The following is a 45,211-nucleotide window of genomic DNA, read 5'->3' on the forward strand; positions in this document are numbered from 1 at the left end:
CCGCCGCCAACGAGCAGGACCGCGCCCAGGTGGAGAAGCTCGCCGAAGCGGTGCAGCAGATCACCGGAGACCATGTGGAACTTGCCTACGTTGACCAGGGCTACACCGGAGAAGCCGCTGACAGCGCGGCCGCCCGGCACGGCATTCAACTGGAGGTCGTCAAGCACACGGAGGCCAAACGCGGCTTCGTCCTGCTGCCGCGCCGATGGGTCGTCGAGAGAAGCTTCGCTTGGGCCGCACGATTCCGCCGCCTGGCGAGAGACTACGAGCGCCTCTCCCAAACACTCGCCGCCTTTCACTACTTCGCCTTCGCGTGCCTCATGCTCAGCAGAATCTTCAAATTGCTCAACTGAAGTCACTAACAGCCTCTAGTGCGACTCGTCCTCCCGGCCCTTCACCCGGTCGTAATGATACACATCGCTCGTCGTCCCCAGAGCCTGGTTATAAAGGCTCGTCGCCCCCAGCGCTTCCTTCAGCTCTTCCGTAAACTCATGCAGCGACCGCAGATGGTCCGCCGTCGCCGGAATCTCCATCTTCGACGTCTTGAAGAACTTCTGGTAACCGCGATCCACCAGCCGCGCAATCTCGCCGCCCACCAGCACGCCCGGCCGCGACAGGATCATCGGAGTCCCATCCTGGGCCGGAGCAATCTCCGCCGCGCACCCGAACTTCCTCACCTGAAATGCGTTCGGGACGCGCTTTGCACCATCCTGCGCCGGTGCGACATCAAATCGTTGACCGCCAAGGACGGACAAAACATCGTTGAAGCTGCGCTGCGGGGTCTTTTTTGCCATAAGTGCCATCGTTTAGACTCAGAACTTAACTGTCGCACATCCGCCGACGTGCTTCAAACGGTCACGCGCGCGACACACACATACGGGACCCAATGATCACCACCGTCCAACCCCTCGGCTCAACCATCCTCGAGCGCATTGGCAACACGCCGCTCCTGCGCCTCGAAGGCCTGCTCGACCACCTCGGCGAATCCGCCTCCGGAATCCAGCTCCTCGGCAAGGCCGAATGGGCCAACCCCGGCGGCTCCATCAAAGACCGCGCCGCCGCCGCCATCGTCACCGATGCCCTCAAGCGCGGCCTCATCTCGCCCACCCAGAGCCTCCTCGACGCCACCAGCGGCAACACCGGCATCGCCTACGCCATGCTCGGAGCAGCCCTCCACTTCCCCGTCACCCTCTGCATGCCCTCCAACGTCTCGCGCGAGCGCAAGAAGTACCTCGCCGCCTACGGTGCCAACGTCGTCTGGACCGACCCCGCCGACGGCTCCGACGGCGCCATCCGCAAGGCCCGCGAGCTAGCCGCCGCCGAGCCAACACGCTACTTCTACGCCGACCAGTACTCCAACGACGAGAACTGGCGCGCCCACTACCGCACCACCGGCAACGAGATCTGGCAGCAGACCGACGGTCAGATTACCCACTTCGTCGCCGGCCTCGGAACCTCCGGCACCTTCATGGGCACCACCCGCCGCCTGCGCGAACTCAATCCCGTCATCCGCTGCGTCTCCATGCAGCCCGACTCCGCCTTCAACGGCCTCGAGGGCCTCAAGCACATGGCCACGGCCATCGTGCCCCGTATCTACGACCCCGCCCTCGCCGACGCCAACATCGACATGGACACCGAGGTCGCCTACCGCACCTGCCGCACCCTGGCACGCCGGCATGGCCTGCTCGTCGGTATCTCCTCCGGAGCCGCCGTCGCCGCCGCCGTCCAGGTCGCCGAGCAGGAGGCCCGCGCCAACCACGAGGCCGTCATCGTCACCATCCTCCCCGACTCAGCGGAAAAGTACATGAGCGACCGCTTCTGGCAGGAGCAGGACTGACCATGCTGCACATCACCTACACCGACTACGAAGCCCTGCGCGCCCACGGCGAAGAGACCTACCCCAACGAGTGCTGCGGCGTCCTCCTCGGCAAATCTGACGCCGACGGCAACCACGTCCGCCAGATCGTCCGCGCCGGCAACACCCGCACCGACTCCGCGCACAACCGCTACAACATCGCGCCACAGGAGCTCGTCAAGATCCAGCGCCAGGCCCGCTCACTCTCGCTCGACATCGTAGGCTTCTACCACTCGCACCCCGACCACCCCGCCCAGTGGTCCCCCACCGACTTTGCCGAGGCCCACTGGATCGGCTGCTCCTACGTCATCACCGCCGTCGAAAAGGGCAAGGCCGCCATCACCAACTCCTTCCTCCTCACCGGCACCACCGAGGAAGACAAGAAGTTCGTTGATCAACCCGTTGAAATCGACGTCGCAACCTCAACCCAACCGAAAGGTCAGGCATGAACATCCACATCCCAACCCCGCTCCGCGCCTACACCGGCGGAGCCGAGACGGTCACAGTCCCCGGCGCCACCGTAGCCGAGGTCTTCGACCAGCTCACCTCCCAGTACCCCGAGCTCAAACAGCAGCTCTTCAACAACGAGGGCAAGCTCCGCTCCTTCGTCAACGTTTACCTCAACGACGAAGACCTCCGCTACCTCCCCGCGAAAGAATCCACTACCGTCGCCTCCACCGATGAACTGACGATCATTCCCTCGATCGCCGGTGGGACTGGCCGTTGTAAGAGCTAACACGATTCGTTAGATTTTGCCCATATGATCGGAAACGAAGAGGGCTGCAAAAGTAAGCAAATCACTTCAAGATGCTTTCGAAATCCTTGGGCAATCAATAGTTACAGTAAATGAATCCTGTAGCGAATCTGAGGCAGAGGGATATCGCCAGAAGGTAGGAGATATCCTTCTACATCATTGTCTTTGGACTTTTAGAGCCTCTTTATAAAACTCACCCTCAACTCAAACCGTCAGATTGGGAAGATTGAGCTAAAGAGGGCGCAGTTTTGTATTTCACCACTGCTTGCTTCTGAGCCCTTCGGGCCCCAAAAGCATCTAGAATTAAGCCATGCCAACAGCCATCGAAGAAGCCGTCCAGCTCCCCAAGCTCTCCAACGAAGAGATCGCCCGCTACTCCCGCCACCTCATCCTTCCCGAGGTCGGCATGGAGGGCCAGCAGAAGCTCAAGGCAGCCCGCGTCCTCTGCGTCGGAACCGGCGGCCTCGGAGCTCCACTCGCTCTCTACCTCACCGCCGCGGGCGTAGGCACCATCGGTCTCATCGACTTCGACGTCGTCGACGAGTCCAACCTCCAGCGCCAGATCATCCACTCGCAGTCCACCGTCGGCAAGCTCAAGGTCGACTCCGCCGAGCTGATGCTCAAGGGCCTCAACAAGAACGTCAACATCGTCAAGCACAACACCATGCTGACGTCCGCCAACGCTCTCGAGATCTTCAAGGAATACGACGTCATCGCCGACGGCACCGACAACTTCCAGACCCGCTACCTCGTCAACGACGCCTGCGTCCTCACCGGCAAGCCCAACGCCTACGGCTCCATCTTCCGCTTCGAGGGCCAGGCCTCCGTCTTCGCCACCGAGGAAGGCCCGTGCTACCGCTGCCTCTACCCCGAGCCGCCACCGCCCGGCCTCGTCCCCTCCTGCGCCGAAGGCGGAGTCCTCGGAATCCTCCCCGGCCTCATAGGAGTCATCCAGGCCACCGAGGTCATCAAACTGATCCTCGGCATCGGCGACCCCCTCATCGGCCGCCTGCTTCTCGTCGACGCCCTCGGCATGGGCTTCCGCACCCTCAAGCTGCGCAAGAACCCCAACTGCCCCGCCTGCGGCACCCACGAGATCCAGCAGCTCATCGACTACGACCAGTTCTGCGGAATCGAGAAGCCCACCACCGTCGGCCCCCTCGAGGTCGCCCGCGACAAGGCTGTCGCCAACGCGGCCATCGTCGATGGCATCCCGCAGGTCACGGTCGAGACCCTCAAGAAGAAGCTCGACGCGAAAGAAAACATCTTCGTCCTCGACGTCCGCGAGCCCCACGAGTACCAGATCGCGAATCTCGGCGCTCCTCTGATCCCCGTAGGCTCCATCGAGTCGCGCGTCAACGAGCTCGCCGACCACAAGAACGACGAGATCATCATCCACTGCCGCTCCGGAGCCCGCAGCCAGAAGGCCGCACTCGCCCTCAAGGCCGCCGGCTTCACCAACGTCTCCAACCTCACCGGAGGCATCCTTGCCTGGGCCGAAAAAATCGACCCCTCGATGCCCAAGTACTAACCCGCTCCGCGCAAAAAGAAATGCGCAAAAAGAAAAAGGCGTGCCACGTGGCACGCCTTTTCGTCCCTCCACAAAATTGTCATTTCGACCACAGGTGCTCACAGCTTCACCGCGAGCACCGCAGCGGAGGAACCTGCTTCTTTACCACCACCCCAGCCTCAGTGCACGTTCGCCAGATACCGCTCCCGCGCCTCGCGCAGCTGATCCACCGCTCGCCCCTCCAGCGGTCTTCTCGACCCCAGCTGATGCGCCACCAAACAGATGTGCGCGAAGTGCTCCACCGTCTCCATCTTCAGATAAGCATCCAGCAGGTCGCCGCCAAACGTCACCGCGCCATGGTTCGCCAGCAGAATCGCCGAGTGCTCCGGAATCAGTGGCTCCAGACTCGCCGCCAGGTCGTCCGTTCCCGTCGTCGCATACGGCGCCAGCGGAACCACTCCCAGCGTCATCACCGCCTCCGAGCACAGCGGTTCATCCAGCGGCCTTCCCGAGCACGCGAACCCCGTCGCGATCGGCGGATGCGAATGAATCACCGCGATCGCATCCGGGCGCATCCGGTAGATCGCCAGATGCATCCCGATCTCGCTCGTCACCCGTAGCGATCCCGCAAGCTGCCTGCCCTCTGGATCGACCACCACCATCTCGTCCGATCGCAGGAGTGCCTTGCTTCGCCCCGTAGGAGTCGCCAGGATGCGTTCCTCATCCAGCCGCACCGAAAGATTTCCCGACGTCCCCGGCATAAAACCCAGCCGCGAAAGCCCGCGCCCGAATCGAACCAGACCGCGCCGAAGCTCAACCTCACTACCGTATCCGCTCGTCAAGGTGGCCCTCCCTCGTAACCCGCATCATACAGAACCGCATGACCGGGAACTCCGCACCTGTTTGGATTTCCTTCAAACCAGAAACCGGGACTCCCGTACCCGCCCCAATCCCACGCACGTCCTGGAAAACTGATAATAGCTCGGTTTGATGTTCCTAAACGTCTAACCGCAGCCCCACTACTCCGGTTTATCTTCCGCGACCAGCATCTGCAGCGTCAACGGACGCTCCAGCATACAGTCCAGCCTTGCAATCGAGTGTATCGCTCTTTCGATCGTTCCCGTAAGGCACGGCTCCGTCGTCACCACAAAAGGCAGCTTGTGCTTCGGATATCCCGGCTTCTGCAGCAGCGAGTCGATATTCGCCCCCACCTTCGCCAGCGCCCCCGCAATCGCCGACACGATCCCCGGCTTGTCATCCACCACAAACCTCAGGTAATGCGGAGCCAGAAACTCTCCCGTCACCTGCCGCTTCCGCACCGGCAGTTCCACCGCCTTCGCGCCCTGCACCACCGCCAGCAGGTCCGACACCACCGCCACCGCCGTAGGCTCGCCTCCCGCGCCGTGGCCCGAGAACACCACGTCCCCGCCGTACTCTCCGCTCGTCACCACCATGTTCTGCGTCCCATGCGACCACGCCAGCGGCGACGCCAGCGGAACCAGCATCGGAGCCACCCGCGCATGCACCAGCGTACCCTCCACCTGCGCCCGCGAAACCTGCCGGATCGTGCAGCTCAGCTCCTTCGCATACACAAAGTCGATCGCCTCCACCGTCGAGATCGTCTGTGTCGCCACCTCATCCGGATTCAACTCCGCATGCAGCGCAATCCGCGACAGAATGCACAGCTTAGCCCGCGCATCGAACCCATCCACATCGGCCGAAGGATTCGCCTCCGCATACCCCAGCTGCTGCGCGTCCTGCAGCACCGTCGCATACTCCGCGCCCGCCTCCATCCGGCTCAGGATGTAGTTACACGTCCCATTCACAATCCCGCTCAGCCGCGTCACCCTGTCGCCGCCCAGCCCCTCCAGAATCCCCGGGATCACCGGCACCCCGCCCGCCACCGCGGCCCCATACACCAGCTGAACCCCATGCTCCTTCGCCAGCCGCTGCAGCGCCACGCCGCGATACGCGATCAGCTGCTTGTTCGCCGTCACCACATGCTTCCCAGCGGCCAGAGCCTTCTTCAGCCACCCCTCCACGGGATTCAGCCCACCTATCAGCTCAACGACGACATTCACATCCGACTTCAGCACATCGTCGATGTTCTCCGTCCACACCGCGCCCGCCGGCACCCACTTTGCCGCCTCCGACTCCCGCTTCCTTGCCACGTTGCGGTTGTACACATGCGTCAGCGCAACCCCGGCGTACCTCTGCTCCGCAAGCACCTTCGCCACCGAGCTTCCAACCGTCCCGAACCCCAGCAGCGCCACCTTCACCACACCGTCCTTCTTCCGGGCCGCCGCCTTCACCTGCTTCGCCTTCGTCGCCTTCGCCGCCATCGTCCTCGCTCGTCTGTTCCTTCGTCAGTAGTGCACTCGCGAAGCAAAGTTCCGCCACGCTTCAAAATTCTCCCAGGCCTCTTCTCCCAGAAGTCTCTCAGCCGGAATCGTCCTTCCCCCCACCGGCTTCTTCAGCTCGTCGTACAAAAACGCATCGTCAAAACCAACCGCCGCCGCATCCGCAGCCGTGTTGCCATAAAAAATCTCATCCATCCGCGACCAGTAGATCGCCGCCAGGCACATCGGACACGGCTCGCAGCTCGTATACATCTGGCATCCCGCCAGGATGAAATCCTTCAACTGCGCGCTGGCCCTGCGAATCGCCACCACCTCCGCATGCGCCGTCGGATCGTTCGTCGCCGTCACCTGGTTCACGCCCGTCGCAATCACCTCGCCGTCGCGCACGATCACCGCGCCAAACGGCCCTCCGCGCCCCGACACAACATTCTCGGTCGCAAGCCGAATCGCCTGCTTCATAAACTCTGAATCGCCCCGCATCCGGCTCCGCATCCTCACCGCACACGCACAAAAAACCGCGCACACAAAAAGCTCAAACGAATATACAAATTATTTCACACGGCTATTTCAACCTCACTGGCCATGCCCTTGCGATATCTGGCTGTTGCTGGTCTTGTCGTCATTGTTGCCGTCATTCTGAGCCGAAGGCGAAGAACCCCCGCATTTTCGCCAGTGCCGCCGCGAATCTTCGCCCGCGTGCCCCATGCATGCGGCCTCATCGCATAGACATCGCGCGAAAGCGCGACCGCTTTTCGTCAGGCGCCCCATGCATCTTTGCTAATCTGCTTCATAGCAAGCAACACGGTCCCGCATGGCAATCCAATCCATCAATCCCGCCACCAACAAACTCATCCGCTCCTTCGAGCCGCTCACCGAAGACGCCATCGCCGAAAAGCTCACCCTCGCCTTCGAAGCCTCGCGCACCTACCCCGCCGTCCCGCTCGAACACCGTGCCCTCTGCATGCGCAAGCTCGCCTCTCTCCTCGAGCACGAGACCACCGACCTCGCCCGCACCATCACCCTCGAGATGGGCAAGCCCCTCCACGCCGCCGAGCAGGAGGTCCTCAAGTGCGCCACCGCCTGCCGCTACTACGCCGACAACGCCGCCCGCATCCTCACCCCCGAGCCCATCGCCACCGAAAACCACTCCTACGTCCGCTGGGATCCCCTCGGCGTCATCCTCGCCGTCATGCCCTGGAACTTCCCCTTCTGGCAGGTCTTCCGCTTCCTCGCGCCCGCACTCATGGCCGGCAACGTCGGCCTCCTCAAACACGCCTCCAACGTCCCTCAGTGCGCGCTCGACATCGAATCCCTCGTCCGCCGCGCCGGCTTCCCCCGCGGAACCTTCCAGGCCCTCCTCATCGAAGCCCGCCAGGTCGAGCGCGTCCTCGCCGACCCACGCATCGCCGCCGTCACCCTCACCGGCTCCGAGCCCGCCGGCCGCGCCATCGCCGCACAGGCCGGATGGCTCATCAAAAAATCCGTTCTCGAACTCGGCGGCTCCGACCCCTTCCTTGTCCTCCCCTCCGCCGACCTCAACGCCGCCGTCGAGACCGCCGTCCGCGCCCGCCTCGTCAACGCCGGCCAGTCCTGCATCGCCGCCAAGCGCTTCATCATCCACGAATCCATCTACGACGCCTTCGAAAAACGCTTCGTCGCCCTCATGGACTCCATGAAGATCGGCGACCCCATGAAAGAGGACACCGACATCGGCCCTCTCGCCACCGCCAAAATCGCCGAAGAGCTCGAGACCCAGGTCAAGGCCGCCATCAACGAAGGCGCCCGCGTTCTCACCGGCGGCGAGCGCATGCTCGGCAACGGAAACTACTTCGAGCCCACCGTCCTCACCAACGTCCCCCGCTCCAGCCCCGTCTACCGCGAAGAGCTCTTCGGCCCCGTCGCCATGCTCTTCCCTGCCCGCGACCTCGCCGAGGCCATCGAGATAGCCAACGACACCCCCTTCGGACTCGCCGCCTCCGCCTGGACCCGCGACCCCGCCGAGCAGCAGCGTCTCGTCTCCGAGCTCCAGTCCGGAGCCGTCTTCATCAACGCCATGGTCGCCTCCGACCCCCGCCTCCCCTTCGGAGGCATCAAGCACTCCGGCTACGGCCGCGAGCTCTCCGCCGCCGGCATGCGCGAGTTTCTCAACGCCAAAACCGTCGTGCTCGCCTCCCCCGTCAGCGCCCCGCCTCTCGCTCATGAACGATAAGCTACGTATTTTGTTATAGTTATACATCTCCCCATCTCCGCCAAACTCTTAACTCAAGACAGGTATCGAGATAGCCCAAAGCATGGGCAACTCGCCGACGCTATAGCCTTTCTAATCATTATTAGCCAGCTGTAGAAACGCCCGGGGTAGAAAACACTTTTCCTTGAAAGTGATCTCAACTTTGGAGATTCCACATGCTCAAACGCCTCTTTCTCGTTGCGACTATGATCATCGGCAGTGCGCTCGTTGCTCATGCCGATTCAATCACCGGCTTCTTCTCGGTCGTTGGAACTAATACCTTCACCTCCAACACCATCACCTTCGGCAGCGCAAATGTCGCTGGAGCGATAGGCGGCACCTTCGCCACCTACCTCACAGACGACAATCCAGTCTTCTTTCTCCCCGGGCCGCTTCCCTACAACCAGGGGCCTAATGTGCCTCCGCCGGCACAGTTTCCCCTGGGTTTCGTCCCCATCCTCACCACCACCGAAAACGGCGTCACCTTCACCTTCAACATGACCAACTACGACGCCGGATTCATCGACAACGGAACCAATGGATGCACCAGTGGCAGCACATGCCTCACCGTAACCGGGAATGGCTTCTTTAGTGCAACGGGCGCTATCACCGGAACGTCAGCACCAGCTAACTTCTCCTTTACCTCCCAGTATGTCGCCGGTCAGCCTCAAACCCTCCCAACGACGTTCTCCGCGTCGGCCTCTGTTATTCCAGAGCCAGCATCCCTCCTCCTCATGGGATCCGGCCTTATTGGAATGGTGGGTGTCGCGCGGCGTAGATTCAGCCTCTAAAGGTCTGTCTTAAGAACCACTTGTCGATCAAGTACAGGGGAGCCATCAGGCTCCCCCTTTATTTTTGGTAGAACGAGTGCCACTCTTGTGGTACTCGTTCTGCCATTTTTTGTGTTGCCAGGCAACCCCTTAGCGGATAAACTAATAACACTTGTACTAATAGCCCTTGCGTCTGTGAGCGCCTGAGGCACCTCCCCCTTCCCCTCGCGGTTTTCTCTCCTGCCAAAGCACGCTGGCCTGGAGCTATTCGCCAGCACGGCCGCATCCCCATCTCCTAAAAGAGGTTGATCGATCCATGCGCATTGCATCGGTAGGCACTGCATTTCCGGAACACCGCTACCCTCAGGCGGTGATCACACAAGCTCTCAAAAACCGCGTGCAGAACAAGCTGCAATCCCCCGGAGTCATGGAACGCCTTCACTCGAACTGCGGTGTCGACTACCGCCACATCATGTTCCCGCTCGAAACCCTCGGAACCCTCTCTGGCTTCGGCTCCACCAACGATCTCTGGATCAAAGGCGCTCTCGAGCTCGGCCAGAGTGCCATCACCGACGCTCTCGATCAGGCAGGGCTCACCCCCGCCGACATCTCGGCCATCTTCTTCACCTCCGTCACAGGAATCGCCTGTCCCAGCATCGACGCCCGCCTCGTCAACATCATGGGCTTCCCCAAGAGCGTCAAGCGAACCCCCATCTTCGGCCTGGGCTGTGTCGCGGGAGCCGCCGGTATCGCCCGCGCCACCGACTACCTCCGCGCCTTCCCCGACCAGTACGCCATCCTCCTCTCCGTCGAGCTCTGCTCCCTCACCTGGCAGGAGGACGACTGCTCCATGGCCAACATCGTCGCCTCCGGCCTCTTCGGTGACGGCTCCGCCGCCGTCGTCCTCGCCGGAGACGAGACAACCCACGGCCGTAGGCCCACCAGCGTCGACGAGCCCTGCCCGCGCGTCGTCGCCACCCGCTCCACCTTCTACCCCGACACCGAACACCTCATGGGCTGGAACATCGATCACAGCGGATTCAACATCGTCCTCTCCGCCGACGTCCCCGAACTCGTCCGCTCCGAGCTCCGCAACACCGTCGAGGACTTCCTCGAAGAGCAGAACCTCTCCATCTCAAACATCTGCAGCTTCATCTTCCACAGCGGAGGTCCCAAGGTCCTCCAGGCCATGGAAGCCGCTCTCAACCTCCCGAAGCATGCGCTGGCTGCCTCCTACAACAGCCTCCGCCAGCGCGGAAACCTCTCCTCCGCCTCCGTCCTCACCGTCATGCAGGACTTCCTCCGCAACCGCCCCGGAAGTCCCGGCTGCTACAGCATGATGGGAGCCATGGGCCCAGCCTTCTGCTCCGAACTACTCCTGCTCCAGTGGTAGAGCTACTCCTGCTCCAGCGGGAGAGATCTCGCTTATCGCGGCATGAGTGGTAGAGATCTCGGACGAAGCACTTTTTTTGAAACGTAATTCCGAGCGAAGCGAGGAACCCCCGCATTTCGCTCGAAGCGCCACGACCGCTCGGAGACGAGCAAAAGTCCTGTCCAGCCGGGGGCGCCGCCGGGTACCCCATTCATGACGCAGCCTTATCGCGGCATGAGAGGGACATTGGCGCGGAGCGCCAACCCTCACAACTTGTCAAGACCCCGACAAGCCCCAAATTCCCGCAACTCAAACAAACCAAACCACTAATCCCCCAACCCAAAGTTGCCGATTAATTTCCCCCACCTGCTACACTTAAATCAACATCAAAAATAGCCCCGAATCCCACCGGGGCTATCCCTTTTAGAATCAATATTATAATACTTAAACCACCTTAAATCAATACCTTACCCCGTTAAAATCTAGTAACTCGCTCAAAAATAACCACTAGGCGGAACACCCGGGGGGGGTGGGTACCTCACCTCGAAGTCTGCGAAAATAGAATCTGGAGTACCATGGCCGACGAGCCCAACAACACGATCGCAGTCGCCATGTCCGGTGGAGTCGACTCCTCGACAGTCGCGGCCATCCTGCGCTCCGAAGGGCACAACCTCGTCGGCCTCACCCTCCAGCTCTGGAACCAGCGCCGCCTCGCCGGAAAGGACGGCATGCCCGAAGCCGTGCAGGGCCGCTGCTGCTCCGTCGACGACGTATACGACGCCCGCGCCGTAGCCGAGCAGCTAGGAATCCCCTACTACGTCGTCAATCAGCAGGACCGCTTCGAGGCCGACGTCGTAAAGCCCTTCGTCAACGAGTACCTCCACGGACGAACGCCGATTCCCTGCACCCTTTGCAACAACCACCTCAAGTTCGACCAGCTTCTCCTCACCGCGCGCCAGATCGGCGCCGACCGCATCGCCACAGGCCACTACGCCCGCAACCACTTCGACGAAAGGCGCCAGCGCTGGATCCTCTCGCGCCCCGCCGACTACTCGAAGGACCAGACCTACTTCCTCTTCGGCCTAACACAGGAGCAACTCAGCCGCACGCTCTTCCCCCTCGGCGAGATGCAGAAGCCAGCCGTTCGCCAGATCGCCGAAGACAAGGGCCTCTACGTCGCCCAGAAGCCCGACTCGCAGGAGATCTGCTTCATCCCCAACGGCGACTACAGCGCCTTCCTGAAGGCCTACCTCGACGAGCAGAACGAAGAGATGCCCGACCTCTCCGGCGAACTCGTCACCACCTCAGGCGAGGTCATCGGCCAACATCAAGGCATCCACAGCTTCACCGTCGGGCAGCGCAAGGGTCTCGGCCTCAGCTCGCCCAACCCGCTCTACGTCCTCGCCATTCACCCCGACTCCCACAAGGTCACCGTCGGCCCCGACGAGGACCTGCTGTCACGCGAGCTCACCGCCAACCGCCTCAACTGGATCTCGATCTCAGGCCTGGCCGAAGGCGCAGAGCTCCGCGTCACGGCAAAGATCCGCCACCGTCACACGCCCGCGCCCGCAACCCTCATCGGAGAAGGCGACGACCTCGTCCGCGCCGTCTTCGACGAGCCGCAGCGAGCCATCACGCCCGGACAAGCCGCCGTCTTCTACCAACAGGACGAGGTCGTCGGCGGCGGCTGGATCATCTAGCTTTTTAGAAAGTATGGCGTCACAGGCCTTCATCGCCGCGATATGGCGGCGGAGGATGGTGATTCTTGCGGCCGACCAGCACGTCGATTCCGGCCTTCAGCCCGTTCATGATGCCGTGGAACTCGCGCACCGGAACCTGAACGCCCTTCTGGATCGTGGAAGCGATTCCGGAGGTCGTATCCAGAACCGAGCTCACCATCTCATCCACGCGCGCCGTCTGCGCCCGCGCCCGCTGATTCACATCGGTGAACGTCGAGTCGAACTCCTGCGCCTTCGCACGAACAACATGGCTCGTCTCGACCACGTTATCGGTGATCACCTTTATCTTCGGTTGCAGCTCATGCAGCAGGTTCTCCGTCCTGTCGACCACGGGCAACGCCTTCGCCTTCACCTCTTCGGCGATCGCAAACAGTCGCTTGCTCGCCTTCCACGCGCCAATCGCCGCGACAAAAACCACGATTGCCTGGATCATCATCGCAACCGCGACCATGCCCACGAAGATCATCAACAGCCGCGAGTTTCCGGACGAAAGCGAGTCCGCCTCCTGCAGCCACATCCCTGAGATCACCATGCAGTCTCTCCCTTGCGGCGACAGGATCTGGCTCCGAAAGCCAGATCCCGAAGTTCAAAGCCTTACGAGGACGTGTCCTGGGTCGAGCTCGTATACGCCTGCTTGCCCGCGTCGATCGCCGCGGCAACCTTGCCCTGCTGCTCCTGCACCAGCCCTTTGCCCTTCTCAACATACTGCGACCACTGCGTCCGGCCGCGGTCATAGAACTCCTTGCCGCGATCGACGTACTCGCCGAACTGCTGTTTGCCCTGTTCAGCCATCTCGGCAGCCCGCTCGCGACCTTGCTGCGCCAGCACCGCAGCCCTGTCTTTAGCTTCCAGCGCGCTCGTCCTCAGATCTTCGCGCGTCTCCTTGCCGGACTTCGGCGCATACAGCACGCCGACCAGCGCGCCGATGCCCAGCCCCGCAAGAAACCATCCCAAACCAGTTGCGCCGTTGTCGTTTTCTGACATTGCTCTCTCCTATTCCAAACGTCGAATGCGGAACCCATGGTGCTCTCCGCAGTTATAACTCAAACACCGTCTCAATTTTCGAGATATCGGCGATGCCCTGAAGCTTGAGGCCGACGGCCATGCTCCGCACTCAAGGAGGCAAGCCCGTTCCTGCCCAAGCCAACTTAGGTGGATGCCCCGCTCCTGGATTAGGTTGCGCGTCCTCGAGACCCTCGGAAACTGTCCCTCCTGAGCGCTCTCCGTTGCCGGCTTCGAGCGTCTTAATGCAAGGTCCTCGCGCTCACTCGCGAGCGGCGGCGCGACCTCGATACCACGTCCCGCCTCTACCAGTTGAGGTAGAGTGATGGCAGTAGCAAAGTGTCCACGTGTCCACTGCATGAACATGAAAGAAAAGAGATAGGGCCCTGACTATGAAGAACACCCACGGTATTGGTTCAACAACAAGCAGTCTGATAGCCGTAACTGCTCTCGCGCTCACCCTCAGCGTGGCCGGCTGCAAGAGCTCAACCCCTGCGGCTCCTCCGGCCGACGATGCCAGCCTGACGCAGGCAGTGCAAAACCGTCTGTCCGGTGACAGCGCACTGTCCACCGAGTCCATTCAGACGTCCGTGCAAAACGGTGTGGTCACCCTGAACGGCAATGTCAGTAATGAGGCCGCTCGCTCGCTGGCCGCCGCCGATGCCTCACAGATCGCCGGAATCAAGACCGTCGTGAACAATCTCTTGGTCCAGCCGCCAGCTCCCGTGGCCGATGCTGCGCCGCCTCCGATGCCTGCTCCCGAGCCCGCTCCGGCTCCGAAGAAAGCCGCCCCCAAGCCGGCCGCAAAGCCCGCTCCGATCGAGCGTCAAGAAGCGGCCCCGCAGGCTCCGCCTCCAGCTCCGGCACCCGCACCTGCACCAGTCGCAGCCGCGCCAGCGCCTCCTCCGCCGCCGGCCTTCAAGACAGTCACCATTCCTTCGGGAACCACCATCCCGGTCCGCATCACGCAGACGCTTGACAGCGCCAGCACCCAGCAGGGTCAGTCCTTCTCCGGCACCGTTGCTACCGACGTCATGGCCGACGGCCTGGTCGCTATCCGCCAGGGCACCGCGGTCACCGGACGGGTCACTGCCGTCCAAGAGGCCGCGCACTACAAGGGCAGCTCGCTGCTCACCGTGGAACTGGTCAGCATCGACCGCCACGGCGACTCTCTGGCCGTCACCACGCAGCCCTACAGCGTGCAGGGTAAAGGACGCGGCAAGAACACCGCAGCCAAGGTCGGCGGCGGCGCGGCCATTGGAGCCATCATCGGCGCCATCGCCGGCGGCGGCAAGGGCGCGGCCATCGGCTCGGCCGCAGGCGCAGGCTTAGGCGCCGGTGCCAACACCGTCACCCGCGGCGAGCAGGTCCAGATCCCCTCCGAAAGCCTCGTCAACTTCCAGATCACGAACACGCTTGCCGTCCGCGTCTCCACCAGCAACACGCTCAGCACCGGCTCGAACAGCAGCGGCCAGCGGCGCCCCATGAACCCGTCGCCGGACCAGCCACAGTAGCATTTTTTTGCATCATAACCAGTCAGCTGTCGGCAGGCCTCGCAAGGCCTGCCGTTTTAACTGCCCTCGCGATTCGCTCTGGTGTAGACTCTAGCTTCAAGCCAGCGACGCAGTGCGACCAACGAGGCACCACCAGCGCAAATACATAAGCGAGGTATCGTCTTGACGCAGGCATCATTCAACGCGGCGAAGCGGCCAGCAGGCTATCTAACCTTCACTCTCCACGCGCATCTGCCCTATGTCGTCAATCACGGCACATGGCCGCACGGCATGGAGTGGCTGCACGAAGCCGCGGCTGAGACCTACCTTCCGATGCTGCGCATGCTGCATCGCCTTGAGCGCGACGGAATCCGCTTCCAGTGCAACCTGAACCTTTCCCCGATCCTGCTCGAGCAGCTGTCGCACCCGGGCTTCGTCACCGAGTTCCCCAACTACCTCGGACGCAAGATCCTCGCCGCACGAGAGGACGAGGCCTACTTCATCCAGTCCGGTGAGACCCACCTGGCCGAGACCGCCCGCTTCTGGCACCGCTTCTTCTCCCAGGCTCTCGATGACTTCCATGCCCTCAACGGAGACATCGTCGCCGGCTTCCGCCACTTCAATGACATCGGTCTGATCGAGGTCATCACCTGCGGCGCCACCCACGGCTACATGCCGCTGCTGGGGACCGATGAGAGCGTGCGTGCCCAGGTCCGCGTCGCCGTCGAGACGCACAAGCGCCACATGGGCCGCCATCCCCGCGGCATCTGGGCGCCGGAGTGCGGCTACCGCCCGGCGGGCTTCTGGAACTATCCCGTCGCCATGGCGGACGGCTCGCCCACGCCCCCAGGCTTCGATCGCATCGGCTTCGAGGAGGCCCTCTCCGAGAGCGATATCGAGTTCTTCTTCGTCGATACTCACCTGGTCGAGCAAGGCCAGCGCGTGCCTTCGCCCTACGAGCTGCGCAACGGCGCTGTGCCCACCGACGAGCAGCTGATCGCCATGACGCACAGCGGCCACCGATCGCTCTACCAGCCCTACTTCGTCGACGGCCCCTACGACAAGCGCTACGCGACCACGATCTTCCCGCGCGATCCGCGCACCGGCATCCAGGTCTGGTCCGGCGACTCCGGCTACCCCGGCGACGGCGTCTATCTCGACTTCCACAAGAAGCGCTGGCCCGGCGGTCATCGCTACTGGCGCGTCACCGGCTCCAAGGTGGACATGGGCGACAAGCAACCCTACTACCCGCAGGAGGCCGCCGACCGCGTCCAGTCCCACGCCTCGCACTTCGTGCACCTCGTCTACGAGGCCCTCAAGTCCGGCTTCAACGACTCCATTCCACCCATCCTTTGCTCGCCATTCGACGCCGAGCTCTTCGGCCACTGGTGGTTCGAAGGAGCGCTGTGGCTCGAAGCCATTGCCCGCATCCTGCACGACTACGACACCGGCATCCAGATGATCTCCTGCGCTGAGTACCTCGATCTCTATCCGCGCGCAGGCTTCATCGCCCTGCCCGAGGGCTCCTGGGGAGCGGGCGGCGGCCACGAGGTCTGGATGAATCCCGACACCAGCTGGACCTACACCCACATCTACCCGGCCGAGCTATTCACGCGCGAGATGGTGACCGCAGGCAAATGGCGCGAATCCGAACTCGGCCGTCGCATCGCGAAGCAGCTCTGCCGCGAGCTTCTGCTGCTTGAGTCCTCGGACTGGCAGTTCCTCGTCACCACAGGCGCCGCGCGCGACTACGCCGAGACTCGCTTCACTACGCACAACGATCAGTTCAACGAGGTCAAGAGCATCTGGCAGACCTTCGAGTCCACCGGGCAGCTTATCGCCGTCCAGGAGGCCCGGCTGGCCGAGATCGAACGCCGCGACAGTGTCTTCCCCGACATCGACCCCGGAATGTGGGCAGCCGGAGCCCGTGAAGAGCGCTACCAGGCTCCGCTAAGCGAAACTCTCGCTGTCAGGCCACAGGCTCGGACCCTTGCCAAGCCACCCGCCTCCGTTCCAGCGACACCACCTCCGGCAGTCACAAAGTTTGAATAGGCAGCTCTAAAATGGAGCGGTGGCCAGCGACGCAAAATCTCCTCTTGCTCTCTGGCACCTTCTCTCGCTCGACGCCCCCACGGTCGCAGCCCTGTGGACGTGGTTCATAGCAGCGGCCTGCCGCGTTCATCTTCCCCTCCTCTCAATACTCGCCATGACAGCCGCAGTCTGGACGCTCTACGCCTCCGACCGGCTGCTTGACGCGCGGTTTTCTAATCCGGACGCGCTCGAGGCCCGCCATCACTTTCACCATCGCCACCGCACAGCCTTTCTTGCGGGAATCGGCTGCTCCTCCGTGCTCCTCGCGGCGCTGCTCCCACACATCCCGCAGAAGGCGATCCATCTCTACCTCGCCCTCGGAGGCCTCGTCTTCGGCTACTTCGTCCTCATTCATGCCTCCGACAGCGCCCATCGCCTGCCGAAGGAGATCGCCGTCGGCGTCTGCTTCGCCGCAGCCGTCTTCATCCCCACCGTCTCACGCGAACCCGCGCTGCGGCCGGTGCTGCTCGCGCCAGCGCTTCTCTTCGCTGCACTCTGCAGCCTCAACTGTCTGTTCATCTACACCTGGGAACATCCCGCGCCGGCCCGCCAGTCAACGCATCCCATCACCGCGTTCGCTCTAAAGCGTCTGCCTGCATTCACCATCGCCGTTGCGACGACAAGCGCTTCGCTAGCCATCTTCGACCACGCACACTCGCCCATCTACTCTGCGATCGCCATCTCGGCGATAACACTGCTCCTGCTTCACCGGTGGCGCAACCGCCACGCCGAGCTCACCCTGCGAACCGCCGCCGACCTCGCGCTTCTCACCCCTGCGCTCTTTCTCGCGTTCCTATGACAGCAGGCGCTCCCAACTTCGACCGCATCGCCCGTCCGTATCGCGCGCTCGAATACTTCACGCTGGGCTATTCGCTCGAACGAGCCCGGCTGCACTTTCTCCCGCGGCTGCTCACAGCGCGCAACGCTCTCGTCCTCGGGGACGGCGACGGGCGCTTCCTCGCCCAACTGCTCTCGGCAAACCCGGGCCTCCATGCCACCGCAGTCGACACCAGCGCCGCGATGCTGCATCTCCTCCGCAAGCGCTGCGCTCCCTACGCCGATCGCCTCCAGACCCAGCATACCGACGCCCTCACGTGGATGCCCACAGCCCCTCAGCCCTACGATCTCGTCGTCACTCACTTCTTCCTCGACTGCCTCACGCAGCCGCAGCTGAACTCCCTCGTCGAAAGAATCACACCGGAACTAGCACCCGGCGCCATCTGGGTCATCTCCGACTTTCAAGTCCCGGCCAACGCGCTCCGCATTCCAGCACGCCTCTTCATCGACTGCCTCTATCTGGCCTTCCGCATCCTCACCGGCCTTCGTACCAGCCGGCTCCCCGTCCACGAGGCGCCTCTCACTCAGTCCGGCTTCACCTGTATCGCGCGCCAAACGTATCTGGGCGGACTCCTGATTGCCGAGCTCTGGCAGACTGATCCCCTGCAGAACCCATCCTGACGCAATTCGCCCAACCGGCACCCACGCGGCCGGATTTTGGCATCACACAGAAAGCACAGCGATTGCCCTATACCTATGATCCGTCCCGCTCTCGCCGCCGCGCTTCTGCTCTCTGCTCCTCTCGCGCTCGCCCAGCTCAGCGTCGCCACCAACTCCTCAAACGGAGAGCCGCTCTCCGAGCGCGTCGTCGCCTACACCATCGACGCTCGCCTCGACACGGACAAGAAGACGCTCGACGCCACCGAGTCCCTCACCTATCGCAACCTCACCGGCCAGCCGCTCACCACCTTTCCGTTTCACCTCTACCTCAACGCCTTCCGGCCCCAGTCCACCTTCACCGCCGAGACCCGCGCGACCGGCGGCGTTCGCGACTCCATCAGCGACGACTACCCCGCCGAGAAGACCGGCGGCATCACGCTCGCGCACATCGAAGCCGACGGCTACGGCGACCTCACAACCTCCCTGCGCTTCACGGCGCCCGACGACGGCAACCTCGAGGACCACACCGTTGCCGAGATCACCCTGCCGCGTCCGCTCGCCCCCAACGACTCCATCACCTTCCACTTCGTCTTCCACGACAAGTTCCCCCTCTCCGTCGCGCGCAACGGCTATAAGCGGGACTTCATCATGGGCGGGCAGTGGTTCCCCAAGCTCGGCGTCTTCTGGCACGGCGCCTGGAACTGTCACCAGTACCACGCCACCACCGAGTTCTTCTCCGACTTCGGAACTTACAACGTCCGCCTCACCGTGCCGCGCAACTACATCGTCGGAGCCAGCGGCGTTCCCACCGGCAACCAGCCCAACTCCGATGGCACCAAAACCCTCAGCTTCTACGGCGAAGACATCCACGACTTCGCCTTCGCGGCCAGCCCGCACTTCGTCACCACCGACGCGATCTATCTCTCCTCGCTCGGACCCGTGCAGATTCACATCCTCGCCCTCACCGCGCATCCTCACATCGCCCAGCGATATCTCGCGATCACCCGTGCTTCCCTTCAGCAGTACGAGCGGCGCTACGGCCCCTATCCCTACAAGGTCATTACCATCATCGACCCCGAGCCCGGCGCCCAGATGGAGGGCATGGAATACCCAACCCTCGTCACCGCCGACGGCAGCTGGTGGGGAGCCTTCGACGCCGCCGAAGTAACCATCGTGCATGAGTTCGGCCACCAGTACTGGTACGGTATGGTCGCCACCAATGAGGCCGAAGAGGCGTGGCTCGACGAAGGCATCAACTCCTACACCGAAGTCAAGATTCTCGCGGCCATCCTCGGCGACAAAACCTCCAACCTCAACCGGCGCTACGCGAACCTCGGCGATGACTCCTACCAGCGCATCTCCTACCTCCTGGCCCCCAACCTCGACCCCGTCACGCGCCCGCCCTGGAAGTTCCGCAACAGCACCTCCTACGGCGCCGTCACCTACGGCAAATCGGCCACCCTGCTCTCCACGCTGGAGGGCATCATCGGCCGCGACACCATGGACGAGGCCATGCGCACCTACTTCGAGCGCTACCGCTTCACGCACCCCACCACAGAGGACTTTCTCCGCACCATCGAGCAGGTCGCCGTTGCCCGCGGCAAGGCGGTGGCAGGCAGACCTCACGAGACCTCCGTTGCGAATCAAGCTGCCATCCTGAGCGAGGTGACCGGGAGCTCAGTCGAAGGATCCGCGGCTCCCTCAGTTCAACCTCAGCCCTTCCCTACGAGCCCACCGCTCAATGCCTCCGGCCTGCCAGACTTCGCAACGGCGCCCGTCGTCAACTCCAGCCTGCGCCCCTTCCTCAACCAGGCCGTGTACGGCACGCAGGTGCTCGACTACACCATAGACAGCTTCTCCTCCGACCCGCTGCCGGGCCCGCATGGCTCAACACCGTCCCAATTCCGTTCCACCATCTATCTCCGCCGTCGCGGCGACTTCATCCTCCCCGTCACCGCACAGGTCATCTTCGACGACGGCACCCGACTCCGCGAGCGTTGGGACGGCGTCGACCGCTGGACGCGCTTTACCTACACTCGCAACGCGAAGGTCCTCTCGGTCGAACTCGACCCCGACCACGTCGCCCCACTCGATCGCGACCTGTTTAACAACAGCGTTACGACACGCCCGGACCCAATCCCAGCCCGCAAGCTCACCTCGCTCTGGGTGCTGTTTCAGCAGCTCGCAGCACAGCTCACTGCCTGGATCGTCTGAACCAACCTTCGAAAGGAAAGAGCCCGCAACCTCATGCCCCGAACCCGCAGCATCTTGATCCACGGTCTTGGCATCGCTCTTCGCCGCTTCCCGGCATTTCTGTGGACCTACGCCTTCAACCTCGTGCTCGCCCTTGCCTTCTGCCTGCCGCTCAAGGTGCAGCTCTCGAACCTGCTCGATCACTCGCTCGCCGCGCAGCGCCTCTCCTCCGGCTTCGATCTCGGCACGATGGCAACCGCGGCCATGCGCCTCCATGAAGGCAGCCCAGGCCAGGCCAGTTCCATCACCAGCCACGCCTCCGTCCCGCTCTACCTCCTGCTCTACTTCCTGCTCGTCCCTGGAACCCTCCACTGCTACCTCACCCGCAGCCACACTCGTCTCAGCACACTCATCCGTCAGGGGCTGCTGCACTTCTGGCGATTCGTCCGCATCACGCTGCTCACCCTGCTCGCAGCGTTCTTCCTGCTCGGCCCGCTCGCCGTGCTTCAGCAGCGCTGGGCCCGCTTCGTCGACGACCGCTTCGTCGGTAGCACTGCTCTTATCCTCACGTTCGCCGGGCTCCTCGTCGTTCTGCTCGCCGCCACCCTGCTGCGGCTCTACTTCGATCTCGTCGAAGCCTATACCGTCCAGCTTGGAACCCACCTGAGGCCCAGCGGCAAGCCCGACCGCCGCGTTCGCCGCACGCTTGCACCCGCCTTCCGCCTTCTTCGCAATCACCTCGCCCGCGCATGGCTTGTCTTTCTCCTGCTCGCGGCCCTGGGAGCGATCGCCGCTTTCCTCTCCGGACGCACGGCCATGCACATGCTCGCCCAGCCCCGCGTCTGGCCCCTCTTCCTCGTTGCCCAGCTCGGTCTCTTCCTCATGCTCTTCACCCGCTTCTGGCAGCGTGGAGCCGAGACCGCCCTCATCCTCCAGCACCCGATCCTCTCCGAGGAGGCCTCTCCCATGAAACAGGAGATCCCGCGACAAGAGATCCCGCCCTCCGCCCCGCCCGTCACACAACAGACTGTCGCACCGCCGGCTCCCTCCGGCCCTCAGACTCCGGTTCGCGACCCACTCGACCGCCCTCGGCACATCGAGATGATCTATAACCCCGACCCCCTCACACCGCTCTACCCCGCGCCGCTCTCACCCGACGATACCTTCGCCTCTCTCTCCTCCCCGGAGCCGAAACTCCCCCCTGCGCCTCCTCCGCCCTCCCCCGATCCCATTCCAAATCCCGAGCCCGCCGCGCCCTCGCTCGATGAGCCCGACCCCGGAGTCTTTCACCACGACCCTCAAAAACCAGCTCCGCAAAAGCCAGACCCGCCGAAGCCCTGACCTCCGTGGCAGTTCGGCCTCCCTGGTCTAAAATGATTACAGGACTATGAATCTCTTCTTCCTTCGGCACGCCTCCGCCGGCTTGAGACGCGCCAACCCTCTGCTCGACGTCAAACGGCCGCTCGACAAGGACGGTAAGCGCCAGTGCCTGCACCTCGCCCACGTCCTCAACGAGCTGAAGATTCAGTTCGATCTCGTCGTCTCCAGCCCGCTCAAGCGCAGCCTGCAGACCGCCTCGCTCGTCGGAACCGAGACCGGCTACGAGTCCCAGATCCTTCTCTCGGACGCCCTCGCCCCCGAGGCCGGCCTCCGCGACTTCCAGAAGCTGCTCTCCGAGTGCCGCGACTACGAGAACCTGCTCGTCGTCGGCCACAACCCGAACCTCAGCCAGTTCCTCGCTTCGATCCTCGTCTCTCCCACGGCAACGTCGCTTCCGCACGTTCGCCTGCGCAAGGGCTCGCTCGCCCGCGTCTCCATTGCCCGCGGCCCGTCTACGCTCCAGTGGCTGCTCGATCCGCGCACCGTCCGCGCGCTTTACACGACCTCGACGAACAGCTCGCGCCGGAAGACCTCTCGAAAGTAAGCGGCCTCTTTTTTCAGCGACCAGGCCTCAAGCTCCGCCCCGCCGCGCCCCGGAACCAGCTCCAGCAGTACGCGCTTCGGGTACACGTGCACACGCATCTGCACCACGGCGCTCGCACGGTCCTGGTTCACCGCCGCCGCCAGCCGGAGCAGCACAATCGCCCGCACCACATTCGTGTGCTCCTCCAGCGGAATCGTCCGCATCACCCGGTCCATCGCGTCCGGACGCGTCTTGCCCAGGTAACGCGCCAGCGCGCTCACAATCGCTCTCTGCTCCGGCGAAAAGCCGAAGATCTCCGAGTTCGCAATGATGTACTGCGCGTGCCGATGATATCCCTGGTGGTTCATGAACTTGCCCACGTCCTGCATCATCGCCGCCGACTCAAGCCACAGCCTGTACTCCTCCGGCAACTCGTGCACGCGCGTCATCGCGTTGAACAGCTCCACTACATGCTGCCGCACCGGCTCCACGCGACGCAGCTCGATGGCGTAGCGCTGGCACACCTCCAGCACGCCTGCCCAGCGTTCGCTCTCGATCTTCTGGTGCACCGAGGCCCGCAGGTCCACGTCGCCCAACATCTGCGCCAGAATGCCGTCGCGCAGCCCAAGCGACGAGTAGCGGAACGACCTCAGCCCGAAGCGCTCCATCGCGCTCGCATATACCAGCGCGCCACCCACGATGATCTCCGACCGCCGCGGCCCGATGCCGGGAATCGCCGCCCTCTGCTCGTCGCGCAGCTTCACCAGCCTGTCGGACAGCGCGCGCACCTCATCGGCAGTCGCCGTCAGCTCGCCCACGTGCTCCAGGCGCCGCTTGGCCAGTGTCCGTTTCTTCCCCTTCGCGGCGGTCTTCTTGCGCGCAAACCCGCTCGCCTCGGCCAGCGCAGCCGCCGTCCCCGAAGTCGCAATCACCAGCGCGGCGCGCGGCGCGCCAATCCTCCGCTCCGCCTTCTTCAGCTCGCGATCGATGAACTGCTTCAGCCGAGCCACATCATCCTTGGTCGGCGGATCGATCGTCAAAAACTCCTGCTGCAGCCGCACCGCTCCCAGGGGCATGCTGGCCATCGTTTTGATGCGCCCGCCCTCCGACAGCGTCACCTCGCAGCTTCCTCCGCCCAGGTCGATCAGCACGCAGCGGCCGCGCGCGCCAACCTCGTGTGTCACCACGCCCAGGTGAATCAGCCTTCCCTCTTCCAGCCCCGAGATCACCTCGACGTTCCATCCCGTCGCCGACCGCACCCACTCCGTAAAGGCCTCGGCATTGCGCGCATCGCGCATAGCGCTCGTCGCCACCACGCGCACCTTGTCGGCAACGTGCATCTGCACGGCCTTGTGAAAGCGCTTCAACGCGCGAATCGTGGCCGCCATGGCCTCCGGCGAGATCACGCCCGTCTGAAAGACGCTCTCGCCCAGCCGCGTCACTTCACGGTCCTCGTGCAGCGTCTTCAGCCGGTGCATCTGCACCGCGGCAATCTTCAGACGGCACGAATTGGACCCAATATCAATCGCGGCAAACGTCGGCATCTCTCTTTTCGGCACCTCAAAATCTCAAAATCCCACCACTAGCAAGATACATCCCCACAAACAACTTTCCGTAAGCGGAGCGCCTTCAAACCCCGCCCGCCAACCGCCGAGCCGTCGATTTATCTGTCTTACCCATTTATCCTGTAAAGAGCGTTCTCATGCCGACCAATTCAACCCTCTCCGCACCGCAGGCCGCGCCCACGCCTGCCGCAGTGCCCCTCGGCAGACCCCGCCGCTCGACCGCCCTCCTCACCCTTGCCGGCCTGTGGATCGCGATCTACTTCGCCGCGCTCTTCGCCCCGCCGCTGCTGGACGACGCTGATGCCACCCACGCCAACGCCGCACGCCACATGGCCCTCTCCGGCGACTGGGTCACGCTCAAGGTCAACGGCATCCGCTACCTCGAGAAGGCCGCACTCCCCTACTGGCTCGACGCCATCAGCTTCCGCATCTTCGGCTTCAACACCTTTGCCGCCCATCTCCCCGAAGCCATCGGCGTCCTCCTGCTCGCCCTGCTTGGCTATCACTGGAGCCGCCGCGCCTACGGCGACCGCGCCGCCTTCTACACCGGCCTCGCCGTCCTCACCTCCGCCGGAGTCTTTCTCTTCACCCGCATCTACATCCCCGAGGTCCTGCTCTCCCTCTTCCTCTCGACTGCCCTCTACTGCCTGCTGCGATCTTTCGATCAAGAGAGTGGCATCAACGAAAGTGGCATCAGAGGGAGTGGCATCCAAGAAAGTGGCATCCTGAGCGAGCGCGAAGCGCGAGTCGAAGGATCTGCGGTTTCTTCCACCCGCAAACTCTACGCCTATACCATGTGGACGGCCCTCGCCCTCGCCGTCCTCACCAAGGGCCTCGTCGCCCTCGTCTTCTTCTTCGGAGCCGCCATCATCTACCTCGCCCTCACCGGCGAGTGGCGCAAGTGGCGCAGGCTCAAGCCCTTCACCGGCCTGCTCCTCTTCCTCGTCATCGCCGCCCCCTGGCACATCCTCGCCGGCCTGCGCAACACCGGGGGCATGAACGGCCACGGCTTCTTCTGGTTCTACTTCATCAACGAGCACGTCCTCCGCTTCCTCGGCAAGCGCTACCCCAAGGACTACAACAAGCTCCCCGGCTACCTCTTCTGGAGCCTCCACCTCGTCTGGCTCTTCCCCTGGAGCCTCTTCGCTCCCATCGGCTTCCTTCAAGCCTGGCGCCTTCGCAAACGGCGGCCCCTCGCGGCAAGCTTCCCCGCAAAGGCCACTCTCCTTTTCGCTATCTACGCCGCCCTCGTCCTCGTCTTCTTCTCCCTCTCCACCAACCAGGAGTACTACACCTTCCCCGCCTACCTCGCGCTGCTCGCCCTCACCGCAGCCGCGCTCTCCCGCTCCGAGAGCCTCTACGACGAAGACCCCTCCTCCCGCCGCTGGATCACCTTCGCCCACGCCACCTACACGGTCGTCGGCATCGCCGCCGCCATCGCCCTCGGCTACGGCCTCTGGAGCTCCCGCCACCTCCCCTTTGTTCCCGACATCGGCGAACTCCTCGCTCACCGCGGCGTCGGCGACTACACCCTCTCGATGTCGCACTTCTTCGACCTCACCGGCCCCAGCTTCGCCGCGCTCCGTCTCCCGGCCTCGCTCGCCGCCCTCGCCTTCGCCGTCGGCCCCGCCCTCGCATGGTGGCTCCGCACCAAACGCCGCCATCTCGCCTCGACGACGGCGATCGCCCTTACCAGCACAGTTTTTTTAGTCGCGGCTCATATCGCGCTGATCCGCTTCGGCCCCATGCTCTCCTCGGCCAACCTCGCCCAGAAGATTCAGCAGCTTGAGGACGACCGCGCCGTCTCCCCCGACACCCAGGTCCTCCTCTACAGCGACCAGGCCTACGGCTCCTCGATCCCTTTTTATCTCGGCCGGATCGTCTATCTTGTAGACGGACGCTCCACGTCCATGCTGTTTGGTTCAACCTTCCCCGACGCTCCGCCCATCTTCCTCACCCACGACGATCTGGTAAGAGGCTGGGGCAGCGGCTCACGCAAGATCCTCTTCGTCCCGCTCGAAAAGCGCGACGAGGTCGACAGCCTGCTCGGAAACAACAAGGTCCTGCTCGCCGAGACCTCCGGCAAGGCTCTCTTCACCGATCGCCCGCTCGACCTGCCCGCCTCCTCTGCCAACGCGCATTAGAACACCGGCACCATCGAATAACTCCCGACCGTTTTTCATCGACAACCAAACCTGAACTCGAAACAATCGCCTTACCCCCGTGGATCAAGCCGTCGCTCAATTCGTCGCCGTCCATCCTCTCCCCGCCGCCCCACTCCCCGCCGAAGAGACGCGCGTTTTAGCGCATCGGGCGCCTGCACTTCCGTCCGCCCATCCCTGGACTCCCCGCTCCATCGCCATCATCGTCTTTGCCTGGCTCGTTCTCCAGATCGGCGGCCTCTTCAACCCCGGCCTGCTCGACGACGTCGACTCCATCTACACCGAGATCGCCCGCGAGATGCTCGTGCGCCACGACTACGTCACCCCCTACATCAACGGTGTGCGCTTCTTCGACAAGCCCCCGCTGATGTACTGGATGGCCGCCGGCTCCATGCACATCTTCGGCCCCTACGACTGGGCCGCCCGACTCCCGCTCGCCCTCGGAACCCTTGCCCTCTTTCTCGCAGTCTACGCGCTCGGCATCCGCCTCATCCGCTTCGTCTCGCCCGAACACGCCCCCGACCGCGGAGGCTTCTACGCCGCGCTCGCACTCGCCACCAGCATCGGCCCCTATCTCTACACGCGCTTCTACATCCCCGATATCCTGCTCGCCCTCTGGATGACGCTCGGCGTCCACCTCTTCCTCATCGCGCTCGACCGCATCCGCGAGAACCGCTCCGCCCTCGTCCCCTGCGCCACCTTCGCCGCCGTCATGGCCCTCAACGTCCTCACCAAGGGACTCATCGGCCTCGTCTTCCCCATCGGCTTCGTCCTCTGCTACCTCGCGCTCACCCGCCAGCTTCGCCTGCTCGCGCGCCTTCACCTCGTCACGAGTGCCGCCGTCTTTCTCGCCATCGCCGCGCCCTGGCACATCCTCGCCGCACTCCGTACCCCGGCGATCCCGCTGCCCTCCGGCCTCGGCCTTCCCGCCCACGGCGGCTGGGCCTGGTTCTATCTCTACAACGAGCACATCGCCCGCTTCCTCGGCCGCCGCATCCCCCACGACTACGGCCAGGTCCCCGTTCCGCTCTTCTGGCTCCTCAGCGCACTCTGGATTCTGCCCTGGACCGCCTTCCTCTTCCCCGCCTTCGCCGCGCATCTCCGTGAGCTGCGCCACCGTGCCGTGCTCACCGCCCGCGAGCACGAGACCGCCCTCTCCCTCACCCTCTGGGCCGCACTCGTCCTCGGCTTCTTCACCCTCTCCAGCCGGCAGGAGTACTACAGCCTCCCCGCGCTCCCCGCGCTCGCCCTCATGGCCGCTGGCCTCCTCGCCCGCGCCGACGCCAGCCTCCGCAACGACTCCCACGCCGCGCGCGCCAGCATCACTCGCTGGACTCTCTGGTTTCTCGTCCCCCTCACCACCCTCGTCGCCCTCGTCTGCGGATACTTCGCCATCACCGCGCCGCGCCCCGTGCCCGGCACCGACATCGCCTCGCTGATCGCCGCGAATCCGAAGTTCTACAACCTCTCCCTCGGTCACCTCTTCGACCTCACCGGCGCCGCCATGGGCATCTTCCGCGGCCCACTCGCCGCCGTCGCCCTCAGCATGCTCGCCATCGGCTTCGGCAGCCTCGCCCTCCGGCGCCGCGGCCTCCATTGCGCAGCAAACCTCACCCTCGCCGCCGCCATGACCCTTACCCTGCTGGCCACGCACGAGGGCCTCGCCCGCTTCTACCCCATCCTCGGCTCCAAGGGCCTCGCCCTCGCCATCAACGCCGCCGCACCCCGTCCGTCCGACAAGATCATCCTCGACGGCGAGCTGACCTCAGGCTCCTCCCTCCTCTTCTACACGCGCCATCAGCTCCATCTCGTCAACGGCGACGTCAACGGCCTCTGGTACGGCTCCTTCTGGCCCGACGCCCCACACATCTTCGAGACTGAAGACTCTCTCCACCTCCGCTGGTCCGGCCCTGATCGCATCTTCCTGCTGACCTACAACCCCACCGCCCGCGCACACGATCTCGCCCCCTTCGGCCAGGTCCACACCCTCGCCTCCTCCGGCGGCAAGACCATCCTCACCAATCGCTGAACGCTAAGGCAACGCTAGGGCGCCTCGACCCGTCCGCCCTCGCGCAGCCGATACGTCTGCCCGCGATAGTAAAACCGGTCGCCCCCATAGCTCCCCATCCAGAGCACGCTGCCCAGCAGGTCCCGCAGCGGGTAGATCACCGTCCCGCGCACCCAATCCACATCTCCCATCACCCGCAGCACCGTCCCGGCCTGCACCCAGCGATTCACCACCATCGCCGCCAGCCACACCACTCCCAGCGCTGCATGCCCGCTCAGAAATCCCCACAGCAGGCCCAGCAACCCGAACGGCATCGCAAACGTCAGCCCACTGCCCAGATGCCCCCACGGCCTCGACCTCCGCGTGCTCTGCATCCACCGCAGCTGATTGCGGAACGACAGCCCGAACGGCATATCCTCCACCAGCAGCCGGATCACATGCGTCGCCAGCCGCACTCCCTTGCCCTGCGCCGCCAGCCGGTTCCCCAGCACAAAGTCGTCCGCATAGTAACGGCCCAGGTCCGCGAATCCGCCCACCTCAGCAAACGCCTCCTTCCGCACCGCCATCGTCACGCCCAGCGCAAACTTCGTGCCCTCCAGCATATCGGCCACCATCACGCCCGAGCTCATCTCGACGCTCTTGCCCACAGCGTCCAGCTGAGACGAAAGCCTCGCCTCCGCCCCACGATGCACCGTCCCCAAGTACACGCTCGAGGCCAGCCACACCGTGGGGTCCTGCAGGTTCTGCACCATCCTCCGCAGATAGTCCGGTGTCACCCTCGCATCGGCGTCGCTCGTGATGTACAGCTCATGGCGTGCCACCGAATCCAGCTTCTCGAGCGAAAACACCTTCGCGTTATGAAACTCAGGAGTCGGCTCCCCGCACGTTACGTACTTCGCATCCACCCCTGGGTAGCGCTCGCCCACCTTTCGCGCCAGCTGCAACCCGGCGTCGCTCTCGTGCCGCGCACAGAACAACACTTCAAACTCCGGATAGTCCTGCTCAAAGAAGCTCTCGAGATTCCGCTCCATCCCGTCCTCGGTGCCATGCAGCGGCTTCAGCACGCTCACCGGAGGAAGAAATGTCGTGACCGCTGCCTCACGCTCCGCGCGCCGTCTCCTGAGGCCAAAGCGCACCGCCGCCGCCACCACCATCAGGCAGTAGATCGTAGAGGTGACCGTACCCGCAGCAGCCAGCCAGAACAGAACCTGAAGCAATATTTCCATCTTGAATGACGCGCCCAGCCAGCAGGCTGGCACGCGAAGAATCTCCCAGCCTTCAAGTCTATCGCGCTGCCGCACCCGTCAGCACCACTCGTCAGCAAGGAGTATCGTTACTTCTTCTTCACCGGCCCCATCGGCGGCACGACCACCGGACGCCGCATCGGAACCAGTCCCGCCGCCGGCCCCTGCTGCTGGTGAATCCTCGTCAGCATCTCCGTCCGCACGTAGTCCACAAAGCCCTGCATCTGCCGGTTCATCTCCTCCATCCGCTCCCGCATCTGCAGAATCACCGCGATCCCCGCGATATTCACTCCCAGGTCCCGCGCCAGGTTCAGGATGAACTCCAGCCGCTCCAGATCCTCGTCCGTATAAAGCCGCGTGTTTCCCTCACTGCGCGAAGGCCGCAACAACCCCTCGCGCTCATACAGCCGCAGCGTCTGCGGATGAATCTGATACATCTCCGCCACTGCCGAGATCATGTACGCGCCCTTGCTCTTCCGCTTCGTCGCCATGGACTAACTCGCCTTCGCCTGCCTTTGAGACTTCGCCTTCACCGCCTGCACCGCAGCCTTCAGCAGAATCCGCAGCGCCTCGTTCACCGCCTCAGCGCTGGGAAACGCCCGGAACAGCTCCGGCTCAATCAGCACAAGATTGGTTCCCTTCGCAAACCGCGCGGCATAAGGATTCCGAACTCCGCTCGAAAAGTCATACTCTGCCCGCATCTCATCTGCGTCAATCTTTACCGCCTTCTTCATAAGTCCTCCTCTCTTGCGGCGTCGCCCTGCGAACGCTGATCAATCGAATCCTCTCGCCTCGCTCCACAGAAACTACCACCAATACTCGCCGAACCAGCGACCGCCCAACAAGCAGAAACCTTGATTCGTCCTCCGAATGATCCGGATCGGAGATCATAAGACCGTCCGTATCCGCGAATACCGTCGCGCCTTCTTCGAAGCTCACGCCGTGTTCCGAAGATTAGACGCCGCCTTCGCCCGGTCCCACTCAAACACAACTCCATCAAAAATCGAATAACTCTGTCCTGTTCGACAACGTATCCGGCTTCGTCCTGATCTAATCTTGACTGAGTCTATCGCCCGACTGTACGAAATCGGTCTACAAAAAACGCCTTCTTCTGTCATGCGGTCAGGTCAATCATGAAAAGCTCCTCCACAGCCCTCAAGCTCCTCGCCGGCCTCTCCGCCGCCGCAGCCGCCTACGCTCTCGCTTCCCGCACTACACGCCGCGATACCGACGAACGCGTCGTTCTCATCACCGGAGGCTCCCGCGGCCTCGGCCTCGCCCTCGCCGAGCGCTTCGGCCGCGCCGGCTGCCGCCTGATCCTCACCGCCCGCGATGTCGATGAGCTCATGCGCGCGCGCTATACTCTGCTCGATCGCCACGCCGTCCGCTCCCCCGAGTCCGTCCTCCTCATCCCCGCCGACCTCACCGACCCCGACCAGGCCCAAAACCTCATCGACCACGCCATCGCCCACTTCGGCCGCATCGACGTCCTCATCAACAACGCCGGCATCATCGAGGTCGGCCCCGTCGAAGACCAGCCCCTGGCCGCCTATCGCCGCGCCATGGCCACCAACTTCTTCGCCGCGCTCCACACCACCCAGGCCGCGCTGCCCCACATGCTCCGCATCGCACACGAGCGGCCCGCCTCAATCGCCAACATCGCCTCCATCGGAGGCAAGGTCCCCGTCCCCCACCTTCTCCCCTACGTCGCCAGCAAATTCGCCCTCGTCGGCTTCTCCCAGGGCCTACACGCCGAGCTACGCCACAAAGGCATCCGCGTCACCACCGTCTGCCCAGGCCTTATGCGCACCGGCTCCCACGTCCACGCCAGCTTCGTCGGCGACGAGAAAAAAGAGTCGCGTTGGTTCAACCTCGCCGCCACCACGCCCGTCGTCGCCGCCTCCGCGCGCCACGCCGCCAAGCGCATCTACTACGCCGTCGCCGCCGGCCGCGCCGAGATCACCATCACCCCGCAGGCCTGGCTCGCCGCACGCATCGCCGGCGTCGCGCCTGCCACCACCCAGTTCCTTGCCGCCCTCGCCAACGAGTACATCCTGCCCGAGTCGCCTGTCAGCGACCAGCTCCCCCTCCGCTTCAATCTCCGCACCCTCGACCACCACCGTCTCCACCGAATCCACGAAGATCAGCCCGACCAGACCCCGATCCCGTTCGACACCGAACCCGCGAAAGAGGCCAACCGCGACGACGCAACGGATCCCAAGACCGGCGCCGCAACCTGGCCCACGCCTTCCGATCAGCCCTGATGTAAGGTCATTAACTCCAGCCACGTTCAATGATGTGTCATCCTGAGCGGAGCCGAAGAGCCTGCCCTGAGCGAAGCCGAATGGGATCTGCGGTTTGCTTTAAACAAATTCGTGAGAAGAAGAAGGAGTATCTATCGGCCTCGTAGGAGAGCCGTTTGTGTTGGCCCCTCCACGTGGCTCGACACGATGTGATACACCCCATACTCGATCGTCAGCCGAGCCTCTCCGCCAATCCGCACATGGCTCACCGAGACATTCCTCTCTGGCAGCCAGAATCCTTCGTCCCGTACATACCTCGCCTCAAAGCTCGCCCGATTGATCCACCACGAAGGATTCTTCGCCGGCTCGCCCACCACGCGCACCAGCCCATAGTCCTCCTCGCTCACCCACACCCTGCCCCGATAGGTAAACCGGTTATCCACCTTCGGCGTCACCCGCAGCACCCACGCGCGCACCCCATCCACCGTCTCCTCGCCCTCCAGCTCCACCGCGTAGTTCGCCGTCGAGAGCGCCGTCTGCATCCGGTTCGCCTTGTCCGAAGACTCCTCCTCGCTCACCACCAGCCGCCGCAGCACCCGCTCGCACATCACCTTCGAGCCCGACTCCGAGACTACCGTCAGGTGCTTCGTCCCCGGCGCCGTGTACTCCGCATGGACCTCGATCTCCGCGCGGTGCTCTCCGCCCGTCCCCTTGTACTCCACCCGGTACACCCGCTCCGAGGTGTAGCGCTCCAGCAGCGTCTGCCGCTCAAGATTCCTCGCCGCCATGCGCGCCAGAATCTCCTCCGCCGTCCCGCCCGCAGACGGAACATCCCCCGAAGGCGCACCCTGCGCCCTGGACTCCACTGCGCCCAGCACAACCGCGATCCCCACCCATCCCGCCAACACAAGCCCACCCGCCCGATGCCACATGGAAACACCCCCGTGATGGTTTGAACTCCCTCTTACGAGGCGATTCCATCACAGCTGCACCATTTCCAGTGCAAACGCAGCGTGTCAAAATCGAGATTTATCCGTGAATGCCGTCGCCCGCAGCCTCAGACCTTGTCAAACAGCTCTTCCCTCGGGTCCTCAGGATTCAGCTTCGCCAGCTCGCGCAGAATCTCCTTCGACCGCTCATCCTGCACCTTCGGCACAACGATCTTCACCTCTACGATCTCGTCTCCACGTTTGCCATCATGCACGGCCGAAGGCACGCCCTTCTCCCTCAGCCGCAGCTTCTGACCCGTCTGCGTCCCCGGCGGAATCTTCAGCTGCGTCCTTCCTCCGCCCTCGTGCGTGTCGATCGTAGGAACATCGATCTTTGCCCCCAGCGCCGCCTCCGCAATCGTAACCGGAACCGTTACATAAATATCATCGCCCGCCCGCGTAAACACCGGATGCGTCCCCGCCCGGATGATCAGGTACAGATCACCTGCCGGTCCTCCGTTGGTTCCCGCATTGCCCTTGCCTGCCAGCCGTATCCTCTGCCCATCGCGCGTACCCGCCTTGATGCGGAACTCAAGCTGCTCCTTCTTCGTCACCACGCCCTCGCCGTCGCACGTTGGGCACGTGTTTTGAATCTTGCCCGAACCACCGCACCTCGGGCACTGGATGTTGAACTTCATCCGCCCGCCCATCTGCGTCACCTGGCCCGTGCCGTGGCACTCAGGACACTCCATGCTGCCGCCCGTCGTCGACTTGCCCTTGCACGTCGGGCAGATCTCGTGCCGCTGGATCTCCAGCCGAGTCACGCCTCCGCGCACTGCCGTCCAGAAGTCGACGCTCACCTGGTACTCGAGATCGGTCCCCGGCTGCGGCCCCCGAGCCGCCGCGCGCCCCCCGGAGAACATCCCGCTGAAGATGTCGCGGAAGCTCCCGCCAAATCCTCCGCCGCCGGTCTCCTGCCTGGCACCGCCGCCTCCTCCCGAGAAGTCCGAAAAATCGAACCCGCTGAAGTCGAACGGAACCTCCTGCGCTCCGCCGCGCCCCGCCTGGCCTCCGCCGCCAAAACCCGCGCCACCGTACCCTCCGCGCGCCGCCGCCTCCGCAGCCGCAGGGTCGATGTTGTCCGAGTAGAACCCAAGCTGGTCGTAGATCTTCCGCTTCTTCTCGTCGCTCAGAACATCATTCGCCTCGGAGATCTCTTTGAACTTCTCCTCCGCCTTCTTGTCTCCCGGGTTCACGTCCGGGTGATACTTGCGCGCCAGCTTGCGAAACGCTTTGCGAACCTCGTCCGCCGTTGCCGTCTTCTTTACGCCCAGAACTCCGTAATAGTCTTTACTCTTCGTCGTCGCCATAGTCTCTGCTTACTTCCAGTCTTGCCAAAATCACCGCAACACGCTGCAATCGCCGAGCTTTACACCATCATAGAGCGACCCCCGCCCTCGCAGCCCTCGGTTAATAATTCTCTCCCCAGTCAACGGTTCCGTCTCCGCCAGCAATCTAAGAGATGTGCCCGCTCAAACCGAAGCCATCATTACTGCCAATCCCTCGCAGTCCTCAGGTGCCTCTTCGCCCGTCGCCCTCTGGGCATCGCGATCGCTCGTCCTCCTCGCGCTCATCGTCCAGATCGCCGTCGCCCTCCGCTTCTGGGCCATCACCTGGGACGACTCCGCCATCACACTCGGCTTCGCCCGAACCTTGGCCCTCACCGGACGCATCGAACCCACCCCCGGCTCCGGCATCGTCGAAGGATACTCCACGACCCTCTGGATGCTCCTGATGGCCGCCGCCGCGAAGCTCCTCCCCTCGCCATCCGCCCTCCTCACCTTCGCCAAGCTCTCCACTCTCGTTCTCAACCTCGCCAACATCCTCTTCATCCGCCGCTGGCTCTCCACCTGGACCACCGAAACCCTCGCTAACCTCACCGCGGCAACCGTCGGCTGCACACTGATGTTCTACGAGACCATCAACGGCATGGAGACGCCGCTCATCCTCACGCTCGTCCTCGTCATGCTTTTGCTCTTGCCCTCCAGAACCAGCGCCGGCCGCATCGCCTACATCCTCGCAGGCTCCCTCCTCCTGCTCACACGCTGGGAGGCCGCCTGGCTCCTGGTCCCCTTCCTCCTCGCCGAATACGACCGCCGAAACCTCCGCCGCACGCTCATCCCCGCCCTCTCCTGGGCCGCCGTCTTCGTCCTCTCCAATCTCATCCGCTGGCACTACTTCGGCCACTTCCTGCCCAACACCATCATCGCCAAACAAAATCCGCCCTATTCGTTCCCCGGCCGCCGCCTCGCCCTCGAGCAGCACCTCACGGAGCCCCTCCACATCCTCGCCTCCATGAAGGTCTTCCTACTTCTCCTCGCAGCCTTCCTCCTCTACCGCTACTTCTCCGCCCCGCAGCGAACCCGCCTGCTTCAACCACTCCGCGAATCCTGGCAGCTCCGCTTCACTCTCCTCTTCACTCTCTTCTGCCTCATCCTTAGCACCGCCATCGGCCCCAACTGGGGACCGCCCTTCCGCTCCTTCTACCCCGCCTGGCCCTTCCTCATCGCGCTCCTGCTCCTGCCCGTCGTCCCCAACCTGAAACCCGCCGCCCTCACCTTCGTCACCGCCGCCCTCTGCCTCTTCACCATCGGCCGCATGGTCGCCCGCATTCAGCCCCTGCGCTCAGAAAAGGCTCCCGTCTACATGCCCCGCATCACCGTCAACCGCGTCGCCGTCGCCGCTCCCATCCTCACCAATCTCCAGCAACTCACGCATCACTCCGTCCTCACCTACGCCGCGCCCGACATGGGCGCCGTCATGCTCTACACCACCAACGTCCACGTCATCGACCTCGGCCTCCTCTGCGACCCCGTACTCGCCCGCCAGGGATTCCGCGCCATCCAGTCCTACGTCCTCCGCCAGCGCCAGCCCGACGTCATCGAGGTCCACGAGGTCTTCACCGAGACCACCAACCTCGCCGCCTACCCCGAGTTCCTCTCCGACTACCGCCCCGTCTACATCCGCGGAATCCGCTTCTTCCTAAGGCGAAACGTCCTCGCCGACATCCCCGCAGCAAGACTCGCCGAAAAACCCTTCCTCCCCAACGGCCACCCGCAACCCTCCGAGGCCGAAGCCTTCCGCCTCTCCAACGCCCCCTACCCCGACAAGCCTGCCGACTACGCCCTCAACCAGCTCTTCAGAACCTACCTCGTCCTCAACTAGCACCTCCCCACAATCTGTCATTTCGACCGAAGCGGCGCAGCCGCGCAGCGGAGAAACCCGCTTCTCTACCTCAAAAATTCACTTCGCCTGGCACCCCGGACACCAGAACAGATTCCTCCCCGCCATCTCCATCTTCTTCACCGCCGTCCCGCAAACAAAGCAAGGCAGTCCGTTGCGCCGATACACGTAGTGCGCCTCCTCCTTCAGTACCGGTCCCTTCTTGTGCGGACGATCCTTCGGCTTCGTCGTCACAATCCGCCGATCGATCATCGCCGCCGGCATCAACGCCACCGCGTCCTTCCAGATCGCCCGCAGCGTCTTCTCATCGACATCCTTGCCCATCCGGAACGGGCCCACCCGCGCGCGATACAGCAACTCCGCGCGAAAGATGTTCCCCACTCCCGCAAACATCGTCTGGTCCATCAGCAGTTCCGCAATCGGCTTTCGACTCTTCGCCACCTTCGCGATCATCCGCTCCGGCCCATCCCACACCGGATCATCGCCCAGCGGATCCGGCCCCAGCTTCTTCCTCAGCCCGTCCCACTTCTCCTGCGTGTAGATCGAGCAGTCCATCGGCCCACGCAGCTCCACCCACGCAATCTGGGCCGCGTCGATGTGCCCCGCGCCGTCGTCCTCCGAGTACCACGCATGCCGCTTGCTCACCCCCGGCACCGCCGGCCGCCTCACCGCTGCCGCATTCCACATCCGTAGCCGCAGCGCCCCCTTCATCTCAGGCAACGGGCCCGACCCCTCCGTGAAATCGCCCTGCAACCCCAGGTGCACATGCAGAATACGGTCACGCCCAAAGTCATACCCCAGGTGCTTGCCCACAGCCATCACTCGTTCCAGCTTTCGTCCATCGATCACATCTGCATCGATAAACCTTCCCTGCGGCCCATCCACTCGAACCGTCCTGCCGGCAAACGCCGCCGCATGTCTCTGCGCCCAGCGATGAATCTCGTTGCCCTCCGGCATCGCCTCAAAGCCTCCTCAAAGAGCCTCACAACACTTACGCCACAGAACAACGGCGACGGCCATAATCGCCGTCGCCGTCAAATTGCTTCTAATGTTGCCTAGCCAGTTCGAACCTTAGTTCCAGACCTGCTTTGCCTCGATCGCTTCGATCGCAAACACCTGGTCCGGTTCCATCTGTTGCATCTTGCGCGCGAAACGCTCCGCCTCTTCCCGCGTATCAAACATCATGCGGTTATAAAGTTGGCCCGCACGCACCTGATCGCATCTCCACATCGTCTCGGTCATCGCTTTGCCTCCCGTATATCGATTGAGCTCCAGGTTTTCTAACCACAACAGATCGGCTACTTCTCTTCCTTACTACTGCTGCTTCTATTCACTTTCAACACCTTCCTGGAAGTAGTCTCGCAATTGCAGCACGCCTACAATCCATCAGGGCCCGGTAAAGCAAGAGGGGCTACCGCTGAGGAAGCCCCTCTTTTGGTACTACGTCAAATCAGCTGCCCTGGATGCCGACTTACTTCTTCTCCTCGACATCCACATACTCGGCGTCGATCACGCCTTCGTCCTTCTTCGGTTCTTCCGCGGATCCGGCATGAGCAACCGGTTCCGACTGCGCACCTGCGGTCGCCTTGTACATCGCCTCGGCGAGCTTGTGGCTCACACTTGTTAGACGTTCGCGAGCCGAATTTAGTTCCTTCGCCGAAGGATCGCCGCTAAGCGTCTTCTTCGCATCCTCCAGCGCACTCTCGACATCGCTCTTGTCCGATCCGGACACCTTGTCCCCGGACTCCTTCAGCATCTTCTCGACGTTGTAGACCATCGAGTCAAGGCCGTTGCGTGCCTCAACCTTCTCGCGCGCTTCCTTGTCCTCGGCAGCGTGAGCCTCGGCGTCCTTCGCCATCCGCTCAACCTCATCCTTGCTCAGACCCGAAGAGCTCGTAATCGTGATCTTCTGGTCCTTGCCCGTCGCATTGTCCTTCGCCGTCACGTTCAGAATACCGTTCGCGTCGATGTCGAATGTCACCTCGATCTGCGGAATGCCACGCGGAGCAGGTGGAATCCCGCTCAGCTTGAACTTGCCCAGAGTCCGGTTCTGCGCCGCCATCGGACGCTCGCCCTGCAGCACGTGGACCTCAACCTCGGTCTGCGAATCCGCCGCCGTCGAAAACGTCTCCGTCTTCTTCGTCGGAATCGTCGTGTTGCGCTGGATCATCGGAGTCGCAACCCCGCCCATCGTCTCAATCGACAGCGTCAGCGGAGTCACATCCAGCAGCAGCAGGTCCTTCACATCGCCCGCCAGGACGCCCGCCTGGACCGCCGCGCCGATCGCGACAACCTCGTCCGGGTTTACGCCCTTATGCGGCTCCTTGCCGAACAGCTCCTTCACCAACTGCTGAATCTTCGGCATACGCGTCTGTCCGCCAACCAGCACGACCTCATCGATCTTGCTCGCGTCGACACCCGCGTCCTTCAGCGCCTGCTTGCACGGCCCAACCGACTTCTGCAGCAGATCGTCGACCAGCGACTCCAGCTTCGCGCGCGTGAGCTTGCGCACCAGGTGCTTCGGCCCGCTCGCGTCAGCAGTGATAAACGGCAGATTGATCTCCGTCTCCTGCGCCGTCGAAAGCTCGATCTTCGCGCGCTCCGCAGCATCCTTCAGCCGCTGCAGCGCCATCTCGTTGCCCTTCGACGTCAGGTCCAGCCCGCTCTCGCTCTTGAACTCCGCAATCAGCCAGTCCACAATCCGCTGGTCAAGGTTGTCGCCGCCCAGGTGCGTATCGCCGTTCGTCGACTTGACCTCAATCACGCCTTCGCCGACCTCGAGGATCGAGATATCGAACGTGCCGCCGCCGAAGTCATACACGGCGATCGTCTCGTCCTTCTTCTTGTCCAGTCCGTACGCCAGCGCAGCCGCCGTCGGCTCGTTCACGATGCGCTTCACATCCAGACCAGCAATCTTGCCCGCGTCCTTCGTCGCCTGCCGCTGCGCGTCGTTGAAGTACGCCGGAACCGTAATCACAGCCTCCGTCACGCTCGACCCCAGATAGTCCTCCGCGGCCTTCTTCAGCTTCTGCAGAATCATCGCCGAGACCTCAGGCGGCGTGTACTCCTTGCCCTGCGCCACCACGGCGATATGGTCGCCCTGCTTCACCACCTTGTAGGGCACCATCTTCATCTCGTCGTTGACCTCGTCAAAACGACGCCCCATGAACCGCTTGATCGAATAGATCGTGTTCTCCGGGTTCGTAATTGCCTGGCGCTTCGCCACCTGGCCCACCAGGCGCTCACCACTCTTCGTAAACGCGACGATAGAGGGGGTAGTGCGCCCACCTTCTTCATTCGGAATCACCTTCGGTTCGCCGCCTTCCATCACGGCAACGCACGAGTTGGTAGTTCCCAGGTCAATTCCAATAATCTTTCCCATCACTTGTCTCCCCATCGGCAGGCCGCAGTTCCTCCGCAGCCCGAATCTCGTTGACTCTCAGCATCATCCCACCTTGAGTCACTTACTGTCAACCTATCTGATGTGCTGCCAAGCAATGCAGATGCATAATTTCACCACAATTCCCCCACCAAATTCCAACCCACCACCTGCCACCATCGTGTCATTGTCCGCCTGAACCAACGAAGTTAACCTTCCGCCATCGCCTCACCCTGAACCCCTGCATTTTGAATACATTCTTGCCTTTGGAGTTCCGCCATGCCCTCTCGAAAGCCTGCTCGCACCGCCCGCCGCCTCCTCAAAGTCGCCTCCCTCGGACTCGCCGGTCTCATCGCCGGCCTGCTCTCCGGATGCTCCTCCTCCGACTCCCTCGTCCGCTTCTCCAACTGGCGCTCCGGTGCCGACCTCACCGCCACCCCCGGCCTCCAGAACCTCGACTATCGCCGCACACCCGAGATCCGCCGCGCCCCCACTCCCCACCGCACCCAGCCCACCCCAGTCCAGCGCACCAGCACCCAGGCCTCGCTCGGCGAAATCGACGCCGTCGGCCACCACTACGAAGTCCACGGGGGACAGTAGCCCCTCCTCATGCCGGTGACCCCCTTCCCGGCGCAGAAAAGCTTCTCCGCTTGCGGCGCGTCTCTACTGGTGAGGCGTGCCGCTTTTTTCTTTCCTCCCGCACCTCCCTTTCCATCACCCCGACTAAGAGAACCCCGATAAGTGAATCAGCGTCTTACCCTATTCAGGGATGCGTCCCTCCGCAACACCCGCTTGCTTAAATAGCCCAGACCACCCCCGGGAAGGCCCCAGCCGATGTCCAGCGCCGCCGCCGCACCAGCCGACCACTCCGCCGAGGCCGCCCACGGAGTCAATCCCTGGCTCATCGCTGCCTCCGTCATGCTGGCCACCTTCATGGAGGTGCTCGACACAGCAATCGCCTCCGTTGCCCTCCCCTACATCGCCGGCTCCCTCTCAGCCTCCAACGACGAGGCCACCTGGGTCCTCACCAGCTACCTCGTCGCCAACGCCATCGTCCTCCCCGCCAGCAACTGGTGCTCCCTCCGCTTCGGCCGCAAGAACTTCCTCATCGCCTGCGTCATCGTCTTCACAATCGCGAGTTTCGCCTGCGGAGCCGCCCCCACCCTCCCCTTCATGCTCCTCGCCCGCATCGTCCAGGGAGCAGGCGGAGGAGCCCTCCAGCCTCTCTCCCAGGCCATCCTCTTCGAGTCCTTCCCTCCCGCCAAGCGCGGAGCCGCAGCCGCCGTCTTCGCCTTCGGAGTCGTCGTCGCCCCCGTCCTCGGCCCCACGCTCGGCGGCTGGCTCACCGACACCTACTCCTGGCGCTACGCCTTCTACATCAACATCCCCGTCGGCGTCCTCGCCGTCTTCATGATCTCCCGCTTCGTCCACGACCCGCCCTACATCAAGGACGCCAAGGTCCCCGCCTTCGACAACCTCGGCTTCGGAGCCCTCGTCGTCTGGACCGGCCTCCTCCAGGTCATCCTCGATAAGGGCCAGCAGGACGACTGGTTCGGGGCCACATGGATTCGCCTCGCCTTCCCCACCATGATCGCCGCCTTCCTCTCGTGGTGCTGGATCTCCTGGAGACACAGCAATCCTCTGGTCAATCTCAAGATCCTCAAGGACCGAAACTTCGCCATCGGCTGCCTCCTCATCTTCCTCTTCGGAGTCGCCATCTACTCCACCGTCGTCGTCCTCCCGCTCTTCTACCAGGAGCTGCTCGGTTACACCGCCTTCACCGCCGGCGTTGTTGTCGCTCCCCGCGGCATCGGAGCCATATGCGGCATGCCGGTCATCGGCTACCTCGCCAACAAGGTCGACCCGCGTTACCTCCTCACCTTCGGCTTCGTCATCTTCGGCCTCACCACCTTCTACTTCGGCCAGATCACCCTCGAAATCTCCCCCCACACCCTGCTTCTCCCCATCCTCATCACCGGCTTCGGCCTCTCCTTCGTCTTCGTCCCCATCACCACCGCCGCTTACGGAACCCTCCCCAACGAGGCGATTGGAAACGCCAGCGGCCTCTTCAACCTCATGCGTAACATCGGCGGATCCATAGGAATCGCCCTCGCCCAGACCCTCATCACCCGTCGCGAGGCCGTCCACCAGAACCTCATCGTCAACTCCGTCCCTCGCACCGGCCAGCAGTTCCAGAACGCCGTCAAAAACACCACCGACTTCCTCACCGGCTACTACGGTCCCGCCAACGCCGCCGACCCAGCCCACGCCACGCTCTACCGCGAACTCCTCCGCCAGTCCTCCTACTGGGCCTTCATCGACGTCTTCCGCTGGCTCTCCCTCCTCAGCTTCTTCTGCGTCTTCGCCGTCTGGATGCTGAAAAAAGTCAAACCCGGCAAAGCCCCCGTCGGAGCCCACTGAGCCACCACACCACCCGCTTCCAAGTCCGTCATTCTGAGCCGAAGAGCCTGCCCTGAGCGAAGTCGAATGGGCGAAGAATCTCAGTAGTTCGCCCAATCCGCCCCCTCTACCGCAGGTGTCATCCTGAGCGAAGCGCAGCGGAGTCGAAGGACCTGCGGTTTCACTCCGTCCACCCGCCGATTCTTCCAAGCCATACCCACATCCTCTGCCATACTCCCACCCATGACCCCCTCCGACTTCCGCCGCATCGCCCTCTCCCTCCCCCACACCGAGGAGTCCTCCCACATGGGCTCGCCCGACTTCCGCGTCGGCGGCCACATCTTCGCCACCCTAGCCTCCCAGTCCCAGGGCTACGGCAACCTCATGCTCACCCCCGAGCTCCAGCAGTCCTTCCTAACCGACCAACCCGAAATCTTCCTCCCCATCGCCGGAGGCTGGGGTCGCATGGGCATGACCCACATCCGCCTCGCCCCCGCCTCCGAGGACATCCTCCACGGAGCCCTCCTCGCCGCCTACAACCTCCGCCGCCAAAAGAATGAGGCGACCCGCAAACCACGCAAGCCGCCCCGCAAACAATCCTCTTGAGCTCCTTACTTCTGTGAAGGAATAAACTCCTCCATCACAGCCTTCCGCATCAGGTCCGGAGGCAGCAACCCCTGCGCCAAAATGAAGTCGTGAAACTTCTCCTGGTCGAACTTCTTCCCCAGCGCCGCCTCCGTATCCTTCCTCAGCCCCAGCAGCTTCGTATACCCGTAGAAGTAGCTGTTCGCCTGCCCCGGCGCGCGAAATGTAAACCGCTCCACCTCCTCCGTCGCGAAGGCATGAGACAACACCACATCATTCTCCAGCACCTTGTACGCGCCCTCCGGAGTCACCTTGCCCGACTGAAGCTCCGGATCCAGAAACGCTCGCGCCGCCCGCAGCAGCCTAAGGTCCAGCGACATCAACTGACCCTCCAGCGGCATATACGGCTTCATGACGTACTCCGAGTACAGCCCCCAGCCCTCCACGTTCGTCGAGTTGAACGCATACAGCGCCCTTGCCAGGCTCACCCCGTGCTCCACCATCGAGTCGAACTGCAGCTCATGCCCCGGCCTCGCCTCATGTGCCGTTAGCGTCCACGCCACCGCGTCGAACGTGAAGTCGTCATACTTGTCCTCCGCCCCTCCCGTCGCCGAAGGAATATTCAGCGGCAGCACAAACTCTCCCCTCTGCCCCGTGTTGTGCAGAAACGGTGGCGGAGTCATATGCGGCGCCGGTTGCTGCGCCGTCTCCGCCGCCGTCGCCAGCCGGATAATCGCCGGCCGGTCCGGCAGCGTCACCAAGTTCTGCGCGCGAATAATCCCCTCGATCTCTACCAGCCGCTTCTCATAAAACGGCAGAATCGCATCGCCCGTAATCTGCGTCTTCTTCAACTCCTTGATCACGTCGCGATAGTCCGTCGAAGCCCACCCATGCTGCTTCGCAATCTGCGCCGCCAACGGAGCCATCTCCGCCTGGTACTCCGCGAACGCCTTATGCGCCATCGCCGCCATCTGCGCCGGAGGAATATCGATCCCATAGCCCTCCAGGTCCAGGGCATACTCCTCCGCAGGCTCACGAAAATCCGTCCGCGCCTTCGGCAGAATCGTCGTCCTCACCCACGCGTCGTAGTCCGCCAGCTCCACCTTCAGCTTTGCGTACGGCTCGTCCCACCCCGTCAGCTTGTACTTCGTAAACAGGGCCGCAATCCCGTCCACATAGTTCTTGTTCCGTCCCAGCTCCGTCTCCACCTCGGCCTTCGACGGATACACCAATCCCGGCTTCGCAATCTGCTCTAAAGTCCGTTGCTTAAGAATCTCTGTGAACGGCTTGTACCCCGGCTCCACCCCGGCATACTTCCGCAGCCTCACCACCGCATCCGGCCTGCGCTCCGCCGCCACCTGGTCATCCAGCAGGCCTCGAAGTCCTCCAAATACCGCCGAGCTTGCGTTCATGAACGGCACCTTGTGCGCAAGCTCATAGTCCTGCTCCCGAAACTGCAGGTCGAACGCCTTATCTAGAATCTCCAGGTCCTGGACGACGTTCTTGTCCTTCTCCGTCGCCTCGGCCGCCTTCAGCTTCGTCAGCACCACCTCCTGCTGCTTGCGCCTCGCCTGCTGGTCCTCCAACGTCGGGTTGCTGATCAGCTTGTCGAACTTCACCAGCCCCTGCCGCGACCCGCTCTCCGGAGCATGCTCGAACTGCACATCCAGCAGCTGCTGCGTATACGCATTGCTCTTCGCAATCCACGCCCTGTCCGCGGTCTGCCCCTGCGCAAGCGCACCGGTCGCCAGCATCGACACAACAGCTACTCCCAACAGCCTCAAAAGCTGATTCATCGCATCTCCCTCTCTTGGTTTCAGCCACTATACGATTCAAAAAAGCAATCCCATACCTTTATTTGTCTATTTGTCCTCTGGAGTATTTGTTCCTCCGGAGCTCCCGCCTCGCTCGTCACAAATCTTCAAAATTTCAACTGCCGGGCCCTTTCCACCACCCGCTCCCCGGTAGTATGGTCCCCACGTCGATTCAAGAAAGGACAAACAGCATGGCGCAGCCCTTCGTTCACCTCGAACTCAACACGCCCGACCTCGCCAAAGCCAAGGACTTCTACGGAAGCCTCGTCGGCTGGACCTTCCAGGACATGGATATGGGGCCCGGCGGAACATACTCCGTCTTCAAGCCCGCCAGCGGCCCCGGCGGAGGCATCTTCACCGTCCCCGGAGCCCCCACCGCATGGCTCCCCTACATCGGCGTCGACGATCTCAAAGCCGCCACCGACAAGGCCGAGTCCCTCGGCGCCAAGATCATCATGCGCGAGCAGCCAGTCCCCGACATGGGTGCCTTCTCCATCCTCACCGACCCCACCGGAGCCAACATCGCCCTCTGGCAACCCAAGTCCGCCTGAACGCGCCCCTTTGGGCCAAGCCGACTGACGGCGTCATAGCCCGAAAGGCACACCCTCTCGAACTCGAGACTACGTCATCTCGACCTACGCGCTGGACGGCTTTGCCGTCCGGCACGTAGGGGAGAGCCTCTGTATCCCCATCTCGCCAGGGCCCCATTCATTCGGTGCGGCTTCATCGCATTGAGTGGGTCATTCGTTCCAAGCGCGAACCGTCTTCAGCCGCAAAAACCCACAAAAAGTCTTGATTGCATAACGACGTCGGCTCCGGCCATGGGCAGCGGTTAAGCTTTTTGGCAGGTAAAGGCCAGGGCTCCCGCGTGGAGGAAGGAGCCAACGTCATGCTTATGATAGGTTGCGATTTTCATCCCGGGCTAGAGGAGTT

The 45,211-nt window shown here is 63.2% G+C and carries 41 protein-coding genes; 24 read left to right on the plus strand and 17 right to left on the minus strand.

All coding sequences use genetic code 11. The features are described 5' to 3' along the window. The coding region (locus Q363_RS18535) for an IS5 family transposase (RefSeq protein WP_035353186.1) at nucleotides 1-353 on the plus strand (353 nt) is incomplete at its 5' end. 15 nt (nucleotides 354-368) lie between these two features. Here the strand turns inward: Q363_RS18535 and Q363_RS18540 are convergent. Continuing rightward, on the minus strand, nucleotides 369-794 hold the full coding sequence (locus Q363_RS18540; protein WP_035353189.1) for a hypothetical protein: 426 nt from the start codon (nucleotides 792-794) through the stop codon (nucleotides 369-371). A gap of 92 nt (nucleotides 795-886) precedes the next feature. On the opposite strand from Q363_RS18540, the gene Q363_RS18545 reads away from it, so the two are divergent. The 4 genes from Q363_RS18545 (at nucleotide 887) to moeB (ending at nucleotide 4,140) form a co-directional block, all read left to right on the plus strand. After that, the gene (locus Q363_RS18545) at nucleotides 887-1,837 is read left to right on the plus strand and encodes a PLP-dependent cysteine synthase family protein (protein WP_035353192.1); all 951 of its coding nucleotides are present in this window, start codon (nucleotides 887-889) and stop codon (nucleotides 1,835-1,837) included. 2 nt (nucleotides 1,838-1,839) lie between these two features. After that, nucleotides 1,840-2,304 carry a M67 family metallopeptidase gene (locus Q363_RS18550; protein ID WP_035353195.1) on the plus strand — a complete coding sequence of 155 codons (465 nt, stop codon included), beginning with the start codon at nucleotides 1,840-1,842 and terminating at the stop codon, nucleotides 2,302-2,304. Beyond that, on the plus strand, nucleotides 2,301-2,591 hold the full coding sequence (locus Q363_RS18555) for a MoaD/ThiS family protein (protein ID WP_035353198.1): 291 nt from the start codon (nucleotides 2,301-2,303) through the stop codon (nucleotides 2,589-2,591). The genes Q363_RS18550 and Q363_RS18555 overlap by 4 nt, the downstream gene beginning before the upstream one ends. Before the next feature lie 328 nt (nucleotides 2,592-2,919). Beyond that, on the plus strand, nucleotides 2,920-4,140 hold the full coding sequence (moeB, locus tag Q363_RS18560; protein ID WP_035353201.1) for a molybdopterin-synthase adenylyltransferase MoeB: 1,221 nt from the start codon (nucleotides 2,920-2,922) through the stop codon (nucleotides 4,138-4,140). Between the two features lie 158 nt (nucleotides 4,141-4,298). Here moeB and Q363_RS18565 read toward each other — a convergent pair whose 3' ends face one another. From Q363_RS18565 to Q363_RS18575, 3 genes are all read right to left on the minus strand, one after another. Continuing rightward, nucleotides 4,299-4,961, minus strand: coding sequence for a class II aldolase/adducin family protein (locus tag Q363_RS18565; protein WP_035353204.1), 663 nt, complete (start codon nucleotides 4,959-4,961; stop codon nucleotides 4,299-4,301). Between the two features lie 177 nt (nucleotides 4,962-5,138). Then, the gene (locus Q363_RS18570; protein ID WP_051978973.1) at nucleotides 5,139-6,461 is read right to left on the minus strand and encodes a homoserine dehydrogenase; all 1,323 of its coding nucleotides are present in this window, start codon (nucleotides 6,459-6,461) and stop codon (nucleotides 5,139-5,141) included. A 24-nt stretch (nucleotides 6,462-6,485) separates the two neighbouring features. Further along, nucleotides 6,486-6,971 (minus strand): nucleoside deaminase, encoded by a 486-nt coding sequence (locus tag Q363_RS18575; protein ID WP_342667428.1) that lies wholly within the window; start codon nucleotides 6,969-6,971, stop codon nucleotides 6,486-6,488. Between the two features lie 319 nt (nucleotides 6,972-7,290). On the opposite strand from Q363_RS18575, the gene Q363_RS18580 reads away from it, so the two are divergent. The 4 genes from Q363_RS18580 to mnmA all read left to right on the plus strand — a co-directional run bounded on the left by Q363_RS18580 (nucleotide 7,291) and on the right by mnmA (nucleotide 12,548). Continuing rightward, the gene (locus Q363_RS18580) at nucleotides 7,291-8,688 is read left to right on the plus strand and encodes an NAD-dependent succinate-semialdehyde dehydrogenase (protein ID WP_051978974.1); all 1,398 of its coding nucleotides are present in this window, start codon (nucleotides 7,291-7,293) and stop codon (nucleotides 8,686-8,688) included. A gap of 194 nt (nucleotides 8,689-8,882) precedes the next feature. Continuing rightward, nucleotides 8,883-9,497 carry a PEP-CTERM sorting domain-containing protein gene (locus Q363_RS18585; RefSeq protein ID WP_035353209.1) on the plus strand — a complete coding sequence of 205 codons (615 nt, stop codon included), beginning with the start codon at nucleotides 8,883-8,885 and terminating at the stop codon, nucleotides 9,495-9,497. A gap of 295 nt (nucleotides 9,498-9,792) precedes the next feature. Then, the gene (locus tag Q363_RS18590) at nucleotides 9,793-10,869 is read left to right on the plus strand and encodes a type III polyketide synthase (protein ID WP_035353211.1); all 1,077 of its coding nucleotides are present in this window, start codon (nucleotides 9,793-9,795) and stop codon (nucleotides 10,867-10,869) included. A 554-nt stretch (nucleotides 10,870-11,423) separates the two neighbouring features. Then, entirely contained in the window at nucleotides 11,424-12,548 is a 1,125-nt protein-coding gene (gene mnmA / locus Q363_RS18595) for a tRNA 2-thiouridine(34) synthase MnmA (protein WP_035353214.1), read from the plus strand. Between the two features lie 19 nt (nucleotides 12,549-12,567). On the opposite strand, the gene Q363_RS18600 is transcribed toward mnmA, so the two are convergent. After that, nucleotides 12,568-13,119, minus strand: coding sequence for a hypothetical protein (locus Q363_RS18600; RefSeq protein ID WP_035353217.1), 552 nt, complete (start codon nucleotides 13,117-13,119; stop codon nucleotides 12,568-12,570). Nucleotides 13,120-13,181: 62 nt separating this feature from the next. Beyond that, complete coding sequence (locus Q363_RS18605) at nucleotides 13,182-13,571, minus strand: YtxH domain-containing protein (RefSeq protein WP_035353220.1); 390 nt, start codon at nucleotides 13,569-13,571, stop codon at nucleotides 13,182-13,184. A gap of 410 nt (nucleotides 13,572-13,981) precedes the next feature. On the opposite strand from Q363_RS18605, the gene Q363_RS18610 reads away from it, so the two are divergent. The 7 genes from Q363_RS18610 (at nucleotide 13,982) to Q363_RS18640 (ending at nucleotide 22,727) form a co-directional block, all read left to right on the plus strand. Further along, nucleotides 13,982-15,103, plus strand: coding sequence for a BON domain-containing protein (locus Q363_RS18610; protein WP_051978975.1), 1,122 nt, complete (start codon nucleotides 13,982-13,984; stop codon nucleotides 15,101-15,103). A 162-nt stretch (nucleotides 15,104-15,265) separates the two neighbouring features. Beyond that, nucleotides 15,266-17,134 (plus strand): glycoside hydrolase family 57 protein, encoded by a 1,869-nt coding sequence (locus Q363_RS18615; RefSeq protein WP_245632311.1) that lies wholly within the window; start codon nucleotides 15,266-15,268, stop codon nucleotides 17,132-17,134. A 19-nt stretch (nucleotides 17,135-17,153) separates the two neighbouring features. Next, entirely contained in the window at nucleotides 17,154-17,972 is an 819-nt protein-coding gene (locus tag Q363_RS18620; RefSeq protein ID WP_051978976.1) for a hypothetical protein, read from the plus strand. Further along, nucleotides 17,969-18,631 (plus strand): class I SAM-dependent methyltransferase, encoded by a 663-nt coding sequence (locus tag Q363_RS18625; protein ID WP_035353223.1) that lies wholly within the window; start codon nucleotides 17,969-17,971, stop codon nucleotides 18,629-18,631. The genes Q363_RS18620 and Q363_RS18625 overlap by 4 nt, the downstream gene beginning before the upstream one ends. 75 nt (nucleotides 18,632-18,706) lie before the next feature. Next, entirely contained in the window at nucleotides 18,707-20,824 is a 2,118-nt protein-coding gene (locus Q363_RS18630; protein WP_035353226.1) for a M1 family metallopeptidase, read from the plus strand. Between the two features lie 33 nt (nucleotides 20,825-20,857). Further along, a complete protein-coding gene (locus Q363_RS18635) occupies nucleotides 20,858-22,144 on the plus strand; it encodes a hypothetical protein (RefSeq protein ID WP_035353229.1) in 1,287 nt (428 codons plus the stop codon). A gap of 46 nt (nucleotides 22,145-22,190) precedes the next feature. Beyond that, the gene (locus tag Q363_RS18640; protein ID WP_035353232.1) at nucleotides 22,191-22,727 is read left to right on the plus strand and encodes a SixA phosphatase family protein; all 537 of its coding nucleotides are present in this window, start codon (nucleotides 22,191-22,193) and stop codon (nucleotides 22,725-22,727) included. Here the strand turns inward: Q363_RS18640 and Q363_RS18645 are convergent. Next, entirely contained in the window at nucleotides 22,679-24,250 is a 1,572-nt protein-coding gene (locus Q363_RS18645; protein WP_035353235.1) for a Ppx/GppA phosphatase family protein, read from the minus strand. The genes Q363_RS18640 and Q363_RS18645 overlap by 49 nt on opposite strands. A gap of 158 nt (nucleotides 24,251-24,408) precedes the next feature. Here Q363_RS18645 and Q363_RS18650 point away from each other — a divergent pair, with 158 nt between their 5' ends. Both Q363_RS18650 and Q363_RS18655 read left to right on the plus strand, forming a co-directional pair. Then, a complete protein-coding gene (locus Q363_RS18650) occupies nucleotides 24,409-26,415 on the plus strand; it encodes an ArnT family glycosyltransferase (RefSeq protein ID WP_084080519.1) in 2,007 nt (668 codons plus the stop codon). A gap of 79 nt (nucleotides 26,416-26,494) precedes the next feature. Next, a complete protein-coding gene (locus Q363_RS18655; RefSeq protein WP_245632312.1) occupies nucleotides 26,495-28,462 on the plus strand; it encodes an ArnT family glycosyltransferase in 1,968 nt (655 codons plus the stop codon). Between the two features lie 14 nt (nucleotides 28,463-28,476). Here Q363_RS18655 and Q363_RS18660 read toward each other — a convergent pair whose 3' ends face one another. The 4 genes from Q363_RS18660 to Q363_RS42895 all read right to left on the minus strand — a co-directional run bounded on the left by Q363_RS18660 (nucleotide 28,477) and on the right by Q363_RS42895 (nucleotide 30,576). Continuing rightward, the gene (locus tag Q363_RS18660) at nucleotides 28,477-29,700 is read right to left on the minus strand and encodes a glycosyltransferase (RefSeq protein ID WP_245632313.1); all 1,224 of its coding nucleotides are present in this window, start codon (nucleotides 29,698-29,700) and stop codon (nucleotides 28,477-28,479) included. A gap of 74 nt (nucleotides 29,701-29,774) precedes the next feature. After that, nucleotides 29,775-30,176, minus strand: a complete 402-nt coding sequence (locus tag Q363_RS18665) for a MerR family transcriptional regulator (RefSeq protein WP_035353237.1) — start codon at nucleotides 30,174-30,176, stop codon at nucleotides 29,775-29,777. 3 nt (nucleotides 30,177-30,179) lie between these two features. Beyond that, complete coding sequence (locus Q363_RS18670; protein ID WP_035353239.1) at nucleotides 30,180-30,419, minus strand: hypothetical protein; 240 nt, start codon at nucleotides 30,417-30,419, stop codon at nucleotides 30,180-30,182. Beyond that, nucleotides 30,397-30,576 (minus strand): BrnT family toxin, encoded by a 180-nt coding sequence (locus Q363_RS42895; protein WP_245632314.1) that lies wholly within the window; start codon nucleotides 30,574-30,576, stop codon nucleotides 30,397-30,399. Before Q363_RS42895 ends, Q363_RS18670 begins: the two co-directional genes overlap by 23 nt. 242 nt (nucleotides 30,577-30,818) lie before the next feature. Here Q363_RS42895 and Q363_RS18675 point away from each other — a divergent pair, with 242 nt between their 5' ends. Continuing rightward, nucleotides 30,819-31,949 carry an SDR family NAD(P)-dependent oxidoreductase gene (locus Q363_RS18675; protein ID WP_084080520.1) on the plus strand — a complete coding sequence of 377 codons (1,131 nt, stop codon included), beginning with the start codon at nucleotides 30,819-30,821 and terminating at the stop codon, nucleotides 31,947-31,949. Nucleotides 31,950-32,080: 131 nt separating this feature from the next. Here Q363_RS18675 and Q363_RS18680 read toward each other — a convergent pair whose 3' ends face one another. Beyond that, the gene (locus Q363_RS18680; RefSeq protein ID WP_035353241.1) at nucleotides 32,081-32,860 is read right to left on the minus strand and encodes a LolA-like protein; all 780 of its coding nucleotides are present in this window, start codon (nucleotides 32,858-32,860) and stop codon (nucleotides 32,081-32,083) included. Between the two features lie 125 nt (nucleotides 32,861-32,985). Next, nucleotides 32,986-34,227, minus strand: coding sequence for a DnaJ C-terminal domain-containing protein (locus tag Q363_RS18685; protein WP_035353244.1), 1,242 nt, complete (start codon nucleotides 34,225-34,227; stop codon nucleotides 32,986-32,988). A 154-nt stretch (nucleotides 34,228-34,381) separates the two neighbouring features. Here Q363_RS18685 and Q363_RS18690 point away from each other — a divergent pair, with 154 nt between their 5' ends. Further along, on the plus strand, nucleotides 34,382-36,082 hold the full coding sequence (locus tag Q363_RS18690; RefSeq protein WP_035353247.1) for a hypothetical protein: 1,701 nt from the start codon (nucleotides 34,382-34,384) through the stop codon (nucleotides 36,080-36,082). Between the two features lie 78 nt (nucleotides 36,083-36,160). Here the strand turns inward: Q363_RS18690 and Q363_RS18695 are convergent, their stop codons facing one another. From Q363_RS18695 to dnaK, 3 genes are all read right to left on the minus strand, one after another. After that, nucleotides 36,161-37,057, minus strand: a complete 897-nt coding sequence (locus Q363_RS18695) for an Fpg/Nei family DNA glycosylase (RefSeq protein WP_035353250.1) — start codon at nucleotides 37,055-37,057, stop codon at nucleotides 36,161-36,163. 114 nt (nucleotides 37,058-37,171) lie between these two features. Further along, on the minus strand, nucleotides 37,172-37,342 hold the full coding sequence (locus Q363_RS18700) for a hypothetical protein (RefSeq protein WP_169747037.1): 171 nt from the start codon (nucleotides 37,340-37,342) through the stop codon (nucleotides 37,172-37,174). Between the two features lie 229 nt (nucleotides 37,343-37,571). After that, on the minus strand, nucleotides 37,572-39,482 hold the full coding sequence (gene dnaK / locus Q363_RS18705) for a molecular chaperone DnaK (protein WP_035353255.1): 1,911 nt from the start codon (nucleotides 39,480-39,482) through the stop codon (nucleotides 37,572-37,574). A gap of 276 nt (nucleotides 39,483-39,758) precedes the next feature. On the opposite strand from dnaK, the gene Q363_RS18710 reads away from it, so the two are divergent. The 3 genes from Q363_RS18710 to Q363_RS18720 all read left to right on the plus strand — a co-directional run bounded on the left by Q363_RS18710 (nucleotide 39,759) and on the right by Q363_RS18720 (nucleotide 42,485). Continuing rightward, the gene (locus Q363_RS18710) at nucleotides 39,759-40,079 is read left to right on the plus strand and encodes a hypothetical protein (RefSeq protein ID WP_035353257.1); all 321 of its coding nucleotides are present in this window, start codon (nucleotides 39,759-39,761) and stop codon (nucleotides 40,077-40,079) included. A 234-nt stretch (nucleotides 40,080-40,313) separates the two neighbouring features. Further along, on the plus strand, nucleotides 40,314-41,900 hold the full coding sequence (locus Q363_RS18715; RefSeq protein ID WP_035353259.1) for a DHA2 family efflux MFS transporter permease subunit: 1,587 nt from the start codon (nucleotides 40,314-40,316) through the stop codon (nucleotides 41,898-41,900). Between the two features lie 222 nt (nucleotides 41,901-42,122). After that, the gene (locus tag Q363_RS18720; RefSeq protein WP_035353261.1) at nucleotides 42,123-42,485 is read left to right on the plus strand and encodes an MmcQ/YjbR family DNA-binding protein; all 363 of its coding nucleotides are present in this window, start codon (nucleotides 42,123-42,125) and stop codon (nucleotides 42,483-42,485) included. Between the two features lie 5 nt (nucleotides 42,486-42,490). On the opposite strand, the gene Q363_RS18725 is transcribed toward Q363_RS18720, so the two are convergent. Beyond that, nucleotides 42,491-44,260 (minus strand): DUF885 domain-containing protein, encoded by a 1,770-nt coding sequence (locus tag Q363_RS18725; RefSeq protein ID WP_035353263.1) that lies wholly within the window; start codon nucleotides 44,258-44,260, stop codon nucleotides 42,491-42,493. A gap of 209 nt (nucleotides 44,261-44,469) precedes the next feature. Here Q363_RS18725 and Q363_RS18730 point away from each other — a divergent pair, with 209 nt between their 5' ends. Beyond that, complete coding sequence (locus Q363_RS18730) at nucleotides 44,470-44,829, plus strand: VOC family protein (protein WP_035353268.1); 360 nt, start codon at nucleotides 44,470-44,472, stop codon at nucleotides 44,827-44,829. Nucleotides 44,830-45,211 lie beyond the last annotated feature (382 nt).

Origin of the sequence: Edaphobacter aggregans DSM 19364 (assembly GCF_000745965.1) — a bacterium.
Classification (GTDB): domain Bacteria; phylum Acidobacteriota; class Terriglobia; order Terriglobales; family Acidobacteriaceae; genus Edaphobacter; species Edaphobacter aggregans.

Coding starts and splice junctions, on each gene's coding strand:
- Q363_RS18540 (WP_035353189.1), bottom strand. CDS start 794: ATGGCAAAAAAGACCCCGCAGCGCAGCTTCAACGATGTTTTGTCCGTC.
- Q363_RS18545 (WP_035353192.1), top strand. CDS start 887: ATGATCACCACCGTCCAACCCCTCGGCTCAACCATCCTCGAGCGCATT.
- Q363_RS18550 (WP_035353195.1), top strand. CDS start 1,840: ATGCTGCACATCACCTACACCGACTACGAAGCCCTGCGCGCCCACGGC.
- Q363_RS18555 (WP_035353198.1), top strand. CDS start 2,301: ATGAACATCCACATCCCAACCCCGCTCCGCGCCTACACCGGCGGAGCC.
- moeB (WP_035353201.1), top strand. CDS start 2,920: ATGCCAACAGCCATCGAAGAAGCCGTCCAGCTCCCCAAGCTCTCCAAC.
- Q363_RS18570 (WP_051978973.1), bottom strand. CDS start 6,461: ATGGCGGCGAAGGCGACGAAGGCGAAGCAGGTGAAGGCGGCGGCCCGG.
- Q363_RS18575 (WP_342667428.1), bottom strand. CDS start 6,971: ATGCGGAGCCGGATGCGGGGCGATTCAGAGTTTATGAAGCAGGCGATT.
- Q363_RS18580 (WP_051978974.1), top strand. CDS start 7,291: ATGGCAATCCAATCCATCAATCCCGCCACCAACAAACTCATCCGCTCC.
- Q363_RS18585 (WP_035353209.1), top strand. CDS start 8,883: ATGCTCAAACGCCTCTTTCTCGTTGCGACTATGATCATCGGCAGTGCG.
- Q363_RS18590 (WP_035353211.1), top strand. CDS start 9,793: ATGCGCATTGCATCGGTAGGCACTGCATTTCCGGAACACCGCTACCCT.
- mnmA (WP_035353214.1), top strand. CDS start 11,424: ATGGCCGACGAGCCCAACAACACGATCGCAGTCGCCATGTCCGGTGGA.
- Q363_RS18600 (WP_035353217.1), bottom strand. CDS start 13,119: ATGGTGATCTCAGGGATGTGGCTGCAGGAGGCGGACTCGCTTTCGTCC.
- Q363_RS18605 (WP_035353220.1), bottom strand. CDS start 13,571: ATGTCAGAAAACGACAACGGCGCAACTGGTTTGGGATGGTTTCTTGCG.
- Q363_RS18610 (WP_051978975.1), top strand. CDS start 13,982: ATGAAGAACACCCACGGTATTGGTTCAACAACAAGCAGTCTGATAGCC.
- Q363_RS18625 (WP_035353223.1), top strand. CDS start 17,969: ATGACAGCAGGCGCTCCCAACTTCGACCGCATCGCCCGTCCGTATCGC.
- Q363_RS18630 (WP_035353226.1), top strand. CDS start 18,707: ATGATCCGTCCCGCTCTCGCCGCCGCGCTTCTGCTCTCTGCTCCTCTC.
- Q363_RS18635 (WP_035353229.1), top strand. CDS start 20,858: ATGCCCCGAACCCGCAGCATCTTGATCCACGGTCTTGGCATCGCTCTT.
- Q363_RS18640 (WP_035353232.1), top strand. CDS start 22,191: ATGAATCTCTTCTTCCTTCGGCACGCCTCCGCCGGCTTGAGACGCGCC.
- Q363_RS18645 (WP_035353235.1), bottom strand. CDS start 24,250: ATGCCGACGTTTGCCGCGATTGATATTGGGTCCAATTCGTGCCGTCTG.
- Q363_RS18650 (WP_084080519.1), top strand. CDS start 24,409: ATGCCGACCAATTCAACCCTCTCCGCACCGCAGGCCGCGCCCACGCCT.
- Q363_RS18665 (WP_035353237.1), bottom strand. CDS start 30,176: ATGGCGACGAAGCGGAAGAGCAAGGGCGCGTACATGATCTCGGCAGTG.
- Q363_RS18670 (WP_035353239.1), bottom strand. CDS start 30,419: ATGAAGAAGGCGGTAAAGATTGACGCAGATGAGATGCGGGCAGAGTAT.
- Q363_RS42895 (WP_245632314.1), bottom strand. CDS start 30,576: ATGATCTCCGATCCGGATCATTCGGAGGACGAATCAAGGTTTCTGCTT.
- Q363_RS18675 (WP_084080520.1), top strand. CDS start 30,819: ATGAAAAGCTCCTCCACAGCCCTCAAGCTCCTCGCCGGCCTCTCCGCC.
- Q363_RS18680 (WP_035353241.1), bottom strand. CDS start 32,860: ATGTGGCATCGGGCGGGTGGGCTTGTGTTGGCGGGATGGGTGGGGATC.
- Q363_RS18685 (WP_035353244.1), bottom strand. CDS start 34,227: ATGGCGACGACGAAGAGTAAAGACTATTACGGAGTTCTGGGCGTAAAG.
- Q363_RS18695 (WP_035353250.1), bottom strand. CDS start 37,057: ATGCCGGAGGGCAACGAGATTCATCGCTGGGCGCAGAGACATGCGGCG.
- Q363_RS18700 (WP_169747037.1), bottom strand. CDS start 37,342: ATGACCGAGACGATGTGGAGATGCGATCAGGTGCGTGCGGGCCAACTT.
- dnaK (WP_035353255.1), bottom strand. CDS start 39,482: ATGGGAAAGATTATTGGAATTGACCTGGGAACTACCAACTCGTGCGTT.
- Q363_RS18710 (WP_035353257.1), top strand. CDS start 39,759: ATGCCCTCTCGAAAGCCTGCTCGCACCGCCCGCCGCCTCCTCAAAGTC.
- Q363_RS18715 (WP_035353259.1), top strand. CDS start 40,314: ATGTCCAGCGCCGCCGCCGCACCAGCCGACCACTCCGCCGAGGCCGCC.
- Q363_RS18720 (WP_035353261.1), top strand. CDS start 42,123: ATGACCCCCTCCGACTTCCGCCGCATCGCCCTCTCCCTCCCCCACACC.
- Q363_RS18725 (WP_035353263.1), bottom strand. CDS start 44,260: ATGAATCAGCTTTTGAGGCTGTTGGGAGTAGCTGTTGTGTCGATGCTG.
- Q363_RS18730 (WP_035353268.1), top strand. CDS start 44,470: ATGGCGCAGCCCTTCGTTCACCTCGAACTCAACACGCCCGACCTCGCC.